This is a genomic window from Pseudomonas sp. REST10 (genome assembly GCF_029542605.1).
Classification (GTDB): Bacteria; Pseudomonadota; Gammaproteobacteria; order Pseudomonadales; family Pseudomonadaceae; genus Aquipseudomonas; species Aquipseudomonas khazarica.
The window spans coordinates 4924056-4979914 of record NZ_CP035677.1 but is presented as its reverse complement, the minus strand read 5'-3'; the positions used below and the strand labels follow the sequence as shown (position 1 = coordinate 4979914).

At 67.0% G+C, this 55859-nt stretch carries 50 protein-coding genes and 2 pseudogenes (1 of these 52 only partly in view); 31 read left to right on the top strand and 21 right to left on the bottom strand.

Annotation, left to right across the window (positions count from 1 at the left end; translation table 11 throughout):
• Positions 1-711: the 5' portion of a sulfite exporter TauE/SafE family protein gene (locus EWH21_RS23530; protein ID WP_277699466.1), read on the bottom strand. 27 nt of this gene lie to the left of the window's left edge; only the first 711 of its 738 coding nucleotides appear in the window; the start codon lies at positions 709-711; the stop codon falls past the left edge of the window.
• Positions 708-1067: an antibiotic biosynthesis monooxygenase gene (locus tag EWH21_RS23525; protein ID WP_277699465.1), complete on the bottom strand. Its 360-nt coding sequence runs from the start codon at positions 1065-1067 to the stop codon at positions 708-710. Before EWH21_RS23525 ends, EWH21_RS23530 begins: the two co-directional genes overlap by 4 nt.
• Before the next feature lie 85 nt (positions 1068-1152).
• Here EWH21_RS23525 and EWH21_RS23520 point away from each other — a divergent pair, with 85 nt between their 5' ends.
• Positions 1153-1845: a metalloregulator ArsR/SmtB family transcription factor gene (locus EWH21_RS23520; RefSeq protein WP_134677656.1), complete on the top strand. Its 693-nt coding sequence runs from the start codon at positions 1153-1155 to the stop codon at positions 1843-1845.
• 22 nt (positions 1846-1867) lie between these two features.
• On the opposite strand, the gene EWH21_RS23515 is transcribed toward EWH21_RS23520, so the two are convergent.
• The 5 genes from EWH21_RS23515 to oscA form a co-directional block, all read right to left on the bottom strand.
• Positions 1868-2860 carry a sulfate ABC transporter ATP-binding protein gene (locus tag EWH21_RS23515; RefSeq protein WP_047587121.1) on the bottom strand — a complete coding sequence of 331 codons (993 nt, stop codon included), beginning with the start codon at positions 2858-2860 and terminating at the stop codon, positions 1868-1870.
• 56 nt (positions 2861-2916) lie between these two features.
• A complete protein-coding gene (cysW, locus tag EWH21_RS23510) occupies positions 2917-3783 on the bottom strand; it encodes a sulfate ABC transporter permease subunit CysW (protein WP_277699464.1) in 867 nt (288 codons plus the stop codon).
• Positions 3784-3792: 9 nt separating this feature from the next.
• The gene (gene cysT / locus EWH21_RS23505) at positions 3793-4605 is read right to left on the bottom strand and encodes a sulfate ABC transporter permease subunit CysT (protein WP_277699463.1); all 813 of its coding nucleotides are present in this window, start codon (positions 4603-4605) and stop codon (positions 3793-3795) included.
• Positions 4606-4677: 72 nt separating this feature from the next.
• On the bottom strand, positions 4678-5679 hold the full coding sequence (locus tag EWH21_RS23500; protein ID WP_277699462.1) for a sulfate ABC transporter substrate-binding protein: 1002 nt from the start codon (positions 5677-5679) through the stop codon (positions 4678-4680).
• A 74-nt stretch (positions 5680-5753) separates the two neighbouring features.
• Positions 5754-5933, bottom strand: coding sequence for a sulfur starvation response protein OscA (oscA, locus tag EWH21_RS23495; protein WP_152489919.1), 180 nt, complete (start codon positions 5931-5933; stop codon positions 5754-5756).
• 244 nt (positions 5934-6177) lie between these two features.
• Here oscA and EWH21_RS23490 point away from each other — a divergent pair, with 244 nt between their 5' ends.
• Together EWH21_RS23490 and EWH21_RS23485 are read left to right on the top strand one after the other, a co-directional pair.
• Complete coding sequence (locus EWH21_RS23490; protein WP_277699461.1) at positions 6178-6759, top strand: alpha/beta hydrolase; 582 nt, start codon at positions 6178-6180, stop codon at positions 6757-6759.
• An 82-nt stretch (positions 6760-6841) separates the two neighbouring features.
• On the top strand, positions 6842-7666 hold the full coding sequence (locus tag EWH21_RS23485) for a sigma 54-interacting transcriptional regulator (RefSeq protein ID WP_277699460.1): 825 nt from the start codon (positions 6842-6844) through the stop codon (positions 7664-7666).
• 566 nt (positions 7667-8232) lie between these two features.
• On the opposite strand, the gene EWH21_RS23480 is transcribed toward EWH21_RS23485, so the two are convergent.
• The 4 genes from EWH21_RS23480 to modA form a co-directional block, all read right to left on the bottom strand.
• Positions 8233-9096 (bottom strand): hypothetical protein, encoded by an 864-nt coding sequence (locus tag EWH21_RS23480; protein ID WP_152489918.1) that lies wholly within the window; start codon positions 9094-9096, stop codon positions 8233-8235.
• Between the two features lie 195 nt (positions 9097-9291).
• Positions 9292-10425 carry a molybdenum ABC transporter ATP-binding protein gene (modC, locus tag EWH21_RS23475; protein ID WP_277699459.1) on the bottom strand — a complete coding sequence of 378 codons (1134 nt, stop codon included), beginning with the start codon at positions 10423-10425 and terminating at the stop codon, positions 9292-9294.
• Entirely contained in the window at positions 10425-11111 is a 687-nt protein-coding gene (gene modB / locus EWH21_RS23470; RefSeq protein ID WP_155294582.1) for a molybdate ABC transporter permease subunit, read from the bottom strand. Before modB ends, modC begins: the two co-directional genes overlap by 1 nt.
• Before the next feature lie 42 nt (positions 11112-11153).
• Positions 11154-11906: a molybdate ABC transporter substrate-binding protein gene (gene modA, locus EWH21_RS23465; RefSeq protein ID WP_277699458.1), complete on the bottom strand. Its 753-nt coding sequence runs from the start codon at positions 11904-11906 to the stop codon at positions 11154-11156.
• A gap of 283 nt (positions 11907-12189) precedes the next feature.
• Between modA and EWH21_RS23460 the strand changes: the two genes are divergently transcribed.
• The 4 genes from EWH21_RS23460 to argE all read left to right on the top strand — a co-directional run bounded on the left by EWH21_RS23460 (position 12190) and on the right by argE (position 16101).
• Positions 12190-13548: an NAD(P)/FAD-dependent oxidoreductase gene (locus EWH21_RS23460; RefSeq protein WP_277699457.1), complete on the top strand. Its 1359-nt coding sequence runs from the start codon at positions 12190-12192 to the stop codon at positions 13546-13548.
• The gene (locus EWH21_RS23455; protein WP_037051284.1) at positions 13548-13979 is read left to right on the top strand and encodes a RidA family protein; all 432 of its coding nucleotides are present in this window, start codon (positions 13548-13550) and stop codon (positions 13977-13979) included. The genes EWH21_RS23460 and EWH21_RS23455 overlap by 1 nt, the downstream gene beginning before the upstream one ends.
• An 11-nt stretch (positions 13980-13990) precedes the next feature.
• Positions 13991-14665 (top strand): DUF1028 domain-containing protein, encoded by a 675-nt coding sequence (locus EWH21_RS23450; RefSeq protein WP_277699456.1) that lies wholly within the window; start codon positions 13991-13993, stop codon positions 14663-14665.
• 287 nt (positions 14666-14952) lie between these two features.
• Complete coding sequence (argE, locus tag EWH21_RS23445; RefSeq protein WP_277699455.1) at positions 14953-16101, top strand: acetylornithine deacetylase; 1149 nt, start codon at positions 14953-14955, stop codon at positions 16099-16101.
• Positions 16102-16193: 92 nt separating this feature from the next.
• On the opposite strand, the gene EWH21_RS23440 is transcribed toward argE, so the two are convergent.
• Positions 16194-17045 carry a MurR/RpiR family transcriptional regulator gene (locus EWH21_RS23440; RefSeq protein ID WP_277699454.1) on the bottom strand — a complete coding sequence of 284 codons (852 nt, stop codon included), beginning with the start codon at positions 17043-17045 and terminating at the stop codon, positions 16194-16196.
• Between the two features lie 215 nt (positions 17046-17260).
• On the opposite strand from EWH21_RS23440, the gene EWH21_RS23435 reads away from it, so the two are divergent.
• The 7 genes from EWH21_RS23435 to EWH21_RS23405 all read left to right on the top strand — a co-directional run bounded on the left by EWH21_RS23435 (position 17261) and on the right by EWH21_RS23405 (position 23350).
• Complete coding sequence (locus EWH21_RS23435; protein WP_037051288.1) at positions 17261-18292, top strand: spermidine/putrescine ABC transporter substrate-binding protein; 1032 nt, start codon at positions 17261-17263, stop codon at positions 18290-18292.
• 105 nt (positions 18293-18397) lie between these two features.
• Positions 18398-19513: an ABC transporter ATP-binding protein gene (locus tag EWH21_RS23430; RefSeq protein ID WP_047589738.1), complete on the top strand. Its 1116-nt coding sequence runs from the start codon at positions 18398-18400 to the stop codon at positions 19511-19513.
• Positions 19513-20400 (top strand): ABC transporter permease, encoded by an 888-nt coding sequence (locus tag EWH21_RS23425; RefSeq protein ID WP_277699453.1) that lies wholly within the window; start codon positions 19513-19515, stop codon positions 20398-20400. Before EWH21_RS23430 ends, EWH21_RS23425 begins: the two co-directional genes overlap by 1 nt.
• A complete protein-coding gene (locus EWH21_RS23420; protein WP_037051294.1) occupies positions 20397-21257 on the top strand; it encodes an ABC transporter permease in 861 nt (286 codons plus the stop codon). Before EWH21_RS23425 ends, EWH21_RS23420 begins: the two co-directional genes overlap by 4 nt.
• Positions 21250-22329, top strand: coding sequence for a P1 family peptidase (locus EWH21_RS23415; protein ID WP_277699452.1), 1080 nt, complete (start codon positions 21250-21252; stop codon positions 22327-22329). The genes EWH21_RS23420 and EWH21_RS23415 overlap by 8 nt, the downstream gene beginning before the upstream one ends.
• 103 nt (positions 22330-22432) lie before the next feature.
• Complete coding sequence (locus EWH21_RS23410; protein ID WP_277699451.1) at positions 22433-22969, top strand: L,D-transpeptidase family protein; 537 nt, start codon at positions 22433-22435, stop codon at positions 22967-22969.
• A 75-nt stretch (positions 22970-23044) separates the two neighbouring features.
• Positions 23045-23350: an NIPSNAP family protein gene (locus tag EWH21_RS23405; RefSeq protein ID WP_037051302.1), complete on the top strand. Its 306-nt coding sequence runs from the start codon at positions 23045-23047 to the stop codon at positions 23348-23350.
• A gap of 73 nt (positions 23351-23423) precedes the next feature.
• On the opposite strand, the gene EWH21_RS23400 is transcribed toward EWH21_RS23405, so the two are convergent.
• Positions 23424-24338 carry a LysR family transcriptional regulator gene (locus EWH21_RS23400; RefSeq protein WP_037051305.1) on the bottom strand — a complete coding sequence of 305 codons (915 nt, stop codon included), beginning with the start codon at positions 24336-24338 and terminating at the stop codon, positions 23424-23426.
• Positions 24339-24813: 475 nt separating this feature from the next.
• Here EWH21_RS23400 and EWH21_RS23395 point away from each other — a divergent pair, with 475 nt between their 5' ends.
• The 6 genes from EWH21_RS23395 to EWH21_RS23370 all read left to right on the top strand — a co-directional run bounded on the left by EWH21_RS23395 (position 24814) and on the right by EWH21_RS23370 (position 32226).
• The gene (locus tag EWH21_RS23395; RefSeq protein ID WP_277699450.1) at positions 24814-26304 is read left to right on the top strand and encodes an aldehyde dehydrogenase; all 1491 of its coding nucleotides are present in this window, start codon (positions 24814-24816) and stop codon (positions 26302-26304) included.
• A gap of 31 nt (positions 26305-26335) precedes the next feature.
• Positions 26336-27709 (top strand): aspartate aminotransferase family protein, encoded by a 1374-nt coding sequence (locus EWH21_RS23390; protein ID WP_047585535.1) that lies wholly within the window; start codon positions 26336-26338, stop codon positions 27707-27709.
• Between the two features lie 176 nt (positions 27710-27885).
• The gene (locus EWH21_RS23385; protein WP_277699449.1) at positions 27886-28872 is read left to right on the top strand and encodes an ABC transporter substrate-binding protein; all 987 of its coding nucleotides are present in this window, start codon (positions 27886-27888) and stop codon (positions 28870-28872) included.
• A gap of 141 nt (positions 28873-29013) precedes the next feature.
• Positions 29014-29817 (top strand): ABC transporter permease, encoded by an 804-nt coding sequence (locus tag EWH21_RS23380; protein WP_037051317.1) that lies wholly within the window; start codon positions 29014-29016, stop codon positions 29815-29817.
• On the top strand, positions 29805-30638 hold the full coding sequence (locus EWH21_RS23375) for an ABC transporter ATP-binding protein (protein WP_037051320.1): 834 nt from the start codon (positions 29805-29807) through the stop codon (positions 30636-30638). The genes EWH21_RS23380 and EWH21_RS23375 overlap by 13 nt, the downstream gene beginning before the upstream one ends.
• Before the next feature lies 1 nt (position 30639).
• Positions 30640-32226 (top strand): GMC family oxidoreductase N-terminal domain-containing protein, encoded by a 1587-nt coding sequence (locus EWH21_RS23370; RefSeq protein ID WP_277699448.1) that lies wholly within the window; start codon positions 30640-30642, stop codon positions 32224-32226.
• A 36-nt stretch (positions 32227-32262) separates the two neighbouring features.
• On the opposite strand, the gene EWH21_RS23365 is transcribed toward EWH21_RS23370, so the two are convergent.
• From EWH21_RS23365 to EWH21_RS23340, 6 genes are all read right to left on the bottom strand, one after another.
• Positions 32263-34731: an EAL domain-containing protein gene (locus tag EWH21_RS23365; RefSeq protein WP_277699447.1), complete on the bottom strand. Its 2469-nt coding sequence runs from the start codon at positions 34729-34731 to the stop codon at positions 32263-32265.
• Positions 34732-34884: 153 nt separating this feature from the next.
• On the bottom strand, positions 34885-36636 hold the full coding sequence (locus EWH21_RS23360; RefSeq protein WP_277699446.1) for a bifunctional protein-serine/threonine kinase/phosphatase: 1752 nt from the start codon (positions 36634-36636) through the stop codon (positions 34885-34887).
• A 9-nt stretch (positions 36637-36645) separates the two neighbouring features.
• A complete protein-coding gene (locus tag EWH21_RS23355; protein WP_277699445.1) occupies positions 36646-37461 on the bottom strand; it encodes a formate/nitrite transporter family protein in 816 nt (271 codons plus the stop codon).
• 42 nt (positions 37462-37503) lie between these two features.
• A complete protein-coding gene (gene nirD, locus EWH21_RS23350; protein WP_037051332.1) occupies positions 37504-37866 on the bottom strand; it encodes a nitrite reductase small subunit NirD in 363 nt (120 codons plus the stop codon).
• The gene (nirB, locus tag EWH21_RS23345) at positions 37866-40424 is read right to left on the bottom strand and encodes a nitrite reductase large subunit NirB (RefSeq protein WP_277699444.1); all 2559 of its coding nucleotides are present in this window, start codon (positions 40422-40424) and stop codon (positions 37866-37868) included. Before nirB ends, nirD begins: the two co-directional genes overlap by 1 nt.
• 347 nt (positions 40425-40771) lie before the next feature.
• The gene (locus EWH21_RS23340; protein ID WP_277699443.1) at positions 40772-41398 is read right to left on the bottom strand and encodes a class I SAM-dependent methyltransferase; all 627 of its coding nucleotides are present in this window, start codon (positions 41396-41398) and stop codon (positions 40772-40774) included.
• 355 nt (positions 41399-41753) lie between these two features.
• Here EWH21_RS23340 and EWH21_RS23335 point away from each other — a divergent pair, with 355 nt between their 5' ends.
• The 10 genes from EWH21_RS23335 (at position 41754) to EWH21_RS23290 (ending at position 54176) form a co-directional block, all read left to right on the top strand.
• Positions 41754-42995 (top strand): MFS transporter, encoded by a 1242-nt coding sequence (locus tag EWH21_RS23335; protein ID WP_047585515.1) that lies wholly within the window; start codon positions 41754-41756, stop codon positions 42993-42995.
• Positions 42996-43185: 190 nt separating this feature from the next.
• Complete coding sequence (locus EWH21_RS23330) at positions 43186-43560, top strand: hypothetical protein (protein WP_152489895.1); 375 nt, start codon at positions 43186-43188, stop codon at positions 43558-43560.
• A gap of 311 nt (positions 43561-43871) precedes the next feature.
• A complete protein-coding gene (locus EWH21_RS23325) occupies positions 43872-44435 on the top strand; it encodes a hypothetical protein (RefSeq protein WP_277699442.1) in 564 nt (187 codons plus the stop codon).
• 385 nt (positions 44436-44820) lie between these two features.
• Positions 44821-46155, top strand: coding sequence for a chromate efflux transporter (gene chrA / locus EWH21_RS23320; protein WP_277699441.1), 1335 nt, complete (start codon positions 44821-44823; stop codon positions 46153-46155).
• 183 nt (positions 46156-46338) lie between these two features.
• Positions 46339-46428 carry a potassium ABC transporter ATPase gene (locus tag EWH21_RS23315; RefSeq protein WP_037051350.1) on the top strand — a complete coding sequence of 30 codons (90 nt, stop codon included), beginning with the start codon at positions 46339-46341 and terminating at the stop codon, positions 46426-46428.
• Positions 46429-46438: 10 nt separating this feature from the next.
• Entirely contained in the window at positions 46439-48127 is a 1689-nt protein-coding gene (kdpA, locus tag EWH21_RS23310) for a potassium-transporting ATPase subunit KdpA (protein WP_277699440.1), read from the top strand.
• Positions 48128-48140: 13 nt separating this feature from the next.
• Entirely contained in the window at positions 48141-50213 is a 2073-nt protein-coding gene (gene kdpB, locus EWH21_RS23305) for a potassium-transporting ATPase subunit KdpB (RefSeq protein ID WP_277699439.1), read from the top strand.
• Between the two features lie 54 nt (positions 50214-50267).
• Entirely contained in the window at positions 50268-50825 is a 558-nt protein-coding gene (kdpC, locus tag EWH21_RS23300; protein ID WP_277699438.1) for a potassium-transporting ATPase subunit KdpC, read from the top strand.
• A 10-nt stretch (positions 50826-50835) separates the two neighbouring features.
• Positions 50836-53487, top strand: a complete 2652-nt coding sequence (locus EWH21_RS23295) for a sensor histidine kinase KdpD (protein WP_277699437.1) — start codon at positions 50836-50838, stop codon at positions 53485-53487.
• Positions 53487-54176 (top strand): response regulator, encoded by a 690-nt coding sequence (locus EWH21_RS23290; protein ID WP_277699436.1) that lies wholly within the window; start codon positions 53487-53489, stop codon positions 54174-54176. Before EWH21_RS23295 ends, EWH21_RS23290 begins: the two co-directional genes overlap by 1 nt.
• A gap of 45 nt (positions 54177-54221) precedes the next feature.
• Here EWH21_RS23290 and xopAW read toward each other — a convergent pair whose 3' ends face one another.
• Both xopAW and EWH21_RS23280 read right to left on the bottom strand, forming a co-directional pair.
• A complete protein-coding gene (xopAW, locus tag EWH21_RS23285) occupies positions 54222-54944 on the bottom strand; it encodes a XopAW family type III secretion system calcium-binding effector (protein ID WP_277699435.1) in 723 nt (240 codons plus the stop codon).
• Between the two features lie 91 nt (positions 54945-55035).
• Positions 55036-55737: pseudogene (locus EWH21_RS23280) on the bottom strand (HAMP domain-containing sensor histidine kinase); the annotation flags it as partial.
• On the opposite strand from EWH21_RS23280, the pseudogene EWH21_RS23275 reads away from it, so the two are divergent.
• Positions 55730-55859 (top strand): annotated as a pseudogene (locus tag EWH21_RS23275) (winged helix-turn-helix domain-containing protein); the annotation flags it as partial. The pseudogenes EWH21_RS23280 and EWH21_RS23275 sit on opposite strands and share 8 nt — an antisense overlap.

The following is a 55859-nucleotide window of genomic DNA, read 5'->3' as shown; positions in this document are numbered from 1 at the left end:
GCCGAGCAGCAGCAGGCCGATGAAGAACCAGCGTTTGAAGCGCTCGGCGCTGATGCGCTTGCGCAGCCACTGGCCGGCGGCCATGCCCAGCAGGGCGGGCAGCAGGGCCAGGGCCGAAAGGCCCAGTACCGCCGGCTGCAACAGTTCGCCGCTGTGCCCGAGCGCCGCCGCCAGGGCCAGGGTGGAGACGCTGAACGAAAGCCCGAGGGCCTGGATCAGGTCGTCCTTTTCCAGGCCGATGGCCTGCAGGTAGGGCACCGCAGGGATGACGAAGACGCCGGTGACGGCGGTGATCGCCCCGGTGACGGCGCCGATCAGTGGCGCCAGCCAGGGCTCGTATCGCGCGGCGACGCGCACCTGCACCCTGGCCAGGCCGAGCACGGCATAGAGCACCAGTGCCGCACCGAGCCAGCGGCTGGCGCCGGGCAGGTCGAGGCTGTGCAGCGCAGCGGCGACCAGCAGCGTGCCGGCGACGATACCCAGCAGCATGGGCCACAGACGGCGCAGCATCGGCAGCGGGCTGCGGCCGTCGCACAGCTGCCAGATGTTGCTCACCATCGAGGGGATGATCAGTAGCGCGGCGGCCTGCAAGGGCGCCATCAGCAGGCCAAGCAGGCCCACGGCGATGGTGGGCAGGCCGAGGCCGACCACGCCCTTGACCATGCCGGCGAGCAGGAAGGTGGCGAGGATCAGTGGCAGGTACTCGGTCATCTTGCGGCTCCCGTGTGGTGCATGGCCTGGCTGTCGGCGGGGGCCTGCTCGCGCTCGTGCAGACCGTAGTCGCGCAGTACCTGGGCCACGCGCAGGCGATAATCGGCGAAGACGCTTTCGCGCCCCGCCGTCTGCGCCTCGCGGTGCTCCTGGTGCTGGCGCCAGGCTTCGACCGAGGCGGCGTCCCGCCAGAACGACAGCGAGAGGATCTTGCCCGGTTCGCTGAGGCTCTGGAAACGTTCGATGGAGATGAAGCCGGGTTGTCTGGCGAGCAGCGGGCGCAGCCCGGCGGCGAGGTCGAGATAGTCCTGCTGTTGGCCTGGTCGGGCCTGTACTTCGAAGATCACGGCGAGCATCGGGTTTCTCCCTGGCTGGCTCTGGTTGACGTTGCCTGCCAGTATTCACGTGTCATGCACGCCATGTTTCGTCATGAGGTGAATTATGGAATACGCACCGGGTTTCAGTTCGATCGCCGCGCTGCTCGCCGATGCCGGGCGCGCCAGCATGGTCTGGGCGCTGATGGACGGCAGCGCCCGCCCTGCCGGCGAGCTGGCGCTGCTGGCCGGGTTGTCGCCATCCTCGACCAGCGCGCACCTGGCCAAGCTGGTCGAAGGCGGCCTGCTGGTGCAGCAGCGTCATGGGCGCAATCGCTATTACCGCCTGGCCGGCCCGGAAGTGGGGCAGCTGGTGGAGGCGCTGGCCAGTGCGGCGCTCGCCGCACAGCCGCGCCAGTCGCGTCCTGTGCCGGCGTCGCGGGGTACGCCGCAGGCGATGCGTGAGGCGCGCACCTGCTATGACCACCTGGCCGGTGAGCTGGCGGTGGGGGTCTTCGCGCGCATGTGTGCGGCCGGCTGGCTGGCGCAGCAGGACGGCACGCTGGCCATCACCGCGACGGGTGAGCAGCGCCTGCAGGCATTGGGCATCGACTGGCCCCAGGTGCAACGGCAGCGCCGTCAACGGCTTTGCGCCTGCCCCGACTGGAGCGAGCGCAAGCCGCATCTAGGCGGGGCGCTGGGCGCTGCGTTGCTGGCGCTGTGCGAGGCTGAAGGCTGGCTGCGGCGCAGCCAGGGCTCGCGTGCGCTGCAGGTCTCGCCAGGGGGGCGCAGGGCGATCATGGCGATCGCCCTGGAGTAGGCGCTGGAACCGTTCGCGGCGCTCAGGCCTGGGCGCTGACCGGTTTGCCACCCTTGGGCTTGAAGTACAGCGTGGTGCCGCGCGCGAGGTTGTCCAGGCTGGCGTGGTCCTTGGCCACCTCGGCCTCGATCAGCTCGTCCTGGCCTTCCACCTTGAGGGTGATGCGGGTGATGGCGCCGAGCAGGCGGATGTCGCGCACTTCACCGGCCTGGTGATCGGCGGCCGGTTCGCTGCACAGATCCACTTCGTGCGGGCGGAACAGCACATGGTGATCGCTGCCCACGTACAGGCGGTTGGCATCGCCGAGGAAGTGGTAGACGAAATCGCTGGCCGGGTACTCGTAGACCTCCGCAGGCGAGCCGATCTGCTCGATCACGCCCTTGTTCATCACCACGATGCGGTCGGCCACTTCCATCGCCTCTTCCTGGTCATGGGTGACGAACACGCTGGTCAGGTGCACTTCCTCGTGCAGGCGCGCCAGCCAGCGGCGCAGCTCCTTGCGCACCTTGGCATCGAGGGCGCCGAAGGGTTCGTCGAGCAGCAGCACCTTGGGTTCCACCGCCAGTGCGCGGGCCAGGGCGATACGCTGGCGCTGGCCACCGGAGAGCTGCTCCGGATAGCGGTCGCCGAGCCAGTCGAGCTGCACCAGATTGAGCAGTTCATGCACTTTCTCGGCGATCTTCGCCTCGCTCGGGCGCTCGCCCTTGGGCTTCATGCGCAGGCCGAAGGCGACGTTGTCGAACACCGTCATGTGGCGGAACAGGGCGTAGTGCTGGAACACGAAGCCGACGTTACGATCACGCACGTCGTGGTCGGACACGTCCTCGCCGTGGAAGCCGATGCTGCCGCTGTCCGGGGTTTCCAGGCCGGCGATGATGCGCAGCAGGGTGGTCTTGCCGCAACCGGACGGGCCGAGCAGGGCCACCAGCTCGCCGCTCTGGATGTTCAGGTTGATGTCGTTCAGCGCCGTGAACTGGCCGAACCGCTTGTTGACGCCTTTGACTTCGATACTCATGGCTGATGTTCCTGGTTGTTCCGTGGGCCATGCCGCTCCTGGCGGCGTGACGGCAGTCAGTCTTCTCGGTTGGCCTGTAGCTGGCGGCTCAGGCGCGCCTCGCTCCACTGGCGAAGCAGCAGCACCACCAGGGCCATCACGAGCAGCAGGATCGCGACGCTGAAGGCGGCGACGATGTTGTACTCGTTGTAGAGAATCTCGATGTGCAGCGGCAGGGTGTTGGTGTAACCGCGGATATGCCCGGAGACCACCGATACCGCACCGAATTCGCCCATCGCACGGGCGGTACACAGGACCACGCCGTAGATAAGCGCCCATTTTACGTTAGGCAGCGTGACATGCCAGAACATCTGCCAGCCACTGGCGCCGAGCAGGCGCGCAGCCTCCTCCTCGGTGCTGCCCTGCTGCTCCATCAGCGGGATCAGCTCGCGGGCGACGAAGGGAAAGGTGACGAACAGGGTGGCCAGGACGATGCCCGGCACGGCGTAGACAATCTGCAGGTCGTGCCTGTCCAGGTACGGCGCGAAGACGCTCTGCGAGCCGAACAGCAGCACGTAGATCAGGCCGGCGACCACCGGCGACACCGAGAACGGCATGTCGATCAGGGTGACCAGCAGGCTCTTGCCGCGAAACTCGAACTTGCTCACCGCCCAGGCGGCCGCGACGCCGAACACCAGGTTCAGCGGCACCGAGATGGCAGTGGCCAGCAGGGTCAGTTGCAGGGCGGCGATGGCGTCCGGCTCGCGGATCGCCTCCCAGAAGAACGCCAGGCCGCGACTCAGGCCCTGGGTCAGCACCATGTACAGCGGCAACAGGAGAATGACGGCGAATACCGTCCAGGCGATGACGATCAGCGCGATGGCGCCGGGCGAGCGACTGGCGGGGCGCGCAGCGGTCTGCCGGCCAAGGGTTGCAAGGCTCATGACGGCTCCTCAGATGGGCGGCTGGATGCGGCGCTGCAGCAGGTTGATCAGCAGCAGGAGGATGAATGACACCAGCAGCATGATCACGCCGATGGCGGTGGCGCCGGGATAGTCGTACTGATCCAGCTTGGCGACGATCAGCAGCGGCAGGATCTCGGTCTGCAGCGGGATGTTGCCGGCGATGAACACCACCGAGCCGTACTCGCCGACGCCACGGGCGAAGGCCAGGGCGAAGCCGGTCAGCCAGGCCGGCAGCAGGCTCGGCAGCAGCACGTGACGGAACACCTGCAGCGGCCTCGCGCCGAGGCAGGCGGCGGCCTCCTCGACCTCCCTGGGGATGTCCGCCAGCACCGGCTGCAGGGTGCGCACCACGAACGGCAGGGTGACGAACACCAGCGCCAGGGTGATGCCCAGCGGGGTGTAGGCGATCTTCACGGGCAGCAGCGAGCCGAGCAGGCCGTTGGGTGCGTACAGCGCAGTCAGGGCGATGCCGGCCACGGCGGTGGGCAGGGCGAAGGGCATGTCGACCATGGCGTCGATGATGCGCCGGCCGGGGAAGCTGTAGCGCACCAGCACCCAGGCGACGATGGTGCCGAGAATGCCGTTGAGCAGGGCGGCGGCCAGGGCGGTGCCGAACGACAGCTGCAGCGAGAACTGCAACTGGCGGTTGCCGAGCAGGCGCCACCACTGTTCGGCGCTGAGCTGCAGCGAGAAGAGCAGCATTGCCCCCAGCGGGATCAGCACGATCAACGCCAGGTAGCTGATGCTGTAGCCCAGCGTCAGCCCGAAGCCGGGTATGACCGGGGAGGTTCGACGAGACATGGTCAGTCCTTTTGTGCAGGTCCACGGCACGGCGTGCCACCGGCTATCCGCTGGCACGCCGTGGCGCTCGGATCACTGGTTGATCTTCTGGAAGATGTCGTCGAACACGCCGCCATCGTCGAAGTACTTCGGCTGTGCCTGTTTCCAGCCACCGAAGTCTTTGTCGATGGTGACCAGGTGCAGATCCTTGAACTGGTGCTTGAACTCGGCCGCCACCTTTTCGTTGCGCGGACGGTAGAAGTTCTTCGCCGCGATGCGCTGGCCTTCCTCGCTGTACAGGTGTTGCAGATAGGCTTCGGCGATGGCGCGGGTGCCCTTGCGGTCGACGTTGGCGTCGACCACGGCCACCGGCGGTTCGGCGAGGATCGACAGCGACGGGGTGACGATCTCCAGCTGTTCGCCGCCTTCCTCGGCCAGCGACAGGTAGGCTTCGTTCTCCCAGGCCAGCAGCACGTCGCCCAGGCCACGCTGGACGAAGCTGATGGTGGCGCCACGGGCGCCGGTATCCAGCACCGGGGCGTGACGGTACAGCTCGGTGACGAACGCCAGCGCCTGCTCTTCACTGCCGTATTGCTGGCGGGCGTAGGCCCAGGCGGCGAGGAAATTCCAGCGCGCGCCGCCGGAGGTCTTCGGGTTCGGCGTGATGACTTCGACGCCGTCCTTGACCAAGTCGTCCCAGTCGCTGATCTGCTTCGGGTTGCCCTTGCGCACCAGGAACACGATGGTCGAGGTGTAGGGCGTGCTGTTGTCCGGCAGGCGCGCCTGCCAGTTCGGGTCGATCAGCGTCTGGTTGTGGTTGATCGCGTCGATATCGCCGGACAGCGCCAGGGTCACCACGTCGGCGCGCAGGCCGTCGATCACCGCGCGGGCCTGCTTGCCCGAGCCTCCGTGGGACTGCTGGATGGTCACGGCCGGGTTGCCCTGGGCCTGCCAGAATTCGTTGAAGGCGGCGTTGTACTCGACGTACAGCTCGCGGGTCGGGTCGTAGGACACGTTGAGCAGCGGCGCGGCGGCGGCCGGGCCGGCGATCAGGCTGCTGGCCAGCGTGGCCAGGGCGAAACGGCGAATGGACATGGTGCAGCTCCTCACGGATTGGGTGCGGGTGTTGGCGGTAGCCCTCCGGTGGTCCGGTCGGGCTGCATCATGGGTCAGTTCTTGGTGTGCGGTTGTTGCAGGCGGATCTTTTCCTTGCGCTCGATCTGCACGACCTGGCCGTTGTGCACGGTGATTTCCACCGCGCCGAATTTCAGGCCCTGCAGGGCGGTCTGGATCTCGCGCAGGATGCTGGCGTCATCCTGGCCTTCGAGGTGTCTCAGCGTCGCAGTCATTTCCAGGCTCCTTGTGGATGGGCGCCATGACGGTGGACGGCGACCGCCGTTGGCGTGGAGCGGATAGTAGGGAGGCGCTAATATTCTTAAAAATAATGTTTAAGAACATTTATAGATCAAAAAAGAATATTAGGTGACGATGTTTGCCTTGGTGTTTTTTTGCATAAGCAAATGAATTCTTATTCTTTTTGTGCTTGCAAGCTTCTGCCTAGACTGGGGCCATTCGACTCAGGAGGCGCCGACCATGCGCAGCGAAGCAATCCGTTATCTGATCCTGCCAGGCTGGCAGGGCTCGTCCGCCGAGCACTGGCAGAGCCACTGGCAGCGCAGCCTGCCGAACAGTACGCGGGTCGAGCAGCAGGACTGGGCCAGCCCGCAGCGCGCCGACTGGGTCGCCGAACTGAATCGGGCGGTGGCCGCCGATCCACGCCCCGCGATCCTCATCGCCCACAGCCTGGGCTGCGTGACCGTCGCCCACTGGGCGCAGCAGGCGCCGCTGGAGCTGCTGCGCCGGGTACGCGGTGCGCTGCTGGTGGCGCCGGCGGACGTGGAGCGCCCAGGCTGCCCTGAGCCGCTGCAGAACTTCGCGCCGCTGCCGCATGACCTGCTGCCGTTTCCCAGTCAGCTGATCGGCTCCGACAACGATCCTGCCGCCAGCGCCGCACGCGCCGTCGAGATGGCGCGTCACTGGGGCAGCGACGCAGTGGTGCTCAGCGGGGTGGGGCATATCAACGTGAAATCCGGGCATCACTACTGGGAGCAGGGCTTCGCTCATCTCTATCGCCTGCAGAACCGCATCGAGCAGCAGCAACGCCGGCGCGCCTGAGTTTTCGGGGCGGGGCCGGGCCAGGCAGCCGCCCGCTTCCTTTTTCTTCTCGGGTGAGCCGCCCGGTACTGGAGTCCTGGCCATGCCGCCCACGTTGAATGCGCCGCCGCTGACCTTCGCCGATGCGCCGCAGAACCCCCTGAGCATCCGGGCCAAGGCGCTGGTGTTCGTCGACCCGCGTTCGCGTCAGCTGCGCGAGCGGGCCGACGCCCTGGCGCCGGGGCACCAGCCGCTGCTGATCCGTGGCGAGACCGGCACCGGCAAGGAACTGCTGGCTCGCTATATCCACCGGCACAGCGAGCGCGGCGGCCTGTTCGTGGCCCTGAGCGCCGCGACGATCAGCCCGCAGTGGGGTGAGGCCGAACTGTTCGGCCACGTCGGCGGTGCCCATGCCGGTGGTGCCGGCAGCCGGGCCGGCTGGTTCGGTTCGGCCCATGGCGGCACCCTCTATCTGGACGAGATTGCCGACCTGCCGCGCGCGTTGCAGCGCAAGCTGCTGGCGGCGCTGGAGACCCGCGAGGTGTACCGCGTCGGCGCCAGCCAGGCGACGCCGGTGGACGTGCGCCTGCTGGCCGCGAGCAGCATCGACCTGGCCCGTGCGGTGGCGGCCGGCACCTTCGACGAAGGCCTGTACGCGTATCTGTACGACGGCCAGCTGCATTTCCCCGCGCTACGCGAGCGGGTCGGCGACATCCTGCCGCTGGCCGAATACTTCCTCGGCATCCATGCCTTGCGCCTGGGCCTGGCGATTCCCGCACTCGGCGAGCAGGCCCAGGCCGTGCTGGAGGCGCATCGCTGGCCGGGCAATACCCGCGAGCTGGAGAACGTCATTCACTTCGCGTTGCTGCTGGCCGGTCATGCGGAGATTCGGCCGGAACATCTGGAGTTGCCGGGTGCCCAGGCATAGGCCTGGCATATATCACCTGAGTGCAGCCGGCGTGGTGCCGGCGTAGTACATAGCGGGGAGGGTGATTTGCGCTGACTTTGCAGCGGTCTGTTGTCGCTAGTGGCAGCCAGTGCAGGAACCACTGCCACCCACAAGCTGAATAGGGCCCATGTCCACCTGGCCTGTGGGTAGAGAACCGCCGCCGAAGCCGGGGAAAAAAGGCCGACTCGCTCCGCCGCCACCTCCTCCGCTGCCACTACCTGGCGCCGGGGCATCTTCAGGGTTTCTGAGTGTGCCCGGACCTTCGCCATCGCCAAAGTTAATCGGAACCCAGAGTTGGGTGGGAGAGCCGCTGTAACGGAATGTAGTCCACTGTGACCCGTTGGTGATGGTGACTGTATCGCCAGGCCGCCATTGGTTGACGACGCTGTTGACCGTGGAACGTATGAAGGTGATCGGCCCGCTCAGTTCATCCAGAGCAGTCATGTCCATAGAACAGTACGAGCAGAACCAGCGGTCATAGGATGCGGCAATTGCCACAGTGAAGAGCGCCAGGAAGACGGTGGTGAGAAGTCCATTTCGGGTTATCACTGTGTGCATGCTTTGTGGTAGTTGATCAGGGCCTGGTTTTCCGCTTCCAGGATCTGGTGCTGGTACAGCTTCTGCCGTTCCTGCTCCAGTAGTTTTTCAAGCGACGGGGCACCTTCGAAGCGCTGCCGGTAGATCAGCTCGGCGGTGTAGAAGTCGGTGTAGGCAGCTTGATTTTGTAGCTGTGGATTGTCGGGATCGAACCGGTAGTTGGCGCGGATGACATAGGCGCCTGGGTGGCATTGGCTTGCAGCTTTGTCGATATAGTCGCGCTGCATGTCTAGCCAAGGGTCTGGTTCGTCAGGGGAAAGCGGTGGGTTGGGGTTCTCGGCGATGGCCATGGCTACCTGGGCGGCTGCCAATCCGGCATCTGCCGCCGCTTTCATGCGCTCCACCCAGTTCTCTTGGGAGAGCACACCCAGCTCCAGGCATTCGCTTCGGGGAGGGTAGCCCTCCGTTGCCGCGTCGCTGGGCGGATTCTGCTGCCGGAGATAACACATATGCAGCAGGTTGGCCGCCATGTAGTCGCCCTCCGGCGAAGCTTTGGCATCAAGCTCGGCAAGTGTTTCCTTCACTGGGCCCTGTATGAACCTCAGCTCGGATCGCCAATCGGCATAGTCCAGTTTCTTCTGGTTTATGGCGGTTCTGGGGTGTTGCGGGGGATGTGTGCTTTCGGGCTGAGCTTGGGTTGGATGCGAGATGGCAGGAGGCGGTGATAACCGTCCGGCGGTCTCTGTCTGTGCAGACCAGAGCGCTCTGACCGGCGACGGCTCCTGCATGGTAGGGAGGGCCAGGATGGAGAACGCGGCGATGAAGCTCGTGAGTCCAACGAGCAGGAAGATCAATAGGGGTTTCTTGAGCATGGCGTTATTTCAGATATCAGGAGATTGGCTTCTGACAGAAGTGGTGATGCAGGCTCTTTGGATATAGATCGCCATACTAATGATAATTGTTTGCGTTTGCAAGTTGTTGTCCATCCCCTCTTCTGAGGCTTTGCTCGCGACTGCAGCGACACCGTAAATGTGAGAAGAGCTGGACGTCCTCGTTGGCCGTGCTGCTTAAGGCGCCAACAGCGACACCGACTTGATCTGCGCCCAGATCGCCTGGCCGGCATGGATGCCCAGCTGATCGAAGGAGTAGCGGGTGATCCGCGCCAGCAGGCGTTGTTCGCCCAGGCGCAGGGTCAGCAGCACCTGCGCATCCAGCACCTGCCAGCTGTCCACCGTGACCGGCAGCAGGTTGAGCAGGCTACTGCCCTCGGCGCGTTGCAGGCTGAGGCTGACATCGCGCGCCTTGATCTTCACCCGTACGCGTTGCTGGGCCGGCAGCGCCGCGTGCGGCAGGCGCAGGCGGGCCTCGCTGCCGGGCAGGCAGAGTTCGACCAGGCCGTAGCGTGCGTCGTAGGCGCTGGCCTGCCCGTCGATCACCGCTTCGGCGTCGTCGTCGCTGGCGAAGGGCAGGTCGGTGCGCAGCAGCAACTCCTTGAGCGGGCCGCTGGCGCGTACCTGGCCGTCCTCGAGCAGCACCAGATGGTCGGCCAGGCGCGCCACTTCATCCGGGGCGTGGCTGACGTAGATCACCGGGATATCCAGTTCTTCGTGCAGGCGTTCGAGGTAGGGCAGCACCTCCTGCTTGCGCTTGAGATCGAGCGACGCCAGGGGTTCGTCCATCAGCAGCAGGCGCGGGCTGGTGACCAGGGCGCGGGCGATGCCGACGCGCTGCCGCTCGCCGCCGGACAGGGCCGACGGCAGGCGTTCGAGCAGATGACCGATGCCGAGCAGCTCCAGCGCCTGGTCCAGGGCGACCTTGCGCTCGCGGGCGGCGATGCGCCGCTGGCCGAACTCCAGGTTGCCGCGCACGCTGAGGTGGGGGAACAGGTTGGCATCCTGGAACACGTAGCCGATGGCGCGCCGGTGGGCCGGCAGGAAGTCACCGCTGGCACTGTCCTGCCAGCGTTCGCCGGCCACCTGCAGGTAGCCTTCACGGGGGCGGTCGAGCCCGGCGAAGCAGCGCAGGCAGCTGGTCTTGCCCGAACCGGAATGACCGAACAGGGCGCTGACGCCACGGCTGGGCAGGTCGAGGTCGACGTCCAGGCGAAAGCCGGGGTGTTGCAGCAGAAAGCGTGCGCGAATGCGCCCGTCATCGATGATCGGCGTCTCGGCGCTGCGTTTGCCGAACAGCGAAGCCAGCATCACAGCGCCCTCGTCTTGCCGCTGCGCCCGCTGTACAGCGCCAGCAGCACGATGAAGGAGAAGGCCACCATGCCGCCGGCCAGCCAGTGCGCCTGGGCGTAGTTCATGGTTTCCACGTGGTTGTAGATCTGCACCGAGACCACCTGGGTCTTGCCTGGAATGTTGCCGCCGATCATCAGCACCACGCCGAACTCACCGACGGTGTGGGCGAAGGCGAGTATCGCGGCGGTGACGAAACCGGGACGCGCCAGGGGCAGCACCACGCTGAAGAAGGCATCCCAGGGGTTGGCGCGCAGCGTCGCGGCTGCCTCCAGGGGGGCGCGGCCGATGGCTTCGAAGGCGTTCTGCAACGGCTGCACGACGAAGGGCAGCGAATAGAACACCGAGCCGATCACCAGGCCGGTGAAGCTGAAGGTAAGGGTGCCCAGGCCGAGGCTCTGCGTCAGTTGCCCGAAGAAACCGTTGGGCCCCATGCTCACCAGCAGGTAGAAGCCGATCACCGTCGGCGGCAGCACCAGCGGCAAGGCCACCAGTGCACCGACCGGGCGTTTCAGCCAGGACTCGGTGCGCGTCAGCCACAGGGCAATGGGCGTGCCGATGATCAGCAGCAGCAGCGTGGTCAGCGAAGCCAGCTCCAGGGTCAGCAGGATGGCGTCGAGGTCGTTGGTTGACAGCGGCATGCTCATTCCGAAAGACGAACCTGGCCGGATGCGCTCCGGCCACGGGCATTACAGGGTGTAGCCGAAGGATTCGATGATCCTGGCCGCCTCCGGGCCTTTCAGGTAGTCGACCAGGGCACTGGCGGCAGGGTTGTTCGCGCCCGGCTTGAGGATCACCGCATCCTGCTTGATCGGCTCGTACATGTCACCCGGCACGATCCACGCCGAACCGCTGCTGACCTTGCCGTCCTTGTACACCTGCGACAGGGCGACGAAGCCCAGCTCGGCGTTGCCGCTGGAGACGAACTGGTGCGCCTGGGTGATGTTCTGGCCTTCGACCAGCTTGCCCCTGAGCGCCTCGCTCAGCCCCAGCTTGTCCAGCACCTGGGTGGCAGCCAGGCCGTAGGGAGCGGCCTTCGGGTTGGCGATGGACAGGTGCTTGAACTGCCCGGCCTTGAGCGCCGCGGCGCTGCCGTCCAGGTAGTCGGCAGCGGCCGACCACAGCACCAGGCCACCGATGGCATAGGTGAAACGCGAGCCCTCGATCGTCAGACCCTCGCTCTCCAGCTTGCCCGGGGTGCTGTCGTCGGCGGCGAGGAACACCTCGAACGGTGCGCCATTGCGAATCTGTGCGTAGAACTGGCCCGTGGCGCCGAAGGCCGCGACCAGCTTGTGCCCGGTGGCTTTCTCGAATTCGGGGGCGATGGCCTGCATCGGCGCGGTGAAGTTGGCGGCCACGGCCACCTTCACCTCATCGGCCAGCGTGCTGCCGGCGAAGACCAGGCCAAGAACGAGCAGGCTGTGCTTGAGGGGCTTGAGCATGAGGATTCCTTGTCGTGTACGGGCGTTGATGGGGCGCCGGGGGCAGGCCGGGTGCGGCCATCCTACATCGTTATATCTATTTGTATATAGCGCATGCATGCGCCGTTCCTGTGCACGTTCTTCGTGCATGACGGCGGGGCTTGCACCCAATGGGGATGCAGGCAGTTTTTACCTTGCCAGCGACTACAAAAAACATAATTTCGCGAATGCCCCGCTCTGAACAGAATGCCCGCAACGAGCCGCCACGGCGCAACAGTCACGAGCAGAATCAGGGCAGGTACCCATGACCGAGCTGAAGCAGACCCCCTTTTCCACCCCTGCAGGCCGGGCTTGCCTGCCGCAGGAAATCGACACCCTGGTGGTCGGCGCCGGCCAGGCCGGGGTGGCCATGAGCGAGCACCTGGGCCGCCTCGGCGTGCCGCATCTGGTGCTGGAGAAGAACCGCATCGCCGAAGCCTGGCGCACGGTGCGCTGGGATTCGCTGGTGACCAACGGGCCGGTGTGGCATGACCGCTTCCCGGGCATGGAATTTCCCGGTCTCGACCCGGACGCCTTCGCCCACAAGGATCAGGTTGCCGATTACTTCGAGGCCTACGCCAGGATGATCGACGCGCCGATCCGTACCGGTGTCGAGGTGAAGCAGGTGCGGCGCAACGCCGAGCGTCCCGGTTTCACTGTGGAAACCTCGGAGGGCGTGATCCGCGCCAACCGTGTCGTGGCCGCGACCGGCCCTTTCCAGCGTCCGGTCATTCCGGCCATCGCGCCGCAGAGCGAGGCGCTGCTGCAGATTCACTCGGCGCACTACCGCAACCCGCAGCAACTGCCCGAAGGCGGCGTGCTGGTGATCGGCGCCGGCTCTTCCGGGGTGCAGATCGCCGATGAGCTGAACCGCGCCGGGCGTCAGGTCTACCTCTCCGTGGGCGCGCACGATCGTCCGCCGCGCAGCTACCGTGGCCGCGACTTCGTCTGGTGGCTGGGCGTGCTCGGCCTGTGGGACCTGGAAAGCGTGCAGCCGGGCAAGGAGCACGTGACCATCGCCGTCAGCGGCGCCCATGGCGGCCGTACCATCGACTTTCGCGAGCTGGCCGGGCAGGGCATCACCCTGGTCGGGCTGACCCGCGCCTTCGAGCAGGGCGTGGCGCAGTTCGCCGACGACCTGGCGGAGAACCTGGCCCGTGGCGACGAGAACTACCTGTCGCTGCTCGATGCCGCCGACGCCTATATCGCCCGCAACAGACTCGAACTGCCGGAAGAGCCCGAGGCCCGCCGGCGCTTTCCCGAGCCGGCCTGCGTCAGCCAGCCGCTGCGGCAGCTCGATCTGGCCGCGGCCGGTATCGGCACGATCATCTGGGCCACCGGCTTCGCCGTGGACTTCAGCTGGCTGCAGGTCAATGCCTTCGACGGCAGCGGCAAACCGCAGCACCAGCGTGGCGTCTCCAGCGAACCGGGCGTGTACTTCGTCGGCCTGCCGTGGCTGTCGCGGCGTGGCTCCACCTTCATCTGGGGCGTGTGGCACGACGCCAAGCACGTCGCCGACCACATCGCCACCCAGCGCAAGTACAGCGCCTACCTCGATGCCGCGCAGCGTGCGGCCGACACCGCCGGCAGCCCGGCACCCGCCAGCCTGACAGGAGTTCGCTGATGCCCACGCATACCCGCATCCGCATGTTCAACACCAAGGACACCTACCCCAACCAGTCCCTGGACAATGACCTGTGCCAGGCCGTGCGCGCCGGCAACACCGTGTACGTGCGTGGTCAGGTCGGCACCGACTTCGAGGGCAACCTGGTCGGCCTGGGTGACCCGGCGGCGCAGGCCGAGCAGGCGATGAAGAACGTCAGGCAATTGCTTGCAGAGGCCGGCAGCGACCTCTCGCACATCGTCAAGACCACCACCTACATCATCGACCCGCGCTACCGCGAGCCGGTCTATCGCGAAGTCGGCAAGTGGCTCAAGGGCGTGTTCCCGATCTCCACCGGGCTGGTGGTCTCGGCCCTCGGCCAGCCGCAGTGGCTGATGGAGATCGACGTGATCGCGGTGATCCCGGACGACTGGCCCAGCACGCAGGCCTGAGGAGTGCGCACATGACTTTTTCCATCGTCGGGCGCTGCCCGGAGACCGGCCACCTCGGCATTGCCATCAGCTCCTCCAGCATTGCCGTCGGCGCGCGTTGCCCCTGGCTGCGTGCCGGGGTCGGCGCGGTGGCGACGCAGAACATCACCCTGCCGGCGCTCGGTCCGCAGATACTCGATCTGCTGGAGACCGGGCTCGATCCCCAGGCGGCGCTGGACAAGGCGCTGGGCAGCAACGGCTATGGCCAGTATCGCCAGGTGACGGTGATCGACAGCCATGGCGCCAGCGCGCACTTCTCCGGTCGCGAAGCCCTCGGCATCCACCATGCGCGGGCGGGCGAGCAGTGCGTGGCGGCCGGCAACCTGTTGGCGAGCACGGCGGTGATCGAGGCCATGGTCGAGGCCTTCGAACAGGCTGACGGCGGCCTGCCGGATCGCCTGCTGGCGGCGATGCACGCGGCCATGGCGGCCGGCGGCGAAGCCGGCCCGGTGCACTCGGCGGCACTCTCGGTGGTCGGCGACCTGGTCTGGCCGGTGGTCGACCTGCGCGTGGACTGGGCCGACCAGGACCCCATCGCGGAGCTGGACCGGCTCTGGCGTGCCTACGCGCCGCAGTTGCACGACTACATCACCCGCGCGCTCGACCCGACCGCCGCGCCCAGCTACGGCGTGCCGGGCGACGAGTAGGGTGTACGACGCGTTGTTCGTACACCGCGCGACAGGGGGCTGGATACGGCTGCACACCTGCGTCACCGATCCCGGGCAGGGCTTTGGCCGCGACCAGGCGTGCCCTGCGTCGCCGCTGAAGCGCCTCCCACAACCACACACCACGCCCTCAGCCCGCATGCGAGCGAGGAGGGTGGACGACGCGTTGTTCGTTCACTGCGTGGCCCCGTGCGGGTGGCTGGATACAGTGCCATCCACCCTGCGCCTGCGCCGCCTTGTCCATCCACCCATGTACCGGTAACTGCCCCATGCCTGCCAGCCGCGACCTGCTCGCCGACCTGATCGCCTTCGACACCACCAGCCGCGAATCCAACCTCGCGCTGATCGACTACGTGCGTGATTACCTGGCGGGCTACGGAGTCTCCAGCGAGTTGCTGTTCAATGCCGAACGCAGCAAAGCCAACCTCTATGCGCGCATCGGTCCGAGTGGCGCGGGGGGCGTGATGCTGTCCGGCCACAGCGACGTGGTGCCGATCGACGGGCAGCACTGGACGGTGCCGGCCTTCGCCATGAGCGAGCGCGACGGACGCCTGTACGGGCGAGGTACGGCGGACATGAAAGGCTTCATCGCCTGCGTGCTGGCGGCCGTGCCGGGCTTTCTGCGCCAGCCGCTGCGGCTGCCGCTGCATATCGCCATTTCCTATGACGAGGAGGTCGGTTGCCTCGGCGTGCGCAGCCTGGTCGAGCGTCTGCGCGGCAGCCACGAGCGCCCGGCCATCTGCCTGATCGGCGAGCCCACCGAGATGCGCCCGGTGCTCGGGCATAAGGGCAAGCTGGCGATGCGCTGCGAGGTGCACGGCGCCGCCTGCCATTCGGCCTACGCGCCGCAAGGGGTGAACGCCATCGAGTACGCGGCCAGGCTGATCGGCCAGCTGGGCGAGATCGGCACGCGCCTGGCGGCGCCCGAGCACCATGATCCGCGCTTCGACCCGCCTTACTCCACGCTGCAGACCGGTGTGATCCAGGGCGGCCGGGCCTTGAACATCGTGCCCGCCGAGTGCCGTTTCGACTTCGAGATGCGCGCCTTGCCGGCCGATGATCCGCAGCAGGTCGCCAGTGAGCTGCGCGCCTACGCCGAGCGTGAACTGCTGCCGCGCATGCGTGCGGTGAGCGCGGACAGCAACATCCGCTTCAGCGAGCTGTCGAGTTATCCCGGCCTGCTGACCGATGCGGCCAGCGACGCCGCGCGTCTGCTGGCGCTGATCGCCGAACGCGAGGACTTCACCACCGTCGCCTTCGGCACCGAGGGCGGCCTGTTCGACGAGGCCGGCGTGGCCACCGTGGTCTGCGGCCCCGGCAGCATGGAGCAGGGGCACAAACCGGACGAATTCGTCAGCCTCGAGCAGCTGGCCCGTTGCGACGCGATGCTGGCGCGGCTGGCAAGCTGGATGCAGTAGTCGGCTTCGCCACCGGGAAAGCCTGCTCCTTCGACAGGATTCTCGGCGGCTGCGCCATCCGGCCAGCCAGGCCCTGGCTGGCGCAACCTTGCCTAGCTGCGATACAGCTTGAGGCTCTCGACCCGCTCCCGGTAGGCGCCGAGACGCTCCTTGAGCTGATCCTTGTGCTGGGTGGCGACGCAGTGCAGCAGCACGTTCAGCGCGCTGGTCAGGCCGCCGGTGGATTCGAGAATCAACCCGGTCTTGGTTTTCATGGTGACGATGTAGGGCGTTTCGATGTGGCGGGCGATGCCATATTCGTCGGTGAACACCACCAGGTCGGTGCCCTGGCGCAGGCAGTTGTTGGCGAAGGCGATACCCGCGTCGGCATAGGGCGCGATGTCCACCAGGATCACGCAGCAACGCTGGTTGTGGCTGTCCAGCCATTGCCCCAGCACGCCGCTGTAGAGGTCGAGAAACTCCACCCCGGAACGCACCAGGGCCAGACGATTGGCGAAGTCCTCGGCCAGCCCGCGAATGGTCTGGAAGCCGCAGACGAATACGCGCTCGGCCTCGCTGACACGCGCCACGATATCGCGCCAGTGCTGGCTGCCGAGTTGCTCGGCGAAGGCTCGCAGCGCTTCGATTTCCTCGTTCAGGTGGGTGACCAGATCTTCCGGCTGCTCGACCCGTTCGATCAGCGTCGGGTTGAGCAACGACTGCACACGGACTTCGTCGCGGAGTTTGTCCTTCAGGCTCTTCAGGCCCTTGTAGCCGAGCCGGCGCAGGAAGCGGCTGACGGTGTTGGGGCTGACGCCGCTCTTGCTCGCGAGGCTGGCGCCGTTCTCGAACGCCAGCGTCTCCAGGTTGGCCTGGATATAGGCCCAGAGGGTGCGCTCGGCCGGCGTCAGCTTGCCTTCCAGGTGTTGCATCTTGCCATCGAGCATGTCCGTTTCCTTTGCCATGCCAAATTCTTCTGACATTTAAATGTCAGAGTGTTGATCTTTGGAAGAAATATATTCTACCCTGCATCCGTAACGCAAAAGAGCTGTCGATTGACCGCCGTTCGGGTGAGGAAGCCAGCAGAAGTCTTTCCGCCTCGTTGTCGACGCTCGCGAATTCCTGCCGCAACAAGCAAATGTCGCGCCCTGACGCGACCAGAACAGTGGAGAACAGGAACATGCTCAAGCTGCGTCATCTCACCCTGTGTGTCGCCCTCGGTGGCACGAGCGCTACCGCCCTGGCTGCCGAGGAACTGCACCTCTACAACTGGGGCGACTACATCAACCCCGAGGTACTGACTCGGTTTTCCGCCGCAACCGGCATCAAGGTGTCACTCGATACCTATGGCAGCAACGAAGAGATGCTGGCCAAGTTGCAGGCCGGTGCCAAGGGCTATGACATCGTCTTTCCCTCGGTACACATGCACGACACCATGGCCGTGCTCGATCTGCTGGAAAAGACCGACATCAATCAGGACCCGGCCTTCGCCAATATCGACCCTGCCTTTCTGCGTGCCAAGTCCGATCCCAAGGGTGAGTACTGCATGCCTTACGCCTGGGGCACGGTGGGCATCTTCTACAACAAGAACAAGGTGTCCAAGCCGATCGAGAGCTGGGACGACTTCTTTGCCGAGGCCCAGGCCGGCAAGAAGGTGATCCTGCTCGACGACATGCGCGAGACCCTCGGTGTCGGCCTGATCAAGGACGGCAAGTCGGTCAACACCACCAACGCCGCCGAGCTCAAGCAGGCCGCTGACTGGCTGATCGAGCGCAAGCCACTGGTTTCCGCCTTCACCTATGACAGCGTGCCGATGGTGCAGTCCGGCGACGCTGCTGCCGCGCACTACTTCGTCGGCGCCATGATGTACGTGAAGCAGGACCCGCAGAACCTCGCCTACGTCATCCCCAAGGAAGGCGCGACCATGTACCAGGAAGACGTCTGCGTGCTCAAGAGTGCGCCGAACAAGGCGGCTGCCAAGCGCTTCATGAGCTTCCTGCTGCAACCGGAAATCGCCGCGCTGAACACCGCGCAGCAGATGAACGGCACGCCGAACCGGGAAGCGCTCAAGCTGCTGCCAGCCGAGCTGCGTGACAACCCGCAGGTCAACCCGCCGGCCGAGGTGATGGCCAAGCTGCAGATCTTCGGCGACCTGGGCAAGGGCCTGAAGCAGTACGACCGGGTCTGGACACGCGTGCGTACCGCCAACTGAGCCGGCCCGTGCCGCCAGCTCGCGGCTGAAGCCCCTCCCACGGATTGCAGGTTCCCTGTGGGAGTGGCTTCAGCCGCGATCACTCCGATATCAGTGGAGTCCTCCATGACCGCTTTCACCCAAACTGCGCCGGTGGTCGAGATCCGTGGCGCGGTGAAACACTACCGTGCACCGGAAGGGCATCTGGTGCGTGCCCTCGACGGTCTCGACCTGGCCGTGGGCAGCAACGAGTTCGTCACCCTGCTGGGGCCATCGGGTTGCGGCAAGACCACCCTGCTGCGAACCATCAGCGGCTTCGAGCAGCTGGACGGTGGTGAGCTGCTGATCCAGGGGCAGCCGATGAACAGCGTGCCGCCCCACAGACGCCCGGTGCACACGGTGTTCCAGAGCTACGCACTGTTTCCGCACATGAGCATCGGCGACAACGTCGGCTACGCGCTGGACGTGCGCGGCGTGGGCAAGGCCGAGAAACGCCAGCGTGTCGGCGAGGCGCTGGAGCTGGTAGGCCTCGCCGGCATGGAGCGGCGCAAGCCGGGCCAGCTTTCCGGTGGTCAGCAGCAGCGCGTGGCGCTGGCCCGCGCCATCGTCGACCGGCCGGCGCTGTTGCTGCTCGACGAGCCGCTGTCCGCCCTCGACCGCCAGCTGCGCCAGGCCATGCAGCGCGAGCTGAAGAACCTGCAGCACGAGCTGGGCATCGCCTTCGTCTTCGTCACCCATGACCAGGAGGAAGCGCTGACCATGAGCGACCGTATCGTCGTGCTCAACGGCGGGCATATCCAGCAGATCGGTGCGCCGGCGGAGATCTACCACCGTCCGGCCAACGCCTTCGTCGCCGGTTTCATTGGCGAGAGCAACCTGTTCGACGCGCACGTCAGCGCCATCGATGCTGGTGTCGCCTACCTGCTCGATAGCCAGGGCGATTTGCTGCACGCGCGTCACCCGGCGCTGTGCGCTGGTCAGTACGTCCAGCTCATGCTGCGCCCCGAGCAGTTTTCCCTGCACTGTCCTGGCGAGGGCTTCGCCGCCGTGGAGGGCCGCCTGGAGCAACTGCTGTTCATCGGCAAGGATTTCGAACTGCTGCTGCGCACCGCCCATGGGCGACAGATCAAGGCCGTGTTGCGCGATGTCGCGCAGCCGCAACTGCAACGCCTGCGCACGGGTGACAGCGTGCAACTGTGGTACGGCCTGGAGGCCGCGCACCTGATCGCGGGAGGTGCCTGATGCCGTTGCGCGAGCGCTTGCGCCTGCTGGGGCTGCTGAGCCCGGTGACGGCGATCATCGGAGTGTTCTTCCTGACGCCGCTGGCCATCATGGCGCTCTACAGCCTGCTCGAGCCGGGGCTGTACGGCGGCGTGGAGTGGAGCTTCTATCCCGACAACTTCGGTCGCGTGCTGGGCTGGGCCGACGGTAGCAACGAGGAGTTCGATCCGGTCTACCTGGAGATCATCCTGCGCTCGTTCAAGCTGGCCGCGCTCACCGTGCTGGCGACCCTGGCGCTGTGCTACCCGGCGGCCTTCTGGGTGGCGCGGCAGCCGGAGCGGATGCGCAACTTCTGCCTGTTCCTGATCACCCTGCCGTTCTTCACCAGCCTGATCGTGCGCCTCTACGCCTGGCTGCTGATCCTGCGTCCCAGCGGCTTCATCAACACCACGCTGCTGGCGCTGGGCATCCACAACCCGCTGGAGCTGATCTACACCGAGACGGCGGTGCTGATCGGCATGACCTACATCTTCATCCCGTTCATGTTCATGCCGGTGTATGCCAGCGTGGAGAAACTCGACAAGCGCCTGCTGGAGGCGTCGGCGGACCTCGGTGCGAGCCGCTGGCAGAGCTTCTGGAAGGTGATCTTCCCGCTGACCCTGCCGGGCATCGCCGCCGGTTCGATCATCGTCTTCATCCCCAGCCTGGGTAACTTCATCGTGCCGTCGCTGCTCGGTGGCGCGCGCGTGTTGATGATCGGCAGCCTGGTCGAGCAACAGTTTCTCGCCGCGCGCAACTGGCCGTTCGGCGCTGCCCTGGCGATGCTGCTGATGGCGGCGGTGCTGGTCTGTCTGCTGCTCTACGTGCTGGTCCAGGGGCGCAACGCCGCGCAGGAGGCCAGCCGATGAACGCACTGATCGCCCGCCTCGGGCGCCGCCTGCTGGGCGGCTACAGCCTGGCGTTCTTCGTCTTCCTGTACCTGCCGATCGGCCTGATCGTCGCCTACTCGTTCAACGGCAACCCGATCAACATGATGATCTGGGACGGCTTCAGCCTGGACTGGTATCGCTCGCTGCTGGGGCTGTCCACCAGCCTCAGCGAGAACGCGCTGTATATCGAGTCCACCGACCAGCTGCTGGCCGCGCTACGCACCAGCCTGGTGGTCGCGCTGAGCACCACGGCGATCTCCACGCTGGTCGGTACGCTCACCGCCTTGGCGCTGGCGCGCTATCGCTTCCGCCTGCGGACGTTCTACCGGGTGCTGCTGTTCATGCCGATGCTGATGCCCGACATCGTGCTCGGCATCGCCCTGCTGATCTTCTTCGTCGGAGTCGGCATGCCGCTGGGCAAGGGCTCGATCATCATCGGCCACTGCACCTTTCTGATCAGCTACGTGTTCCTCATCGTCAGCGCGCGGCTGGCGGGCATGGACACGCGCCTGGAGGAGGCTTCTGCCGACCTGGGGGCCTCGCCCTGGACCACGTTCCGCCGCGTGACCCTGCCGCAGATCCTGCCCGGGGTGATCGGTGGTGCGTTGCTGGCGTTCATCATCTCGATGGACGATCTGGTGATCACCTACTTCATCGCCGGCGTCGATTCGACCACCTTGCCGGTGTTCATCTACGGCATGATCCGTCGCGGCATCAAGCCGGAGATCAACGCCATCGCCACCCTGTTGCTGCTCGCCTCGCTGCTGATCGCGGCGGTCGGCCTGTACCTGCGCAACCGCAAGCCCGCCACTTCTCAGGATGACTCCCATGGCTAAACCTCGTGCCCGTGAACTCGGCCTGCCGCTGCCCGGTATCAGCGGGCCGCACAACGCCATCACCGACGTGCCAGGCGTACTGGTGGGTTACCGTACGCTCAACGGTGTGGCGGCCAACGGCCGGCGTATCCAGACCGGCGTCACCGCCATCCTGCCGCGTGGTCGCGAAGCCGAGCCGCAGCCGGTGTGGGCGGGCTTCCATGCGCTCAATGGCAACGGCGAGATGACCGGCACGCACTGGATCGAGCATGGCGGCTATTTCGTCGGCCCACTGTGCATCACCAACTCGCACAGCGTCGGCATCGTCCACCACGCCGCCACGCGCTGGACCATCGACCACTACGCGGCGGCCTGGCAACGCGAGCACCTGTGGGCCATGCCGGTGGTGGCCGAGACCTACGACGGGGTGATCAACGACATCAACGGTCAGCACGTCAGCGAGGCCGATGCCCTGGCGGCGCTGGACGCCGCCGCTGGCGGGCCGATCGCCGAGGGCAACGTCGGCGGTGGCAACGGCATGATCTGCTACGGCTACAAGGGCGGTACCGGCAGCGCCTCGCGGCGGATCGAGATCGACGGTCGAGGCTACACCCTGGGCGCCCTGGTGCAGGCCAATCACGGCCAGCGCGCCTGGCTCAAGGTGTGCGGCGTGGCGGTCGGCGAGCGCCTGGAGGATGAGCTGCCGCAAGGGCTGGAGCGTGAGCGCGGTTCGATCATCGTCATCCTCGCCACCGATGCCCCCTTGCTGCCGCACCAGCTCAAGCGCCTGGCGCAACGCGCCGGTCTCGGCATCGCCCAGGGCGGCACGCCCGGTGGCAACAACTCGGGCGACATCTTCCTCGCCTTCAGCGTGGCCAACCCCCGGGCGCTGCCGCAGGTCTCGGCCATCCGCCAGAGCCTCGACTACCTTAGCGACGAATGCTGCGACGCCCTCTACCTGGCCGCCGTGCAGGCCACCGACGAGGCGGTGCTCAACGCCATGCTGGCTGCAGAGGACGCCCCGATGCAGAAGCCCGAGGGCATCTGCCGGGCCATCGACGGCGAGCGCCTGCGCGCACTGGTGACGGGCTAGCCCCGTCACGCCGCGCTGCATTTGCGAGGCCGCGCACGGCGCTGCGCCTGCCTTCTGCTAAGGTGGCGCGCGAAGACACCGAGGGAATGGCAGGAGGCCGCTGGTGAAGCGTGGATGGCTACTGGGAATGGCACTGCTGGTGGCGCTGCCACTGGGTTACACCAAGATCATGGGGCGCCTGGCGGGCGGCCCGGAACCTACGCCGGTGGCGGCCGAACAGGCGGACCTGATCACCGTGGACAAGGCGCAGCGGCGCATGCAGCTGTGGCGTGACGGCCAGGTGCTGGGCGAGTACCGCATCGCCCTCGGTGCGGCTGGCGATGCCGGGCACAAGCAGCGCGAGGGGGATGAGCGTACCCCCGAGGGGCGCTACCTGATCGACTGGCGCAACCCCAGGTCGATGGCCTACTTGAGCCTGCACATCTCCTACCCCAATGCCCGGGACGAGGCCGCGGCTGCGGCGCGCGACGAGGCGCCGGGCGGCAATATCATGATCCATGGCCTGCCCAATGGCTGGGGCTGGCTGGGTCCGCTGCACCACCTCTGGGACTGGACCGATGGCTGCATCGCCGTGAGCAACGACGAGATGCGCGAGATCTGGCTCCGCGTGGCGAACGGCACGCCCATCGAGATTCACTGAGCCGAAGGATGGCGTGAGCGGCGGCCCTTGTGCTTCCATCGCCAGTCCCGTTTCAACCTGCGACAAGGACGACCCATGGTCACCTGCTACCTGCGTTACATCGTCGATGCCTACAAGCTCGAGGAATTCGAGCACTACGCCAAGCTGTGGATTCCCCTGGTGGAGAAGTTCGGCGGTACGCACCACGGCTACTTCCTGCCATCGGAAGGCGCCAACAACGTGGCCCTGGCGCTGTTCAGCTTCCCCAGCCTGGCCGAATACGAGCGCTATCGCCAGGATTCGCTGGCCGACGCCGACTGCCAGGCCGCCTTCCGCTACGCCGAGGACACGCGCTGCATCCTGAGTTACGAGCGCAGCTTCTTCCGTCCTGTGTTCGACTAGGCGACGGCCCCGGATTGCATCCAGGCGATACGAGCAGCGCTGCCTGTAGCCCGGATGCAATCCGGGAACTCGTTCAGAGCGGTGCAGCCTCGCCCAGCTCTTCCTTGCAGTAGTCGACGAACAGCCGGGCCGGCTTGGTCAGCTGGGCGCGCTTGAGCCAGGCGGCCACCAGGCCGGAGCCGGTGACGTCCTCGGCGATGTTCACGCAGACCACCTGCTTGCCGTCGTAGGTGGTGTTGCAGTGCGGGCGGGTGACCAGCACGGAGAAGCCGAAGCCCTGGCCGACCATGCCGCGCACCATCTCGATCGACGGCGAGCTGAACAGGATGTTGGGCGACAGGCCCAGCTCCTCGAAGATACTGACGAAGTAGTTACGGCTCGGCAGCACGTCGAGCAGGATCATCGGGTCGAGCGCCAGGTCGCGCAGCGACACCTGGGCCTGGGCGGCGAAGCGGTGCCCCTCGGGCAGCAGCGCGTAGGGGCGCTGCGGCGGCATCAGCGGTTCGGTCTCGATGGTGCCGTCGAGGTCATGCTCGTAGAAGATCGCCAGGTCGAAGCGGCCGGCTGTCAGGCCCTGCACCAGTTCATGCTGCTCGCCGTCATGCAGGCGAATCTCCACGCCCGGGTAGCGCTGGCGAAAGCCGGCGATCAGGCGTGGCAGGTACAGCGGCGCGACCGTCTCGAAACAGCCGATGTCGATCTGTCCGGCCACCACGTCGTTGTCGGCCAGGGCGTTCTGCTCGAACTCACGCGCCATGCGCAGCAGTTCCTGCGCCTTGCGGTAGAAGCGCGCCCCACCCGGGGTGAGCGAGACCCCCTGGGCGTGGTGACGGATGAACAGCTGCACACCGAAGCTTTCTTCCAGGCCCTTGATCGCCGTGGAGATCGACGGCTGCGCGATGTACAGCTTGCGTGACGCCTCGGCGACGCTGCCGCATTCGACGGTGGTGACGAAGTACTTGAGTTGACGCAGGGTGTAGGCAGCCACGCAAACCTCTGATGATGTTCGTTGCGACGTTCACCATACCCGCACTCGGGTGCCGTGCAGGTGAGCATCTTCTTTGCCAGTGGCCATATTTTTGCTGGCCAGCGGCGTCTGCACGCCTGCCTGCAAAAGCCGTACACGCCTGGGGTGATCGCCAGGGCGCTGCCTCGATCGGCTCGCCGGGCAGGCCTGGGCGCGCAGCCGGGCGAATTCCACTGCCGCGAACGGGCCGCCGTGCCGATGAGCATGCGCTGAAAGAGTGCGCCCGCCAATCCCGTCATGGCGCGGCGCCGGCAGGCATGTCGCGGCGTCACGGGGGCGTTGGCGACGCGTGCACAAGGAGCTGGCGAGCTGCACTGCTTTGGTGCTGGCGTGACGAGCTTTTTCGTATGTCCCGGCGACATTTTTAATATTTTTCCTATCTTCGGGCTTGCGCCACCATCAGTTCCGCAACCACCAGACGGTTAAGGGGACTGCGGTGTACGAACTCAGCGACTGGCAGCAACGCGCTCGGCAGCAAGGCTTCATCGAACAGGCCATCATCGGTGGGCGCCGTGTGGCGGCGCTGTCCGGCGCCACCTTCGCGGCCATCAACCCGGCCAGCGGCCAGGTGCTGGCGCAGGTCGCCGCCTGTGCTGAAGCCGAGGTCGATCTGGCCGTGCGCAGTGCCCGCCAGGCGTTCGAAGCGGGCGTCTGGTCGCAGCGCACGCCGGCGGAGCGCAAGCAGGTGCTGCTGCGCCTGGCCGAGCTGATCCTGGCCAATCGCGATGAGCTGGCGCTGCTCGACTCGCTGAACATGGGCAAGCCGGTGATGGACGCCTGGAACATCGACGTGCCCGGCGCCGCCGGCGTGTTCCGCTGGTACGCGGAAAGCCTCGACAAGCGCTACGACGAAGTCGCCCCCAGCGCGGCCAACGTGCTGGCCACCATCACGCGCGAGGCGCTGGGCGTGGTCGCCGCCGTGGTGCCGTGGAACTTCCCGCTGGACATGGCCGCCTGGAAGCTCGCCCCGGCGCTGGCGGCCGGCAACTCGGTGGTGCTCAAGCCTGCCGAGCAGTCGCCATTCTCCGCCTTGCGCCTGGCCGAACTGGCGCTTGAGGCCGGCCTGCCGGAAGGGGTACTGAACGTGGTGCCGGGGCTCGGCGAGGCTGCCGGCAAGGCCCTTGGCCTGCACATGGACGTCGACTGCCTGGCCTTCACCGGTTCCACCGAGGTGGGCAAATACTTCATGGCTTACTCGGCGCAGTCCAACCTCAAGCAGGTGTGGCTGGAGTGCGGCGGCAAGAGCGCCAATCTGCTGTTCGCCGATTGCCAGGACCTCGACCTGGCCGCCGAGAAGGCGGCCTTCGGCATCTTCTTCAACCAGGGCGAAGTGTGCTCGGCCAACTCGCGCCTGCTGGTGCAGCGCTCGATCCACGACCAGTTCGTCGAACGCCTGCAGGCTCGGGCACGCGACTGGTTGCCCGGCGATCCGCTGGATCCGGCCAGCCGTGCCGGCGCCATCGTCGAGACGCGGCAGACGGCGCGGATCATGGACTTCATCGCCGGCGCCCGGGCCGAGGGTGCGCGCCTCGTCGCCGGCGGCCGGCAACTGACGATCGGCGGCTCGGACAACTTCGTCGAGCCGACCATCTTCACCGGCGTGGCGCCGAACAGTCGCCTGGCCCGCGAGGAAGTGTTCGGCCCGGTACTGGCGGTGCTGCCGTTCGACAGCGAGGACGAGGCCGTGGCGCTGGCCAACGACAGCGTCTACGGCCTGGCCGCCTCGCTGTGGAGCGACGACCTCAACCGCGCCCACCGCGTTGCCCGCCGCCTCAAGGCCGGCACCGTCTCGGTCAACACCGTCGATGCGCTGGACGTCACCACGCCCTTTGGCGGTGGCCGGCAGTCCGGCTTCGGTCGCGACCTGTCGCTGCATTCGTTCGACAAGTACACGCAACTTAAAACGACATGGTTCCAGCTCCGCTGAGCTGACGACCGGATAACCCAGGAGCCTTGCGATGACTGCCCCGAAGCACACGACTCAGGAATATCAGGCGCTGGATGCGGCGCACCATATCCACGCTTTTCTCGATCAGAAAGCGCTCAACGAGGAGGGTGCGCTGGTCATCGCCAAGGGCCAGGGCCTCAACCTCTGGGACAGCGACGGCAAGCGCTATCTGGATGGCATGTCCGGGCTGTGGTGCACCGCGCTGGGCTATGGCCGTGCCGACCTGAATGCCGCGGCCAGCCGTCAGCTGGAGGAGCTGCCGTACTACAACCTGTTCTTCCACACCACGCATCCGCGCGTGGTGGAGCTGTCCGAGCTGCTCTTCAGCCTGTTGCCGGCGCACTACAGCCACGCCATCTACACCAACTCCGGCTCCGAGGCCAACGAGGTGCTGATCCGCACCGTGCGCCGCTACTGGCAGGTGGTCGGCAAGCCGAGCAAGACAATCATGATCGGCCGCTGGAACGGCTATCACGGCTCCACCCTGGGCAGCACCGCGCTCGGCGGCATGGGCTTCATGCATGAAATGGGCGGCATGCTGCCGGGCTTCGCCCACATCGGCGAGCCCTACTACTTCGCCGAGGGCGGCGAGCTGAGTGAGGAGGCCTTCGGGCTCAAGGCGGCGCGCGAGCTGGAAGCGAAGATCCTCGAGCTGGGTGCCGAGAACGTCGCGGCCTTCGTCGCCGAGCCGTTCCAGGGCGCCGGCGGCATGATCTTCCCGCCGCCCAGCTACTGGGCCGAGGTGCAGCGCATCTGCCGCCAGTACGACGTGCTGCTGTGCGCCGACGAGGTGATCGGTGGCTTCGGCCGCACCGGCGAGTGGTTCGCCCACCAGCACTTCGGCTTCGAGCCGGACACCCTGACCATCGCCAAGGGCCTGACCTCCGGCTACATCCCCATGGGAGGCCTGGTGCTGGGCAAGCGCATCGCCGATGCCCTGGTTCAGGAAGGCGGCGTGTTCGCCCATGGCCTGACCTATGCCGGCCACCCGGTGGCGGCGGCCGTGGCGATCGCCAACCTCACCGCGCTGCGTGACGAACGCATCGTCGAGCGGGTGAAGGCCGACACCGGCCCCTACCTGCAGAAGCTGCTGCGCGAGACCTTCGCGGATCACCCGCTGATCGGCGACGTCCAGGGCACTGGCCTGGTCGCCGCGCTGCAGTTCGCCGAAGACAGGGTCACGCGCAAGCGTTTCGCCAACGAGAACGACATCGCCTGGCACTGCCGCACCGTCGGCTTCGACGAGGGCCTGATCATCCGTTCCACCCTCGGTCGCATGATCATGGCGCCGGCCCTGGTGGCCACCCACGCCGAGCTGGACGAGCTGGTGGAGAAGACCCGGCGCGCGGTGGATCGCACCGGGCGCGAGCTGAACCTGCTGTAACAGCCGCTCCTGCGAAAGCGAACAAAGCGACAGGCATCACCCGGAACCGCCCCGCAGAGGGCGGCAAGAACCAGGATCGGCCCGACGAGGCTGGCCCCATGCACATGCAATTCGGCCCCTGGCCAATCCTGCCCCACGTAAACCAATAACGAGCCAACAGGCTGTGGGAGTGCTTCATGAAATCATCCTTGCGCCACCGTTTCGTCCGTACCTTCGCCTGCACCGCACTGGCTGCCGGCCTGGCCGCCAGCGCTCAGGCCGGCACCCTGTCCATCGGCCACACCACCTGGGTTGGCTACGGCACCCTGTACCTGGCCCGTGACCTGGGCTACTTCAAGGACGCCGGCCTCGACCTGCAGCTGACCACCATCGAGGAAGCCTCGATGTACATGGCCGCTCAGGCCTCGGGCAAGCTGTCCGGCTCGGCCTCGACCATCGACGAGATCCTCAAGTACCGCTCCAAGGACTTCTGCTTCAAGGCCGTGGCCGCGCTGGACGAATCCCACGGCGGCGACGGCATCGTGGTGCAGGAGGGCATCGCCGACATGCAGGGCCTCAAGGGCAAGGCAGTGGCGGTCAACGAGGGTTCGGTGTCGCAGTTCTGGCTGAGCTACCTGCTGAAGAAGGCCGGCATGAGCATGAGCGACATCGAGGTGCAGAACATGACGGCCGACGACGCCGCCTCGGCCTTCATCGCCGGCCACGTGCCCGCCGCGGTGACCTGGGAACCGAACCTGACCATGGTCAAGCAGAAGGGCAGCGGCAAGGTGCTGGTCGACAGCGGCGAGACGCCCGGCGTGATCGTCGACGTGGTGGCACTGGACTGCGACGTCATCGAGAAGCAGCCGGAAGACGTCAAGGCGTTGGTCGCCGGCCTGTACAAGGCGGTCGAGTTCACCCGGAGCAACCCGGAGAAGGCCCACGAAATCATGGCCAAGGGCGTTGGCGGCTACCTGTCCGATCCCAAGGACCTGGCCGAAGCGGCCAAGGGCGTGAAGTTCTACGACCAGGCCATGAGCGAGAAGCTGCTCGGTACTCCCGGCAAGGCCGGTGACATCGCCGAGATCATCAAGCTGGCCAACGAAACCTGGAGCAGCCTGCAGGGCAAGCCCTACGCGGTGAGCTACGAGGATCTGGTGGATACCTCGTTCGTCACGCCGTAACCCTTCTGCGCAGAAGGGGCCCTGTGGGAGGGGCTTCAGCCGCGACCGTCGCCGCTGAAGCGCCCCCACGGTGCCCGCCCCAGCGGCAGAGGGGCCGACTGCGCGCTCAGCTTCTTCAATACCCGCAACACGAGGTGGTTCATGGCCACGCAAAAATCCTGGGTGCAGCGCTGCCTGACCCCGAAAGTCGATCTGCCGGGCCGTCTGGTGCTCGGCGTCAGCGGCCTGTGCTGGCTGCTGGTGCTTGGCCTGTGGGCCGTCCTGTCGTATGGCGGCGTGGTGCCGTCGATGTTTCTGCCGACCCCCGGCGACGTGGTCGCCGCTGGCGTGCGCCTGGCCGCTGACGGCACCCTGAGCAAGCATGTGCTGGCCAGCCTGGAAGTGGTGCTGATCGGCTTCGTCGTGTCTTCCCTGGTGGCGGTGCCGCTGGGCCTGCTGATGGGCAGCTTCCGCATCGTCCAGGCGTTTCTCGAGCCGCTGGTCAACTTCATCCGCTACCTGCCGGTGACCAGCTTCGTGCCGCTGTTCATCCTGTGGATCGGCATCGGCCTGGAACAGCGCGTCTCGGTGATCATCTTCGGCGTGTTCTTCCAGCAGCTGGTGATGATCGCCGACGTCTCCAAGGGCGTCTCGCGGGACCTGCTCAACGCCAGCTACACCCTCGGCGCCAGCCGCCGTGACGTGGTGCTGCACGTGCTGGCGCCGGCTTCCCTGCCCGGCATCCTCGACACGCTGCGCGTGACCATGGGCTGGGCCTGGACCTACCTGGTGGTGGCCGAACTGGTCGCCGCCTCCAGCGGCCTCGGTTACATCAGCCTCAAGGCCATGCGTGGCTTCCAGGTGGATGTGATCTTCCTCGCCATCGCCATCATCGGCCTGCTCGGGCTGATCACCGATCAACTGTTCCGTCTGCTTCGACTGAGGATTGCCGCATGGGCGCAATAGCCAAGAAACCCTACATCATGCCGGCGCTCAGTCAGTACGCCGAGGTCGCCGCACGGCTCAAGGTGGACAACGTCAGCCTGCGCTACCAGTCGCCTGCGGGGGACACCTTCACTGCGCTGGAGCGGGTCTCCTTCGAGGTGCCGGACCAGCAGTTCGCAGTCATCGTCGGCCCCTCCGGCTGCGGCAAGTCGAGCCTGCTGTACCTCACCGCCGGCCTCAACGAACCGACCGAGGGCGATATCTACGTCGGTGGGCGCAAGGTCGATGGCCCCGGTGCCGACCGTGGCATGGTGTTCCAGGGCTACACCCTGTTCCCCTGGCTCACGGTGCGCCAGAACATCGAGTTCGGCCTCAAGCGCCGGGGGCTGCCGGCCACCGAGATGCGCACCATCGTCGAGTTCTACCTGCAGGAAGTCGGCCTGGACAAGTTCGCCGAGCATTTTCCCAAGCAGCTCTCCGGCGGCATGATGCAGCGCGTGGCCATCGCCCGGGCACTGGCCAACGACCCGCAGATCCTGCTGATGGACGAACCCTTCGGCGCCCTCGACAGCCAGACCCGTCTGCAGATGCAGCAACTGCTGCTGCAGGTCTGGGGCAACAGCAAGAAGACCGTGGTGTTCGTCACCCACGACATCGATGAAGCCATCCTGCTCGCCGACCGTATCTACGTGATGGGCGCGCGTCCGGGGCGGATCAAGGAAATCCTCGACGTGCCGATCGAGCGTCCGCGCAACCTCGACGTGGTGATGGAGCCCGAGTTCATCCGCATGAAGCGACACATCCTCGGCCTGCTGCACGACGACATGGAAGAGGTGCACTGAGATGGCGGACAGCTTCGACTACCTGATCGTCGGGGCCGGTTCGGCCGGCTGCGTGCTGGCCAACCGCCTGAGCGCGGACCCGGCCGTGCGCGTCTGCCTGATCGAGGCCGGTGGCAGCGACGCCAGCCCGCGGGTGCAGGTGCCGGCTGGCACCATCACCCTGTACAAGAGCCGCGTGTTCAGCTGGAACTACTTCTCCGCACCGCAGCGCCACCTCGCCGGGCGTCGTCTGCACACCCCGCGTGGCAAGGCTCTCGGCGGCTCCAGTGCGATGAACAGCATGATCTACATCCGTGGCGACGCCAGCGACTACGACCGCTGGGAAGCCGCCGGCTGTCCCGGCTGGGGCTGGCGCGACGTGCTGCCGTACTTCAAGAAGTCCGAGGGCAACCGCCTCGGCCAGTCCCTGCATTACCACGGCACGCTGGGTGAACTGCTGGTGGACAAGCCGCGCGACCCCAACCCGTTGTCCGAGCGTTACATCAGTGCCGCCAGCCATATCGGCCTGCGCCGCAACGACGATTTCAACGGCGGCAGCCTGGAGGGTGTCGGCCTGTACAACGTCACCCAGAGGGACGCCAGGCGTCTGTCCAGCTACCGCGCCTTCGTCGCCCCGGTGCGCCAGCGCAGCAACCTCACCGTGCTGACCGGCTGCGAGGTGGAGCGCCTGCTGCTCGACGGCGAGCGCGTCAGCGGCCTGGAACTGCGCGAGAAGGGCCAGTGGCGCACCTTGCAGTGCAGCCGCGAGACCATCCTCTGCGCCGGTGCGCTGGGCTCGCCGCACATCCTGCTGAAATCCGGCATCGGCCCCAGGGCCGAGCTGGAGGCTGCGGGCGTGGCCAGCAAGGTCGACCTGCCCGGAGTCGGCAAGAACCTCCAGGACCATATCGACGGCACGCTCACCGTGCGCTCGAAGAGCCCGCTGTCGCTGGGCTTCTCCATCGGCTCGCTGCCCAAGGTGCTGGCCTCGCCGTTCCAGTACCTGGCGCGCAGGATGGGCTGGCTGACCACCAACTACGTCGAGGCCGGCGGCTTCGCCCGCACGCCGCTGGCGGGTGACCTGCCGGATGTGCAGATGCACTTCGTGCCGGGTTATCGCAGCCATCGCGGGCGCCTGTTCGAGTGGGGCCATGGCTACGCCATCCACACCTGCGTGCTGCGCCCGAAAAGCGTCGGCGAGGTGCGCCTGGGCGAGGGCCGCAGCCTGAGCATCGACTTCAACTTCCTCAGCGACGAGGCCGACGCGCGGGTGCTGGTGGAGGGGGTCAAGCTGGCGCGCAGCATCCTCGCCCAGCCGGAGTTCGACGCCATTCGTGGCAAGGAGATGCTGCCCGGCGCCCAGGTGCAGAGTGACGAACAGCTGCTGGCGCACCTGCGCGAGAACGCCGCCACGGTGTTCCACCCGGTGGGCACCTGCAAGATGGGCACGGACGAGGCTGCCGTGGTCTCGCCGCAGCTCAGGGTGCGCGGCCTGAGCAACCTGCGCGTGGCCGATGCCTCGATCATGCCGACGCTGATCAGCGGCAACACCAACGCGCCGTGCATCATGATCGGCGAACGCGCTGCGGAGATGATCCTGCGCGGCTGAACGGGGCGGCGGGCGGGCGTCAGCGCCTGCCCGGGTTCACTGCCGCTTGCGCTCGTTGGCCGGCTGCGGATGGCCGAACAGGAAACCCTGGAAGTGCGAGCAGCCCTGGGCTTGCAACTGCCTGAGCTGCTCTTCGGTTTCCACGCCCTCGGCGGTGGTCTTGATCTGCAGGCTGCTGCTCATGCCGGTGATGGCGCGCACGATCGACATCGCCTCGGGGCTGTCGACCATGTCGTTGATGAACGACTTGTCGATCTTGATCCGGTCGAAGGCGAACGAGCGCAGGTAACTCAGCGAGGAGTAGCCGGTGCCGAAGTCGTCGAGGGCGATGTTCACCCCCAGGGCCTTGAGGCGCTTGAGTGTCTCGATATTGCCGTCGCTGTTGTCGAGCAGCACCGATTCGGTGATCTCCAGCTCCAGGCGCCGAGGCTCCAGGGCCGAGTCCTGCAGGGCCAGGGCGACGATCCTGACCAGCTCGGGGTTCCTGAACTGCACGGGTGACAGGTTGACCGCCACGGTCTGCTCGGTATTCCAGCTGGCCGCTTCCTGGCAGGCGAGATTGAGCGCACGTGCGCCCACCTCGTGAATCAGCCCGGTTTCCTCGGCCAGCGGAATGAAGTCCATGGGCATCACCAGGCCATTGAGCGGGTGATGCCAGCGCATCAGCGCTTCGTAGCCGGAGATCTGCCCGTGCTGCTGGTCGATGATCGGCTGGTAGTGCAGCTGCAGCTGGCCCAGGTGCAGGGCGGTGCGCAGGTCCATCTCCATGGTGCGGCGGCGGCGCGCGGCGGCATCCAGTTCGGGCTGGAAGTATTCGAAGCGATTGCGCCCGTTGCGCTTGGCCTCGTACAGCGCCAGGTCGGCGTAGCGCAGCAGCTGGTCGGCGCTCTGGTGGTCGTTCGGTGCGATGGCCACGCCCACGCTCAGGCCGACGCTGAAACTGTGGTCGTCGATCATGAAGCTCGGCGCCACCACGTCGATCAGACGCTGGGCGGTGCGATGGGCACTCTCGGGGCAATCCAGGTTGCGCAGGACGATGGCGAACTCGTCGCCGCCGAGGCGGGCCAGGGTGTCCTGGTCGCGCAGGGTGCCTTTCAGGCGGGTCGCCAGCGCGCCCAGCAAACGGTCGCCGAAGGCATGGCCGAGCGCGTCGTTGATGTTCTTGAAGTTGTCCAGGTCCAGGCACAGTACGCCGACCAGCGAGCGCTCGACCGCGCTCTCGGCGAGGGCTTCCTGCAGACGCTCGGCGAACAGCGTGCGGTTGGCCAGCCCGGTCAGTGCATCGTGGTGCGCCATGTGATGAATCTGCGCGTGCGCGGCCAGTTCGTCGGTGACGTCCTCGGCGATCATCAGCACGTAGCTGGCCTGGTTGGCCCCGCCGTTGCTCAGGGCCACGCGGGTACGCAGCGTGCGCAGGCCCAGCGGGGTCTCCAAGGCCTGTTCACGCAGGTAGCCGGTCTTGGCGCGGATGCCCTGTTCGGTCTGCTCTTCGATATAGCGGGCGATGCCCGCTGCCAGGCAGGCCTGTGGATGCTGGCCGACCATGGCCTGGGCGCTGCAGCCGAACAGGCGCTCGGCCTGCGGGTTGGCCAGCAGGATTTCCCCGGATTGCGGGTTCCTGACGATCAGGCTGGCGGGAATGTTGCCGATCACCGAGTCGAGAAAGCGCGACAGGTTGCTCATCTCCTCGCTGTAGCTTTCCGCCAGTTCCTTGGCCTTGAGCAGCTCCTGTTCGTGCTGGCGGCGCTCGGTGATGTCGCGGGTGATCTTGGCGAAGCCGATGAGCTGGCCCTCGTCGTCGCGCACGGCATCGATGATCACGTGGGCCCAGAACGCTGAACCGTCCTTGCGCAGGCGGATGCCCTCGGCCTCGAAGCGACCCTCGCGGTGGGCGGTCTCCAGGCCCCGCTGCGGCAGGCCCGCGCTGCGATCTTCCGGCGTGTAGAACAGCGAGAAGTGCTGCCCGACGATTTCGCCGGCACTGTAGCCCTTGGCCCGTTGCGCGCCGGCGTTCCAGTTCTGCACATGGCCCTGCGGGTCGAGCATGTAGATGGCGTAGTCCTTGACGCCCTGCACCAGCAGGCGGAAACGCCGCTCCTGCTCGCGCTGTTCGTTCTGCAGGCGCTGCTGCTCGGTGCAGTCCCGGGTGATCTTGGCGAAGCCGATGAGCTGGCCCTCATCGTCGCGCACGGCATCGATGATCACATGCGCCCAGAACGACGAACCGTCCTTGCGCAGGCGCCAGCCGGTGGCTTCGAAACGCCCGGTGTCGCGGGCTTGCTGCAGGCCGCGTTGTGGCACGCCGGCGTCACGCTCCTGCGCGCTGTAGAACACCGAGAAATGCTGGCCGACGATTTCCGCCGCCCGGTAGCCCTTGGCCCGTTGCGCACCGGCATTCCAGTTGGTCACCACGCCCTCGGGGCTGAGCAGGTAGATGGCGTAATCCACCACGCTCTGCACCAGCAGGCGATACATCATGTCGGAGTTGAGGTCGATCGGTGACATCGAAGCGATACCTGCGCAGGAAATAACGGCGCAGGGACAGGCCTGCGGGGTGCCATGTGGGGTCGGGTGCGACCGTAGGGCAGGCCGTTCAGGAACGGGCAGCGGGAAATTCTGCCCGTCTGCCGGGCGTTTTGCCAGCAAGGCACGGCGCGCCTAGTGCAGCAGTGCGGATAGCAAGGACAGTGCCAGCAGCAGGCTGAGCAGCTGCCAGAACAGCAGCGGGTCACGCTCCAGCAGGGGCCGATGCCTGCGCGCGAGCAGCGCCTGGCCGGGATGGCGCAGGGCGTGGGCGAATTCGTCCGGGTCCCGGTAGCGCTGGTTCGGGTCCGGGTGGCAACCCTTGCGCAGCACGTCGTCCAGCCACGGCGGCAGGTCCGCCTGGCGCCCCACTGGCTGGTAGCGCAGGCGCATCTGCGCCGCCCGGCTCCGGGCCCGCGCCATGGCCGCGCCGTAGGGCAGCCGGCCGGTGAGCATCTGGTAGGTGATCACCGCCAGCGAGAACACCTCCGAGCCGACGCTGGCCGGCTGTCCCAGCCAGTATTCCGGTGCGCTGTACTGGGCCGTGCCGAGCGCCTGCCGAAGCGTTTCCCGCGCGTCGCTTTCCTGCAGCCCGGCCACGTGCGTCGCGCCGAAATCGATGATCTTCACCGTACCCTCGGCGTCGATCATCAGGTTGGCCGGGCGCAGGTCCTGGTGCAGCATTTCCAGGCGGTGAAAGGCGCGCAGGCCGCGTGCGATCTGTTCGACGATGTCACGTACCGCCTGCAGGGGCGGCTGCGGGTGATCGAGCAGCCACTGCGCGAGTGTCTGGCCGTCGATGAATTCGCTGCTGCTGTACAGGTAGTGGCGCGGGCGCGATGGCACATGGGCCTTGAGCACGTGGGGGCTGTCGATGCGCCTGGCGATCCATTCCTCCAGCAGCAGGCGCTGCAGGTACTGCGTGTCCTGCTGCAGATTCTGGGAGGGGGTCTTGAGCACCAGCGTGGCGCCGCTGGCCGGGTCGCGCGCCAGGTACAGGTGGCTGCGCGCGCTGGCGTGCAGCCGGCGCAGGATGCGGTAGCCGTCGAAGTCGCACGGTGCCTCCAGCACGGGTGGGCAGGGCAGTTCGTCCAGCTGCCGTTGCAACTCGCCGGGCTCACCTGCGGGCAACTGCTCGATGCGCAGCAGCTGCACGGTCAGGTTGTCGTCGCTGCCGCCGGCCAGCGCCCGCTCGACGATCCGTTGCGCGGTGTGTTGCAGGTCGTCGGCGCTGCCGGCGAGGCAGGCGCGCAGGCTGCGGTCGTCGAGGAAGGCATGCACGCCGTCGGTGGCCAGCAGGAACAGGTCGCCGGCCTCCAGGGGCAGGGCCTGATAGTCGATTTCCAGATGCGCCTGCATGCCCAGCGCGCGGCTGAGGTAGCTCCTGTCGGCGTCGAGGTGCAGGCGATGTTCCTGGGTCAGCGGTTCCAGCACGTCGCCGCGCAGGCGGTAGATGCACGCGTCGCCGATGTGGAACAGGTGCGCGGTGGTCGACTTCAGCAGCAGCGCGCTGAAGGTGCAGACGTAGCCGCGATCCAGGTCATAACGGTGCGGGCTGCGCCGGCTCTGCGCGTGCAGCCAGGCATTGGTGGCGGCGAGCACGCGCAGCGCCGAGGTCTTCACCGACCAGGCGTCACTGGTGCTGTAGTAGTCGCTGAGAAAGGCCGCCACCGCCGTCTCGCTGGCGATGTGGCTGACCTCGCTGCTGCTGATGCCATCGGCCAGGGCGACGGCGATGCCCTTGCTGTCGAGCTGGGCCGCCTGCGGCACGCACAGGCCATGGAAGTCCTGGTTGCGTGGCTTCTTGCCCCTGTCCGAATGCTGGCCGACGCTGACGCGCAGCCGCCCTGGCTGGCGGCTGCGCGGCGAGGCGTCGACCAGGCTCATCGGCACGGCTCAGTTGTAGGTGGTGCGCTTGGGCGCGGTTCTGACGTGGGTGGTGTAGAGGGTCAGGCCGGTGAAGGCCAGGCCGCCGACCAGGTTGCCCAGTGCGGTGGGGATCTCGTTCCAGATCATGTAATCCATCACCGAGAAGTCGCCGCCCATGATCATCGCCGAGGGGAACAGGAACATGTTCACCACCGAGTGCTCGAAGCCCATGAAGAAGAACAGCATGATCGGCATCCACATGGCGATGGTCTTGCCGCTCACGGTGGTGGAGATCATCGCCCCGACCACGCCCATCGACACCATCCAGTTGCACAGCATGCCGCGCAGGAAGATGGTCGCCCAGCCGGCCAGGCCGTATTCGGCATAGCCCAGGGTGCGCGCCTCGCCGATGTGCGAGATCTTCTCGCCGATGGCGCCCGGGCCGGTGGAGAAACCGTAGGTGAAGACGAACGCCATCATGAAGGCCACGCTCAGCGCACCGGCGAAGTTGCCGACGAACACCAGGCCCCAGTTGCGCAGCACGCCGCTCGGGGTGACGCCGGGGCGGCGGTCGAGCAGGGCCAGCGGGGTGAGCATGAACACGCCGGTGAGCAGGTCGAAGCCCATCAGGTAGAGCATCACGAAGCCGACCGGGAAGAGCATGGCGCCCACCAGCGGCGAGCCGGTCTGCACGCCCACGGTGATGGCGAACACCGCCGCCAGGGCCAGGATGGCGCCCGCCATGAAGGCGCGGATCAGGGTGTCGCGGGTCGACATGAAGATCTTCGACTCACCGGCATCCACCATCTTGGTGACGAATTCTGTCGGGACCAGATAGGACATGTTTGCGCTCTCTCGTTAGCTATTGAAGAAGGGGGCAGGGGTTCAGCCCAGGCTGATTTCCACCCGCTCGCCACACAGGCGCACGGGCCAGACCGGCAGGTGCTGCTCGGGGTACTCCAGGCAGGCACCGTCGCGCAGGCGAAAGTGCTGCTTGTACAGCGGCGAGGCGATCACCAGATCGCCTCCCAGGTGACCGACCAGGCCGCGGCCGATGACGTTGGCGCCGGATTTCGGGTCGCGGTTGCCGATGGCGAATACCTGCGGCTCGCTGTCCGGCAGGTAGAACAGCGCCACCTGCTGGCCGCCGGCCAGGGCGACGATGCCGGAGCCGGCCACCAGGTCGGCGGTGCGGCACAGGGGGCGCCAGTCGGCGTGCGGATCGCGTGCGGTGTTGGACGGGCTCATCAGACGGCCTCCTCGGTGACGGGGATCAGTTCCAGTTCATGGGCGCGCGCCGGACGGCGCTGGCCGCGTTCGCGGACGAAGCGGATGTCGGGGTCGCCGCCCTTTTCGTTGACGAAGGTGCGGAAGCGCTTGAGCTTCTCCTCGTCCTTCAGCGCGCCCGCCCATTCGCACTCGTAGCGCTCGACCACCAGCTGCATCTGCGCTTCCAGTTCGGCGGCGAGGCCCAGGCTGTCCTCCAGGATCACCTGCTTGAGGTAGTCCAGGCCGCCTTCCAGCGATTCGCGCCACACCGAGGTGCGCTGCAGCTTGTCGGCGGTGCGGATGTAGAACATCAGCACGCGGTCGATGAGGCGTACCAGGCTGTCGTCGTCCAGGTCGGTGGCGAACAGTTCGGCATGCCGTGGGCGCATGCCGCCGTTGCCGCAGACGTACAGGTTCCAGCCGTTCTCGGTGGCGATCACGCCGATGTCCTTGCTCTGCGCCTCGGCGCACTCGCGGGTGCAGCCGCTGACCGCGAACTTGATCTTGTGCGGCGAGCGCAGGCCCTTGTAGCGATTCTCCAGGTGCAGGGCCATGGCCACGCTGTCCTGCACGCCGTAGCGGCACCAGGTGCTGCCGACGCAGCTTTTCACCGTGCGCAGCGACTTGCCGTAGGCGTGGCCGGTCTCGAAACCGGCAGCGATCAGTTCGCCCCAGATGTCCGGCAGTTCGTGCAGCTGGGCGCCGAACAGGTCGATGCGCTGGCCGCCGGTGATCTTGGTGTAGAGGTCGTATTTCTTCGCCACCGCGCCGATGGCGATCAGCCCCTCGGGGGTGATCTCGCCGCCGGGGATGCGCGGCACCACCGAGTAGGTGCCGTTCTTCTGCATGTTGGCCATGAAGGTGTCGTTGGTGTCCTGCAGCGGAATCAGCGCCGGCTCGGTGATCGGCCGGTTCCAGCAGGAGGCGAGGATCGAGCCCACCGCCGGCTTGCAGATGTCGCAGCCGAGGTGGCCCTTGCCATGCCTGGCCAGCAGCTCCTCGAACGTCTCGATGCCCTCGACGCGAACGAAGTGATAGAGCTCCTGGCGGGTGTGGGCGAAGTGCTCGCAGAGGCTCGTGTCGACGGCCACGCCCCGGGCGCTCAGCTCGTGCTCGACCACCTGCTTGAGCAGCGCCGCGCAGCCGCCGCAGCCGGTGGCTGCTCTGGTGCTGGCCTTGACCCCGGCGACATCGCAGCAACCGGCGTCGATGGCGGCGCACACCGAGCCCTTGCTGACGTTGTGGCAGGAGCAGATGGTGGCGCTGTCCGGCAGGGCGTCGGCGCCGAGCGCCGGGGCGCCGCCACCAGCGGGCATGATCAGGCTGGCCGGGTCGTCCGGCAGCCTGATGCCGTTCTGCGCGTACTGCAGCAGGGTGTCGTAGTAGCTGTTGTCGCCGACCAGCACCGCGCCGAGCACCTGGCGGCCGTCGGCGGAGACCACCAGGCGACGGTAGCTGGCGCTGGCCTCGTCGATGTAGCGGTAGCTGCGCGCGCCGGCCGTTGCGCCGTGGGCGTCGCCGATGGAGCCGACATCGACGCCGAGCAGCTTGAGCTTGGTCGACATGTCGGCGCCGAGGAACGGCTGCGCCTCGGCGCCACAGAGCCGGGCGGCGACGGCGCGGGCCATCTGGTAGCCGGGCGCGACCAGGCCGAAGATGCCGCCATTCCAGGCCGCGCACTCGCCGATGGCGTAGATGTTCGGGTCGCTGCTCAGGCACTGGTCATCGATCGCCACGCCGCCGCGCGGGCCGAGCTCCAGCGCGCAGGCGCGGGCCAGGGCGTCCTGCGGGCGGATGCCGGCGGAGAAGACGATCAGGTCGGTCTCCAGGGCCTCATCGCCGGCGAAGTTCATCCGGTAGCGGTAGTCGCTGCCGGCGCTGATCGACTGCGTGGCCTTGCCCAGGTGCACGCCGACGCCGAGGTCCTCGATGCGCTGCCTGAGCGCGGCGCCGCCGAAGTCGTCGAGTTGCACCGGCATCAGGCGCGGGGCGAATTCCACCACGTGTGCTTCCAGGCCCAGCGATTTCAGCGCGTTGGCTGCCTCCAGGCCGAGCAGGCCGCCGCCGACCACCACGCCGCGGCGTTTGCCCTGGGCGGCGGCGCGGATGGCGTCGAGATCGTCGAGGGTGCGGTAGACCAGGCGCGCATCGCCCTCGGCGCCCTCGATGGGCGGCACGAAGGGGTAGGAACCGGTGGCCAGCACCAGCTTGTCGTAGGTGAAGCGCCCCTTCGCGGTGATCACCTCGCAGGTGGCGCGGTCGATCTCCAGCACCGGCGCAGCCAGGTGCAGGTACAGGCCGGGGCGTGCGTACAGTTCGGCGGCGCTCATCGCCAGGGATTCGGCATCGCGCCCGCTGAAGTATTCGGAGAGGTGCACGCGGTCGTAGGCGCGCTGCGCCTCCTCGCCGAACACGTCGATCCGGTAGTGTTCCAGCGCGCCGGCCGCGAGCAGTTGCTCGACGCAGTGGTGGCCGACCATGCCGTTGCCGATGATGACCAGGCGTTGCTTGTTGCTGGGGCGTTCTGTGCTGTTCATGGTGGTTCCCGGCGAAAGCTCATCAGGTTTTCGTGCGGCAAAAAAAAGCGCCTGAAACCTTGCGGTTCCAGGCGCCTTTGCCTGTTCTGTCGCGTGCCGCTCTATGGCACGTCGCTACCCAATTGCCTGCGTTGGCTGTTCGATCGCCGTTGACCGAGTGGGTTGCCCGGGTGGCCGGGCTTGTGCGGAGTCATGCAGTGGCTGTGCCAATCCCTGTCGAGGTGCGCCAGGCCGCTCTGTTCCGGGCCTCGGGCGCTGCGCTCAGGCGCGTTGCGGGTGGCGCGCGCAGCCCAAAAGAATGCACGGCGCGGATCCCTGCCCCATTGTGAGTCGCGGTCGGCCTGTGTTCAGCGGGCGCGCCAGACGCTGGCCAGCCAGGGTTGTTGCTCACGCGGCAGGCCGTCTGGACGGTAGTAGTGCTCCAGCTCGACGAAGCCGGCAGCGACGAGCCGTGCACGCCAGCGCTCCAGGTCGTGGTAGCTGCCGTAGCGCGGGCCGTTCCAGCCTTCCTGGTTGTCGCCGCGCGGGTTGGAGCTGAACAGCACGCCGCCGGTTTTCAGCGCCGCATGCAGTTGGCCGAGCACGCGCGGCAGCTCTTGGTCCGGCACATGGAACAGGCTGGCGTTGGCGAAGATACCGTCGAAATGCGCCTCGGGCAGGTCCAGGGCGAGGAAGTTCTGCTGCCACACCTCGCAGCCGCTGTCGGTGCGCGCCATCTCGACGAACTCGGCGCAGCCATCCAGGCCGACGGCCTGATGCCCGAGCGCGCTGAAGGTGCGCAGGTCGCGGCCGGGGCCGCAGCCGAGATCGAGGATGCGCCAGGGCCTCGGCGCCTCGATATGGCGCAGCAGGGCGGCGATGTTCTGGCTGACATCGTGGTCGCGGGTGCCCGCGCGGAAATCCTCGGCGCTGTCCTGATAGTGGCTCAGGGTCAGGGCGCTGATCTGGGCGAGTTCGTCGGGGGTGAGCGGCATGGCGAGGCTTCCGTAAAAACGTTCGGACAAGGCTACCAAAGTCGTCTGCCCTCTGCGCTTGCACGCTATTCCCAAGGAGCGGCTTCAGCCGCGATGAAACAGCTCGCCGCTAAAGCGCCTCCTACGGGTTTGTGGTCTGAACCATACCGCCCGCAACCGCACGGAGCGTGGGAGGGGCTTCAGCCGCGACTGCACAAGATTCGTCGATCCGGCCCAAAATATTTCGGTTGCCATCTGCCTGTGGAGCAACCAGCGCAACAAGCTGTTCACCGGTTTGCCCCATGGCAGGGCTTTGCCGTAGATTGGCCGGCTCACCTCGACCGGCACCGGCCGGTCATGCCTCGAGGTTTCCTCCGTGTCCGCTGCCCCAGTTTCCGTTTACCGGCTTCCCGGTTTCCTGCCCTTTCTCGTCGCGCGCATCGTGGTGGTCTTCGCCGTGCAGATTCAGGCCATCGTGGTGGCCTGGCAGGTCTATGACCTGACGCGCGATCCCCTGTCGCTGGCCTATGTCGGCCTGGCCCAGTTCATCCCCATGCTGGTGCTGCTGATGCCGGCGGGCGACCTGATCGACCGTTACGACCGCAAGCTGATCCTCATGCTCAGCTGGCTGGTGGAGGCGCTGTGCGCGGGGGCGCTGCTCTGGCTGTCACTGAGCGAGGCGCCGGTCAGCTGGTACTACGCCGTGCTGGTGCTCTACGGCTGTGGCCGTGCCTTCACCGGGCCGGCGCTGTCGAGCCTGTTGCCGCAGATCGTGCCGCGCGAGCGCCTGGCGGCGGCCATCGCGGCCAACAGCATGATCATGCGCGGCGCGACCATCTCCGGCCCGGTGCTCGGCGGTGGCCTGTACGCCATCGGCGGCGGTGGCCTGACCTACTCGGTGTGCCTGCTGTGTTTCCTCGTTGGTACGGCGCTGCTGCCGCTGGTGCCGGTGCGCTATGCGGAGAAGATGCAGGCGCTGGAGTCGACCGCCTGGGCGCGCTTCACCGCGGGCATCCACTTCATCCGCACGCGGCCGATCATTCTCGGCACCATCTCGCTGGACCTGTTCGCCGTGCTGCTCGGTGGCGTGGTGGCGTTGCTGCCGATCTACGCCCAGGAGGTGCTGGAGGTCGGCCCCACGGGCCTGGGCCTGCTGCGCAGCGCCATGGCCATCGGCGAGGTGACCGTGGGCCTGTACCTGAGCATGAGACCCTTCAACCGACATGTCGGCCTGGTGATGTTCGGCGCGGTGGCGCTGTTCGGCCTGGCCAACCTGGTGTTCGCCCTGTCCAGCCTGTTCTGGCTGTCCTTCGCCGCGCTGATGGTGGCCGGCGGCGCGGACATGGTGAGCATGTACATTCGTTCCTCGCTGGTGCAGTTCTCCACGCCGGACGCCATGCGTGGCCGGGTCAACGCGGTGAACATGCTGTTCATCGGGTCTTCCAACGAGCTGGGCGAATTCCGCGCCGGTACCAGTGCCGCCTGGTTCGGTGTGGTGCCGGCGGCGTTGCTCGGTTGCGCCTGCACCCTGCTGGTGACCGGCGGCTGGATGCTCGGCTTCAAGAGCCTGCGCAAGGTCGACCGCTTCGAGGATGCGTCGCCGAGCAAGGCGGCCTGACGGCGTTCGGTCGCTGACGCGATCCTGGTCCGGGGCGGCACAGCCAGCACAAGGCCATTAGGTCATCTGTGTTATGGCTGGGCCGCCTGCCCGTCCTTATGCTCCTTGCTTACCGCCCTTGCGTGGCTGCTCGCGCGCAGCGCCGAGGCCCCGTGGGCGGTATGGACGGATCAAAACAAGGACATTCAGCATGAACAAGACAACCCTCATCGCCGCGGCGGCCCTCTCTCTGACCCTGCTGGCAGGCTGCAACGTTCGTACGCCGCTGGACTACGAGACCGGCGTGTACATCGCCCCGGAAACGCTGCAGCAGCTGAAAAGCTCCGGTGCCACCCAGGATGAGGTCGTCAAGCAGGTCGGTCACCCTAACTCCAAGTCCGAGCTGAGCGGCAAGGAAGTGTGGAAGTACGACTACAGCCTGATCACCGCGTTACCGGGTGCGTACAACAAGAACGAGTCGACTGTGTTCGAGTGGAGCAAGGCCGGCAAACTGCTCGACGCCTACAAGACCAACGGCGGGGCCGGCGCCAATGGCAACCCGCTGCTGAAGGCCGCCGGCAACTGAACCGGGGCCGGCACGCTGAGGAAAGCGCCCGACCTGTCGTAATGCTGTTCACAGGAGCAGTAGTCGGACGCGCCTAGTCCCCTCTCCCCCAGCCCCTCTCCCATGAATGGGAGAGGGGAGCCAAACGCGTGCAACCTCAGATGAGCAGCATTACCGAGCTGTCTGTCGGGCGTTTCCCTGTGTGCGGGTTGCAGAGTGGCGGCGGTTGACCGTCGTCCCCATTGTCTGTGGTCCCGGCCTGTGTACAGTAGGGCGGGCCAGCCTGCTCCCCGGGCTGGCAGGACGACTGACCTTCAGGGACGAAACGGCGTATGTCCACCGCTCGCAAGCTGCTCATCTACGCAACGCTGGTCTTCGGCACCTTCGCCTGTGCCTTGGCGATCCGCCTGGCCTATCTGCACACGCTCAACGAGTACCGCCTGAGCCTGGTGCCCGACGCGCTGCAGGTCACCTCCATCGTCTATGCCATGGAGGAGTCCTGGGGATTCGGCCCAGGCGGCAACGAGACCGGGATTCTCGTCTATCGCCTGCCCGCAGCCACCGCGGCGCTCGCCGGCACGGGGCTGGGGTTCTTCGAAAACATGCCGGGCAACAGCGCCACTGCAGGGCGGCGCTGGCGCGGCTCGTACAGCGACTGGAAAGAAACGCCGATCGCCGCAGACGAGCGGCACTGGCCTGTGGACAGTCGCCAGCAATCGCTGAGCAGCCTCGACTACCTCTGCCGTTACGGCTTCTGCATCGAGGTGGCCGCCGCGCTGATACGCGATGTCGACAGCCTTATCAACAGCCCGGGCAGCTATTACGCCTATGGTCGGATCGGCCTGATCGTCGTCAGCCCCGAGAAGCGCCTGGTGGTCTATCTGTACAACGGCTGACGGCTCCCGATTGCTTCACAGATTCTGTTGGCAGTCCTGTGGATAACCTTTGCAAAAGCCCTTCCTGCCTAGCATTCCCGCGGCCTGTCCGGAGCCGTTCAGTTTTTGCCCAGTGACGTCCTGTTGGCGTCATCGACAGGTCGCATCATTCGATCAATCAATGACTTGCGTTGAGTTTCCCACAGCGGGGCAGGGGCTGGCCGCAGGCGCCCGGCTCATGCACAGAATCTGGGGAAAGCGCTGTGGATAAGATGCGGGAAAAGCGTTCCAGGCCAGGTGGTACAAGGGCTGCGGGAGGCTGGTCGTTTTTCGTGCGCTGTCGCTTCGCTGTCATGTTTCGCGGCTATAGTGGGCGGTCGGTTTTCGTCGTGCTGGAGCCTGCCCAATGTCCGATTCGCCAGAGCGTCCTGCCCCGGTCAGCGTGCTGCAGGCGTTGCGTTTCTGGCTGAAACTGGGGCTGATCAGCTTCGGCGGGCCGGCCGGGCAGATCTCGATCCTGCATCAGGAGCTGGTGGAGAAGCGCCGCTGGCTGTCCGAGCGACGATTTCTGCATGCGCTGAACTACTGCATGCTGTTGCCCGGGCCGGAGGCGCAGCAGCTGGCCACCTATATCGGCTGGCTGATGCACCGCAGCTGGGGCGGGGTGATCGCCGGCGTGCTGTTCGTGCTGCCATCGCTGCTGATCCTCATCGGCCTGTCCTGGGTCTATCTGGCCTATGGCGACGTGCCCCTGGTGGCGGGGCTCTTCTATGGCCTCAAGCCGGCGGTGACAGCCATCGTGGCGCAGGCGGCCTGGCGCATCGGCGGGCGGGTGCTGAGAAACGCCTGGCTGTGGGGCATCGCGCTGGCGGCCTTCGTCGCGATCTTCGCGTTGCAGCTGCCCTTTCCCCTGATCGTGCTGGCTGCCGCGCTGATCGGCTACCTCGGCGGGCGCCTGGCGCCGCAGCATTTCACCGGCGCGGCTGCGCATGGCGAGGTTGGCGCCGCCCCGGTGGCGGCGCTAATCGATGACGACACACGCCTGGCGCATACGCGTTTCCGGCCCGCTCGCCTGGGGCTGATCCTGCTGCTGGGCGCGTTGCTGTGGTTGCTGCCGATGGGCCTGCTGACCCTGGCGTTCGGCTGGCAGGGCACGCTGACGCAGATGGGCTGGTTCTTCACCAAGGCGGCGCTGCTGACCTTTGGCGGCGCCTACGCGGTGCTGCCCTATGTGTATCAGGGCGCCATCGAGCAGTATGGCTGGCTGACGCCCAGGCAGATGATCGACGGCCTGGCGCTCGGCGAGACCACGCCAGGGCCGCTGATCATGGTCGTCGCCTTCGTGGCCTTCGTCGGTGCCTACGGCCAGCCGCCGTTCGCGGGTGACTCGGCCTTCGCCAGTGGTGCTCTGGCGGCTGCATTGGTCACCTGGTTCACCTTTCTGCCGTCGTTCCTGTTCATCCTCGCCGGCGGGCCGCTGGTGGAGTCGACCCACGGCCGCTTGCAGTTCACCGCGCCGCTGACCGGCATCACCGCTGCGGTGGTCGGGGTCATCGTCAATCTGGCGCTGTTCTTCGCCTATCACGTGCTCTGGCCAGAGGGCTTCGGCGGGACCTTCGACTGGCTGTCGGCAGCGATCACGCTGGGCGCGGGCGTGGCGCTGCTGGGCTTGCGGCGCGGCGTGATCGAGACGCTGCTGGCCTGTGCGCTGCTGGGTCTGGCGGTGCAGTTGCTGGCCTGAGTGGCGGGCTTGCCAATGCCTGACGGGTTACGCGGCGCTTGAGCCGGCGCGCCGCCACAGGCCCGGCGCCGCTGCATCGATACGCTTTCTTTACGCCCCGCCAGCCGCCCGCCAATCGAATCTTTACGGCCGGCCTTCCGACAATGCTCGCGAGCGGACGTCCCGCATCGTGGAGCTTTGAACATGAACGCAATCGATGGTGTGTCGCTGATCCTGGTGATCGGCCTCTTCGCCTACCTGCTGGTGGCTCTGCTCACCGCCGGGCGCGGCTGAGGAGGTGGCCATGCACGACAACGACTGGCTGCTGCTGGCAGCTTTTTCCCTGCTGGTGCTGGCACCGGCGCCGTTTCTGGGGCGCTACTTCTATCGCGTGATGGAAGGCCAGCGCACCTGGCTGAGCCCTCTGCTGCAACCCCTGGAGCGCGCCTGTTACCGTGTCGCCGGCATCGACCCGCAGCAGGAGCAGGGCTGGCGCGGCTATAGCCTCGCACTGCTGGCCTTCACGCTGGTCTGCCTGCTGGTGCTGACCGGCATCCTGCTGTTGCAGGGCGCCTTGCCGCTCAATCCGCAGCAGGTGGCCGGGATGAGCCTGCCGCTGGCCTTCAACACGGCGGTGAGCTTCGTCACCAACACCAACTGGCAGGCCTACAGCGGTGAGGCACAGCTCAGCTATTTCAGTCAGATGCTTGGCCTGGGGGTGCAGAACTTCGTCAGCCCGGCGGTGGGGCTGGCGGTGCTGGTGGTGCTGTGCCGGGGGCTGACGCGGCAGTCCAGCGACCGCCTGGGCAACTTCTGGGTCGACCTGACCCGCGCCGTGCTCTACGGCCTGCTGCCGCTGTGTCTGCTGCTGGCGTTGCTGCTGGTGTGGCAGGGCGTACCGCAGACCTTCAGCGACTACGTGGCGGCGACCACCCTGCAGGGCAGCGAGCAGACCCTGCCGATGGGGCCGGCGGCCAGCCAGATTGCCATCAAGCAGCTGGGCACCAACGGCGGCGGATTCTTCGGGGTCAACTCGGCGCACCCCTTCGAGAACCCCACGGCGCTGAGCAACCTGCTGGAGCTGGCGTCGATCCTGCTGGTCCCGGCAGCGCTGGTGTTCGCCTTCGGTCACTACGTGCGGGACCTGCGTCAGAGCCGGGCGATCCTGGCCAGCATGCTGTTGCTGTTCGCCATGGGGCTGGGCCTCTGTGCCTGGGCGGAGTTGCAGCCGAATCCGCTGCTGGCAGGGCTGCCCGTCGAGCAGGTGGGCTCACTGGAGGGCAAGGAAGCACGCTTCGGCAGCTTCGCTTCGGCGCTCTGGGCCACCACCACCACGGCGGCCTCCAATGGCTCGGTGAACGCCATGCACGACAGCTTCAGCGCGCTTGGCGGGCTGGTGCCGCTGTTCAACATGGTGCTCGGCGAAATCATCTTTGGCGGCATCGGCGCCGGTCTCTACGGCATGCTGCTGTTTGTGCTGATCGCGGTGTTCCTCGCCGGCCTGATGATCGGTCGCACACCGGCCTACCTGGGCAAGCGGCTGGAGGCGCGCGAGGTGCGCCTGCTGGTCGCCACGCTGATGGTGATGCCGCTCGGCGTGCTGGTCTGCGTTGCCCTGGCGGTGAGCTTCGCCGGACCTGCGGCCTCCATCGGCAACCCCGGCCCGCACGGTTTCACCCAGGCGCTGTATGCCTATGGCTCGGCCACCGGCAACAACGGATCGGCCTTCGCCGGCTTCAGCGCCGACACCCCCTACCACGACCTCATGCTCGGCCTGGCCATGCTGCTCGGGCGCTTCGGCTACATCCTGCCGGTGCTGGCGATCGCTGGCAGCCTGGCGGCCAAGCGCACGGCCCCGCTGGGGCGGAACAGCTTCCCCACCCACGGCCCGCTGTTCGTCGTATTGCTGACTCTGACCATCCTCCTGGTGGGTGGCCTGACTTTCATGCCGGCGTTGGCCCTGGGCCCGCTGGCCGAATACCTGGTACTGTGAAGGAGCGCCCGTGATGAATGTCCATGTATCGGCGCAAAGCAGCGCCAACCCGTCCAGCGGCAAGGTGCAGACCCACCTCGGTGCGCTGTGGCGCCCGGCCCTCAGGCAGGCCTTCGTCAAGCTCGACCCGCGCCAGCTGGTGCGTTCACCGGTGATGCTGGTGGTCGAGCTGACGGCGCTGGTCACCAGCGTGCTGTGTTTCGTGCCTTCCGCTCAGCCCGGGGATGGCCAGGTAAGCACTGCCCTGGGCGTGCAGATCGCCCTGTGGTTGTGGTTCACCGTGCTGTTCGCCAACTTCGCCGAAGCGCTGGCCGAGGGCCGTGGCAAGGCGCGTGCCGACAGCCTCAAATCCGCCGGCCAGGGACTGATGGCGCGCAAGCAGGTCGGTGCGCAGTTCCACTCGGTAGCGGCCGCCAGCCTGCGTACGGGCGATGTGGTGCGGGTCGAGGCCGGCGAGCTGATACCGGGCGACGGCGAGGTGATCGAAGGGATTGCGGCGGTCAACGAGGCGGCCATCACCGGTGAGTCCGCGCCGGTGATCCGTGAGTCCGGCGGGGACCGCTCGGCAGTCACCGGCAATACCCGCCTGGTGTCGGACTGGCTGCTGGTGAGGATCACCGCCAATCCTGGCGAGTCCACGCTCGACCGCATGATCGCCCTGGTCGAGGGCGCGCGCCGGCAGAAGACGCCCAACGAAGTCGCGCTGGATATCCTGCTGATCGGCCTGACCCTGATCTTCCTGCTGGTGGTGGCCACCCTGCAGCCCTTCGCCCGCTTCGCCGACGGCAACCTGCCGCTGATCTATCTCGCCGCGCTGCTGGTGACGCTGATCCCCACCACCATCGGCGGCCTGCTCTCGGCCATCGGTATCGCCGGCATGGATCGCCTGGTACGCCTGAACGTCATCGCCAAGTCGGGGCGCGCGGTCGAGGCGGCCGGCGACGTGCATACCCTGTTGCTGGACAAGACCGGCACCATCACCTTCGGCAACCGCCGCTGCAGCGCGCTGCTCCAGGCGCCCGGGGTCGCTGTGGCGGAGCTGGCCAGGGCGGCGCTGCTGGCGTCGCAGGGCGATGACACCCCGGAGGGCAAGTCGATCGTCGAGTACCTGGCGTCGCTGCAGCCGCTGGCGTTGCCCGCTCCGGATGGCATGAGGCTGATCGCCTTCAGCGCCGAGACACGCCTGTCGGGTGTCGACGTGGATGGCCTGGCCTATCGCAAGGGCGCGGTGGACGCCGTGCTGGCCTACCTCGGGCTGGGGCGTGACGGCATGCCGGCGGCACTGGCGAGCGAGGTGGAGAAGATTGCCAAGAGCGGCGGTACACCGCTGCTGGTGGCCGCTGACGGGCGACTGCTCGGCGCCATTCACCTCAAGGACGTGGTCAAGCCGGGTATCCGTGAGCGCTTCGCCGAACTGCGCGCCATGGGTATCCGCACCGTCATGGTGACGGGTGACAACCCGCTGACCGCTGCGGCCATCGCCGCCGAGGCGGGAGTAGACGACGTGATCGCCGAGGCGACGCCGCAGAAGAAGCTGGCGCGCATCCGCGCCGAGCAGGCCGAGGGCAAGCTGGTGGCGATGTGTGGCGATGGTGCCAACGATGCACCGGCTCTGGCCCAGGCCGATGTCGGACTGGCCATGAACGATGGGACTCAGGCCGCCCGCGAGGCCGCCAACCTGGTGGATCTGGACAGCGACCCGACCAAGTTGATCGACGTGGTGCAGGTCGGCAAGGAGCTGCTGGTGACGCGCGGTGCGTTGACCACCTTCTCGCTGGCCAACGATGTGGCGAAGTACTTCGCCATCCTGCCGGCGCTGTTCGCCGGTATCTATCCACAGCTCGGCGCACTCGACCTGATGCAGCTGCACAGCCCGCAAAGCGCGATTCTCTCGGCCATCGTGTTCAACGCCCTGATCATCGTCGGATTGATCCCGTTGGCGCTGCGCGGTGTGCGCATCCGGGCCCTGGATGCCGGCCAGCTGCTGCGGCGCAACCTGCTGATCTACGGCCTCGGCGGCCTGCTCGCCCCCTTCGTCGGCATCAAGCTGCTCGACCTGCTGCTGGTGGCGCTGGGCTGGGTGTAGTCCGCGCTCGACCTGCCCCGGAGCTGATCCGGGGCGACCTTCTGGAGAACCATCATGCTCGAACATATTCGCCCTGCCGTCGCCACCCTGGCGCTGATGACCCTGCTGACCGGCGTCGCCTACCCGCTTGCGGTCACTGCCATGGCGCACCTGGCATTCCCCGAGCAGGCTGCCGGCAGCCTGGTGCGAGACGAAACGGGGCAAGTGCGTGGCAGCCGCCTGATCGCCCAGGCCTTCGACGGCGATCAGTGGTTCCAGCCACGCCCCTCGGCGGGTGATTACGCCACCGTGGCCAGCGCCGCCAGCAACCTGGCGGCGAGCAATCCGCGCCTGTACGAGCGCGTCGAACGGCTCAGCGCCGGTCACGACGCTCAGACGCCGGTGCCGATGCAACTGGTGACCACCTCGGCCAGCGGCCTCGACCCGCATCTGTCACCCGCGGCCGCTGCCTGGCAGGTGCCTCGCATCGCGCAGGCGCGCAACCTGGCGCCAGAGGTGCTGTCGCAGCTGATCGAGGCGCACACCGAACGCCCGTTGTTTGGCCCTGCGGTGGTCAATGTGCTGGCCCTGAACCTGGCGCTGATCGACAATCCGCCCCTCAACGCCCGCTGATGATCCCGCCATGACTGACAGCCTGCGCGCCGAAGCGCTGCTTGCCGACCTGCCCCGCGAAGGCCGTGGGTGGCTCAAGGTATTTCTCGGTGCTGCGCCCGGCGTGGGCAAGACCTACGCCATGCTGCAGGCCGCCCATGCGCAGCTGCGCATGGGCGTGCCGTTGCGTGCGGGGGTGGTCGAAAGCCATGGTCGCAGCGACACCGAGGCCCTGCTGCTGGGCTTGCCGCAGCAGCCGCCACGGCGCCTGCCCTACCGTGGCCTGGAAATCTGCGAGATGGACCTCGACGGTCTGCTGCTCGATCCGCCGAAGCTGGCACTGGTCGACGAGCTGGCGCACAGCAACGCCCCTGGCAGTCGTCACGCCAAGCGCTGGCAGGACGTGCAGGAGCTGCTCACGGCCGGCATCGACGTCTACACCACGGTCAACGTCCAGCACCTGGAGAGCCTCAACGACCGCATCCGCGACATCACCGGGGTGCAGGTGCGTGAAACCGTACCGGACTGGGTGCTGCAGGAGGCCGACGAGATCCAGTTGATCGACCTGCCGCCGCGCGAGCTGCTGGAGCGCCTGCGCGACGGCAAGGTGTACATGCCCGAACAGGCGCGGGCAGCCATCGACGCGTTCTTCTCTCCGACCAACTTGACCGCGCTGCGTGAGCTGGCGATGCAGACCGCTGCCGCACGGGTCGATGCCGATCTCGACCGGCGCTATCGCCAGCTTGGCCAGGCCGCGCCCAGCGTGCTTGGGCGCTTGCTGGTGGGGGTGGACGGCGATGGCGAGGCCGAGCGCCTGGTGCGTCACGCCTGCCGGGTGGCCGAGCGGCGTCATCTGCCCTGGTCGGTGGTGCACGTCAACAGCCGCCAGGCCATGGACGACGTGCAGCGTGGGCGGGTGCAGGCGGCCTTGAGCCTGGCCGAGCGCCTGGGGGGCGAGGTGGTGATCCTGCACGGCGAGTCGGTGGCGCGCACGCTGCTCGAGCATGCCCGCGAGCGGCGCGCCAGCCTGATTCTGGTTGGCAGCAGTGCACGGCGCCTGCGACGGCGCTGGTTCGGCCGTGGTGTTGGCGAGCGCCTGCTGGCGGCGGGGGCCGGACTGGAAGTGAGCGTGCTGGATGCCGAGGCGGGGCAGCCGCACACCGGGCGTGGCCGGCAACCGGCGCCGCGCTGGCGCGACTATCTGCTGGCGCTGCTGGCGACCGCCGGTGCCACGCTGATCGCCCTCGGGCTGGCGCGGATACTGGAGTTGCCGAACATCTCGCTGGTGTTTCTCGCCGCCGTGCTGCTGGTGGCCGTACGCAGCAGCCTGGGGCCGGCGCTGCTGTGTTCGGGGCTGTCGTTTCTGGTCTACAACTTCCTGTTCATCCCGCCGACCCTGACCCTGCACATCCAGCGTCAGGAGGACGTGCTGACGCTGCTGTTCTTCCTGCTCATGGCCGGCCTGACCGGTAACCTGGCCAGCCGTCAGCGGCGTCAGGTTCAGGCACTGCGCCACATGCAGGGTGAAACCACGGCACTGCTGGAGCTGTCGCGCAAGCTGACCGTCGCCGCTGACCGCCAGGCCGTGCTGGCGGTGGCCGAGCAGCAACTGGGCGGCTGGGCGGAGGTGCAACTGACGCTGCTGTCGCGCATGGCGCAGGGGCCGTGGCAACACGAGGGTGGCCTGCGCATCGAGCTGTCCGACGCCGAGCGCGCCGCCGCGGACTGGGCCTGGCAGCATGAGCAGCCCGCTGGTCTCGGCACCGACACCCTGCCGGGCAGCCGCTGGTGGTGGTGGCCGCTGTGCGGGGAGGAGGGCGCCTTGCTGCTGCTCGGCCTGCGGACAGCCGCCGGCACGCCGCTGACGGACACGCGCCGCCGGCTGGTCGCCGCGCTCGCTCAGCCGCTGGCACAGGCCCTGGCGCGCGCGCAGTTGGCCGAGGAACTGGAAGCCGCGCGCCTGCATGGGCAGACCGAAGAGTTGCGCAGTGCCTTGCTGGCCTCGGTGTCGCACGACCTGCGTACGCCGCTGACGGCTATGCGCGGTTCCATCGACGCCCTGCTGGCACTGGGCGACGCGATCCCCGCAGCGGATCGCTGCGAGCTGCTGGAAGGCACCCGTGATGAGGCCGAACGGCTCGACCGCTATATCCAGAACCTGCTCGACATGACCCGCCTGGGCCATGGCGGGCTCAAGCTGGCGCGTGACTGGGTGGCGCCCAGCGACATCGTCGCCAGCGCCCTGCAGCGCCTGCGCACGGTGCTTGCCCCGCTGCAGGTGCAGTGTGTGCTGCCGGCGGAGCCGCCACTGCTGTACGTGCATGCGGCGCTGATCGAGCAGGCGCTGGTCAACGTGCTGGAGAACGCTGCGCGTTTCTCGCCGCCTGATGGGCGTCTGCGTGTGTCGCTGGAGTTCGATGAACAGGCGTTGCGTTTCGTCGTCGCCGATCAGGGGCCTGGCATTCCCGAGGCGGAGCGGGTGAAGATCTTCGACATGTTCTACACCGCCGCGCGCGGGGACCGTGGTGGCCAGGGCACGGGGCTGGGCCTGGCCATCTGCCAGGGCATGGTCGGTGCCCACGGTGGCCGCGTCAGCGTCGGCGACGGGCTGGATGGCCGTGGTGCCAGCCTCACCCTGCACCTGCCATTGACCGCGCAACCACAAGCCACCGAGGAAGAGTGATGAGTCAGGGACCGAGCATTCTGCTGATCGACGATGAGGCGCAGATTCGCAAATTTCTGCGCATCGCCCTCAGTGCTCAGGGCTATCGGGTGCTGGAGGCCGCGAACGGCGAAGACGGTCTGGCCCAGGCGGCCTTGCAGAGCCCGGATGTGGTGGTGCTCGACCTTGGTTTGCCCGATCTCGACGGCCAGCAGGTCCTGCGCCGCCTGCGCGAATGGAGCCAGGTGCCGGTGCTGGTGCTGTCGGTGCGCGCCAGCGAGGGCGAGAAGGTGCTGGCGCTGGACGGCGGCGCCAACGACTACGTGAGCAAGCCCTTCGGTATTCAGGAGTTCCTGGCCCGTGTGCGCGTGCTGCTGCGCCAGGGGCAGGTACGCGAAGCGCTGCCGGCGAACATCGTCTGTGGCGGGCTGAACATCGACCTGGCCTATCGACGGGTCAGCGTGGAGGGCGGCGAAGTCGCCCTGACACCCAAGGAGTATGCGGTGCTCGCCCTGCTTGGCCAGCACCTCGGGCGCGTGGTGACGCAGCAGCAGCTGCTGCGCGACATCTGGGGGCCGAGCCACGTCGGCGACAGCCACTACCTGCGCGTGGTGGTCGGTCATCTGCGGCAGAAGCTGGGTGACGATCCGGCCGCGCCCCGCTACCTGATCACCGAGGCGGGCGTGGGCTACCGCCTGAAGGGCGATTGAGCGGCGCTGGACGCCGCCGCCAGTGAGGCCAGCGGCGGCTCGCGCTCAGGCGCTGAGGCTGAGCTGGCTACCCAGGCTGCCGGCGTCGTTCTGGCTGCTCTGGTAGTGCTGCAGCAGCTTGCCGATCATCTCCGAGACCTGTGGTTCGAGCTCGGGCCTGGGTGGGCGCTGGGCGACGGCCTCGAGCAGGCTGTCCAGCGTCGCGTCGTCGCCTTCGCTACCCTGCGCCAGTTCGAATGACGGGCCGCCAGACGGCGGAGGGGGTGGCGCGAGTGCGCTCAGTTCGTCCAGGTCGAGGCCGCCGTCACCGTCGCTGTCCAGCTCGGCGAGCAGGGCGCTGGTGTCCACTGCGCCGTCGTTGGCCAGTGCGGCGAGTTCGTCGGCATCGATGAGGCCGTCACCGTTGGCGTCGAGCTGGGCGAACATGTCCTCGGGGTTGGGCCCGCCCGGTGGCGGCGGCGGAGGCGGTGCGAGTGCGGCGATCTCGTCGCTGTCGAGGCTGCCATCGCCATTGCCATCGAGTTGGCTGAACAGCTCGTCGATGTCGATGGTCAGGCTGCTGTCGTTTTCCTGTGCGGCGCTGAGCACGCTGCTCAGTTCTTCCTTGGCGACGCTGCCGTCGCCGTCGCTGTCGAGCAGGCTGAACAGCTTTTCCTGCATGTTGGCCGGGCCTCCGGCGCAGCTTCCGCTGCTGGCGGTGCTGCGCTGGGTGCTGGCGTAAGTCGAGCTGTAGGCGTAGCCCGAGTAACTGCTGACACCACTGATCATGAGCGTTGCTCCCATGGTTGGCTGGCTGAAGAGGCTTCTTCAGCCATGGCAGGTTCAGGGGCGCTTATGTACGGGGTGTGTGGACTTTGTATCAGGCAGGACACGTGAGCGCGCGTGGCAGGCGCAGTATGGCCGTCAGGCCGCCACCGGGGGTTTCTTCCAGGTGGATGTCGCCGCCCTGGCGTTGCGCCGCCTCGCGGGCGATGGTCAGCCCCAGGCCCACGCCGCCGGAGTTGCGATTGCGCGAACCTTCCACGCGGTAGAACGCCTCGAACACGCTTTCCCGCAAGGCCGGCGCGATGCCCGGGCCGTAGTCGATGACGCGTACCTCGACCCACTCGGCGCCGTCGCGCAGTTCGATCTCGGCATGCTCGGCGTAGCGCAGGGCATTCTCCACCAGGTTGTTGATGCACGAGCGCAGTGCCACCGGGCGCGCCTGCAGGGGCGCGCACTGGCCCCGGACGCCGACATCCTCGCCGCGTTCGCAGGCGTCTTCGGCCAGCGCTTCGACCAGCGCCTGGATATCCAGGTTCTGCGCTTGCTCGGCGTTGTGCAGCTGGTGCAGGTAGCCGAGCGTGGCATCGAGCATTTCGGTCATCTCGGCCAGGTCCAGGGCCATGCGCTCGCGCACCTGCGTGTCGGGGATCTGTTCCAGGCGCAGTTTCAGGCGGGCCAGCGGCGTGCGCAGATCGTGCGACACCGCTGCCAGCATGCGTGTGCGCTGCTGCACCTGGCCGCGAATACGCTGCTGCATCTGGTTGAAGGCCTGGGCGGCCTGGCGTGTCTCGCGTGGCCGTGCCATCGAGGCCTTCGACCGCAGCATCGACCTGCTGGTCTCACGGCTGCGCCAGAAGCTCGGCGACGATTCGCGCAACCCCAACCTGATCAAGACCGTGCGCGGCGAAGGCTACCTGC

Excerpts from the sequence above, each read along its gene's own strand:
- EWH21_RS23525 (WP_277699465.1), bottom strand. The coding sequence starts at position 1,067 with ATGCTCGCCGTGATCTTCGAAGTACAGGCCCGACCAGGCCAACAGCAG.
- EWH21_RS23520 (WP_134677656.1), top strand. The coding sequence starts at position 1,153 with ATGGAATACGCACCGGGTTTCAGTTCGATCGCCGCGCTGCTCGCCGAT.
- EWH21_RS23515 (WP_047587121.1), bottom strand. The coding sequence starts at position 2,860 with ATGAGTATCGAAGTCAAAGGCGTCAACAAGCGGTTCGGCCAGTTCACG.
- cysW (WP_277699464.1), bottom strand. The coding sequence starts at position 3,783 with ATGAGCCTTGCAACCCTTGGCCGGCAGACCGCTGCGCGCCCCGCCAGT.
- cysT (WP_277699463.1), bottom strand. The coding sequence starts at position 4,605 with ATGTCTCGTCGAACCTCCCCGGTCATACCCGGCTTCGGGCTGACGCTG.
- EWH21_RS23500 (WP_277699462.1), bottom strand. The coding sequence starts at position 5,679 with ATGTCCATTCGCCGTTTCGCCCTGGCCACGCTGGCCAGCAGCCTGATC.
- oscA (WP_152489919.1), bottom strand. The coding sequence starts at position 5,933 with ATGACTGCGACGCTGAGACACCTCGAAGGCCAGGATGACGCCAGCATC.
- EWH21_RS23490 (WP_277699461.1), top strand. The coding sequence starts at position 6,178 with ATGCGCAGCGAAGCAATCCGTTATCTGATCCTGCCAGGCTGGCAGGGC.
- EWH21_RS23485 (WP_277699460.1), top strand. The coding sequence starts at position 6,842 with ATGCCGCCCACGTTGAATGCGCCGCCGCTGACCTTCGCCGATGCGCCG.
- EWH21_RS23480 (WP_152489918.1), bottom strand. The coding sequence starts at position 9,096 with ATGCTCAAGAAACCCCTATTGATCTTCCTGCTCGTTGGACTCACGAGC.
- modC (WP_277699459.1), bottom strand. The coding sequence starts at position 10,425 with ATGCTGGCTTCGCTGTTCGGCAAACGCAGCGCCGAGACGCCGATCATC.
- modB (WP_155294582.1), bottom strand. The coding sequence starts at position 11,111 with ATGAGCATGCCGCTGTCAACCAACGACCTCGACGCCATCCTGCTGACC.
- modA (WP_277699458.1), bottom strand. The coding sequence starts at position 11,906 with ATGCTCAAGCCCCTCAAGCACAGCCTGCTCGTTCTTGGCCTGGTCTTC.
- EWH21_RS23460 (WP_277699457.1), top strand. The coding sequence starts at position 12,190 with ATGACCGAGCTGAAGCAGACCCCCTTTTCCACCCCTGCAGGCCGGGCT.
- EWH21_RS23455 (WP_037051284.1), top strand. The coding sequence starts at position 13,548 with ATGCCCACGCATACCCGCATCCGCATGTTCAACACCAAGGACACCTAC.
- EWH21_RS23450 (WP_277699456.1), top strand. The coding sequence starts at position 13,991 with ATGACTTTTTCCATCGTCGGGCGCTGCCCGGAGACCGGCCACCTCGGC.
- argE (WP_277699455.1), top strand. The coding sequence starts at position 14,953 with ATGCCTGCCAGCCGCGACCTGCTCGCCGACCTGATCGCCTTCGACACC.
- EWH21_RS23440 (WP_277699454.1), bottom strand. The coding sequence starts at position 17,045 with ATGGCAAAGGAAACGGACATGCTCGATGGCAAGATGCAACACCTGGAA.
- EWH21_RS23435 (WP_037051288.1), top strand. The coding sequence starts at position 17,261 with ATGCTCAAGCTGCGTCATCTCACCCTGTGTGTCGCCCTCGGTGGCACG.
- EWH21_RS23430 (WP_047589738.1), top strand. The coding sequence starts at position 18,398 with ATGACCGCTTTCACCCAAACTGCGCCGGTGGTCGAGATCCGTGGCGCG.
- EWH21_RS23425 (WP_277699453.1), top strand. The coding sequence starts at position 19,513 with ATGCCGTTGCGCGAGCGCTTGCGCCTGCTGGGGCTGCTGAGCCCGGTG.
- EWH21_RS23420 (WP_037051294.1), top strand. The coding sequence starts at position 20,397 with ATGAACGCACTGATCGCCCGCCTCGGGCGCCGCCTGCTGGGCGGCTAC.
- EWH21_RS23415 (WP_277699452.1), top strand. The coding sequence starts at position 21,250 with ATGGCTAAACCTCGTGCCCGTGAACTCGGCCTGCCGCTGCCCGGTATC.
- EWH21_RS23405 (WP_037051302.1), top strand. The coding sequence starts at position 23,045 with ATGGTCACCTGCTACCTGCGTTACATCGTCGATGCCTACAAGCTCGAG.
- EWH21_RS23390 (WP_047585535.1), top strand. The coding sequence starts at position 26,336 with ATGACTGCCCCGAAGCACACGACTCAGGAATATCAGGCGCTGGATGCG.
- EWH21_RS23385 (WP_277699449.1), top strand. The coding sequence starts at position 27,886 with ATGAAATCATCCTTGCGCCACCGTTTCGTCCGTACCTTCGCCTGCACC.
- EWH21_RS23380 (WP_037051317.1), top strand. The coding sequence starts at position 29,014 with ATGGCCACGCAAAAATCCTGGGTGCAGCGCTGCCTGACCCCGAAAGTC.
- EWH21_RS23375 (WP_037051320.1), top strand. The coding sequence starts at position 29,805 with ATGGGCGCAATAGCCAAGAAACCCTACATCATGCCGGCGCTCAGTCAG.
- EWH21_RS23370 (WP_277699448.1), top strand. The coding sequence starts at position 30,640 with ATGGCGGACAGCTTCGACTACCTGATCGTCGGGGCCGGTTCGGCCGGC.
- EWH21_RS23365 (WP_277699447.1), bottom strand. The coding sequence starts at position 34,731 with ATGTCACCGATCGACCTCAACTCCGACATGATGTATCGCCTGCTGGTG.
- EWH21_RS23360 (WP_277699446.1), bottom strand. The coding sequence starts at position 36,636 with ATGAGCCTGGTCGACGCCTCGCCGCGCAGCCGCCAGCCAGGGCGGCTG.
- EWH21_RS23355 (WP_277699445.1), bottom strand. The coding sequence starts at position 37,461 with ATGTCCTATCTGGTCCCGACAGAATTCGTCACCAAGATGGTGGATGCC.
- nirD (WP_037051332.1), bottom strand. The coding sequence starts at position 37,866 with ATGAGCCCGTCCAACACCGCACGCGATCCGCACGCCGACTGGCGCCCC.
- nirB (WP_277699444.1), bottom strand. The coding sequence starts at position 40,424 with ATGAACAGCACAGAACGCCCCAGCAACAAGCAACGCCTGGTCATCATC.
- EWH21_RS23340 (WP_277699443.1), bottom strand. The coding sequence starts at position 41,398 with ATGCCGCTCACCCCCGACGAACTCGCCCAGATCAGCGCCCTGACCCTG.
- EWH21_RS23330 (WP_152489895.1), top strand. The coding sequence starts at position 43,186 with ATGAACAAGACAACCCTCATCGCCGCGGCGGCCCTCTCTCTGACCCTG.
- EWH21_RS23325 (WP_277699442.1), top strand. The coding sequence starts at position 43,872 with ATGTCCACCGCTCGCAAGCTGCTCATCTACGCAACGCTGGTCTTCGGC.
- chrA (WP_277699441.1), top strand. The coding sequence starts at position 44,821 with ATGTCCGATTCGCCAGAGCGTCCTGCCCCGGTCAGCGTGCTGCAGGCG.
- EWH21_RS23315 (WP_037051350.1), top strand. The coding sequence starts at position 46,339 with ATGAACGCAATCGATGGTGTGTCGCTGATCCTGGTGATCGGCCTCTTC.
- kdpA (WP_277699440.1), top strand. The coding sequence starts at position 46,439 with ATGCACGACAACGACTGGCTGCTGCTGGCAGCTTTTTCCCTGCTGGTG.
- kdpB (WP_277699439.1), top strand. The coding sequence starts at position 48,141 with ATGAATGTCCATGTATCGGCGCAAAGCAGCGCCAACCCGTCCAGCGGC.
- kdpC (WP_277699438.1), top strand. The coding sequence starts at position 50,268 with ATGCTCGAACATATTCGCCCTGCCGTCGCCACCCTGGCGCTGATGACC.
- EWH21_RS23295 (WP_277699437.1), top strand. The coding sequence starts at position 50,836 with ATGACTGACAGCCTGCGCGCCGAAGCGCTGCTTGCCGACCTGCCCCGC.
- EWH21_RS23290 (WP_277699436.1), top strand. The coding sequence starts at position 53,487 with ATGAGTCAGGGACCGAGCATTCTGCTGATCGACGATGAGGCGCAGATT.
- xopAW (WP_277699435.1), bottom strand. The coding sequence starts at position 54,944 with ATGATCAGTGGTGTCAGCAGTTACTCGGGCTACGCCTACAGCTCGACT.